A 57,227-nucleotide genomic window follows, 5' to 3' on the forward strand; every position below is an offset into this window, starting at 1 on the left:
GCCAAACCGGTGGCCGGCTACACCCTCAAAACCACCCTGGCCGATGAGCTGACCCAACGCAACAAGGGCCATGCCACCGCGCACACCACCGCCAACGGCCCCGCCGCCGTGCCGGTTTCAGTGCCCAATGACTTTCGCATCCTGGTGGCCGAAGACAACAACATCTCCACCAAGGTCATTCGCGGCATGCTGGGCAAGCTCAACCTGAACCCGGACACCGCCTGCAACGGTGAAGAAGCACTCAAAGCCATGAAAGCCCGGCAATACGATCTGGTGCTGATGGACTGTGAAATGCCCGTGCTGGACGGTTTCTCAGCCACGGAGCAATTGCGCGCCTGGGAAGTCAGCCATCAGCGCATACGCACCCCGGTGGTCGCATTGACCGCGCACATCCTCACCGAACACAAGGAGCGCGCCCGTCAGGCCGGCATGGACGGCCACATGTCCAAACCCGTAGAACTGTCGCAACTGCGAGAACTGGTGGAGTTTTGGGTTGAACAACGTGAGTTGCGTCAATCCACGGCACAACTGTCCTAACAGACAGCCGATCCCCTGATAGACTTTCGGGCGCCCCCCCTTCGATATGAGCCAAGACCATGCTTCATATGCTGTTCAGTGTGTATTTGAAGATGCTGGTGCTCTACAGCCCGTTTTTCGTGCTGTCGTGCTTTATCAGCCTGACCCGGGGTTACTCGAACAAAGAACGCCGTCGCCTGGCCTGGAAGGTGGCGCTGGCAACGCTGATCTCCAGCGTACTGCTGTACCTGTTTGGGCGCGCGATCTTCAATGTGTTTGGCATTACCGTCGACGCCTTCCGCATCGGTGCCGGCAGCGTGCTGTTTATTTCGGCACTGGGCATGGCCCAGGGTAAATCGGCCGTCCAGACCGACAACGTGCAGCAAGACGTGACCATAGTTCCGCTGACCATTCCGCTGACCGTCGGCCCAGGCACCATTGGTGCGTTGCTGGTCATGGGGGTCAGTCAGCCCCATTGGGACGACAAGCTGATGGCGATCACCAGTATTGCGCTGGCGAGCCTGACGGTTGGCGTGGTGCTTTACCTCTCCAACCGAATCGAACGGATACTGGGCGAACAGGGGCTGCAGATCGTCAGTCGCCTGATGGGCCTGTTTGTCTGCGCCCTGGCGGCCCAGATCATCTTCACCGGGATCCGGGGCTACATGGTTCCCTGACAATGACGCGCCTGTCGCCAATCAGGCGCGTGCTGCCTTAGTGCGTTGCCAGCGTGTCCAGCGACGTGTCGACATACCCCTTGGCCAGCTCCACCAGGTGCATGACCGACAACACCAAATCGCGCGCAGGCCCGCTCAAGCCATTCCCCACCTCATTCGCGCAGGCACCCGCACAGCGCAACAAGTCTGACGCCTGGGCCAAAGCCGCTTCTGAATTGACACTGTTCGGGATGGCCAGCATGGCCGTGCCTATAGGGCGATAAGGCTTATGGTTTTGCAGGTAGTAATTGAGCGCACGTTCGACGGCGGCACGGTCCAGCAACGGGTCGTGACTGTCAGCAGCATCGAGGGGTAAAGCAGGGGGATCGGGGGTGATTTTTTTCATGGCTTAACTCCAAACACGTTAAGGGAGCTGCCACTTTTCGCTACTAAACAAATGGGTGGCAGCCGTGCACAGGTTAGTAGACCGGCGTGTTTGGGAACCGGCGTGCCCGAGGGCACCCTGCGCACGGCCACCATAAAACGCAGGCCGTAAAAAAGCGCCTCGAAAAGGTGGCGCCTTGCGCCAAACACTAAAGCCGGGCTACTAAACCCGATCGCTGATTTTGCAGCGATTGGCCGAGACTATTCCCCGAAATGGACAGGCGCAAGCGAGCGGAATCTTCTCGGATGTTTCACGAGAATGAAAGCGAAACGTCGTACGAAATGACTGATTTCCAAGGCCTGAACAACACGTGTAGTCGCTGCCGAAGGCTGCGATAAGGGCCGCAGGACCTTCAAGCAGGGTCGCTGCGCCCCCCCTCGCAGCCTCGCTCCGCTCCTCAGCGACTACAGGCTTTTGTCAGGGTTTCTCGCCATACCAGCGCGGCGTGTACACCCACTGCGTGCCATCGACCCGCGGGAATGTGCAGGTGGTCGACGACCCCACCAGCACCATCGTGCGCATATCCACCTGATCCGGCGTCAACTCACCCAGCGTAGTCACCCGCAGGGTCTGCCCCGGACGACCGATATCGCGCCCCAGTACCACCGGTGTTTGCGCCGTGCGATGGCGCCTGACGATATCCAGCGCCACGCCCAGCTGCCACGGGCGCGAACGGGAAATCGGGTTGTAGAACGCCAGCGCCAGATCCGCCTCAGCGGCCAGGTCCAGTCGCTTTTCAATGATGCTCCACGGTTTGAGGTTGTCCGACAGCGACATCACGCAGAAGTCATGCCCCAACGGCGCTCCCGCCTGCGCCGCCGTGGCCAGCGAGGCCGACACCCCCGGCAACATCTCCAGGTCAACGCTGTGCCACTGCGGGTCCGTGGACTCGTGCAAGGCCTCAAGCACGGCCGCCGCCATGGCAAACACCCCCGGATCCCCCGAAGACACCACCACCACCGAACGACCCTGGGCCGCCAGCTCAAACGCATGGCGGGCGCGCTGCATCTCTTCGCGGTTATCGGTGCAATGCATCACCTGATCGTCGCGAAACGGGCCGGCCATGCGCACATACGTCTCATAGCCCAACACATCATTGGCCCGCGCCAGCTCGGCCTTGACCGCAGGCACCATCAACTCGGCGGCGCCAGGACCCAGGCCGATCACGGCCAGACGGCCACGGGCCCGACCCAGCTGCAACGGGTCCAATGGCGCGGGGGCAACGCCCAGGGACATGTCATTGCCCACCTCGCGCCAGACAGCAGGCACTACCGGCTCACCCGCGCTGACAAAGCGCAGGGGCACCGCCAGTTCAAGGGCTGTTTCACGCAATTGCGCGCTGGCCATCAAGGTATCGTCGGCGACGATGCACGCCAGTGATTGCCACGCCAGCTTCGCGTTATGCAAGGCCTCGCGAATGGCCTGTGGCGACACTTCAGCAGCCACTTTCACCAGCACATTACGGGGATAGATCAGCAGTTCGTCGGCGGCCGGTTCACGTTCGGCACTGCCAATATGAATGGCCAGCCGTGCCTGCTGACTTTCAGGCAGTTGCGCGCTGGCCAGCCATGGCGCATCCCCTTCGATCCGTACCGACTCGCCCGCCAGCAGGTCCGAGACAAAGCGCTTGCCCAGCTCAAGATCACCCAGCGCATAACCCGCTGGCGGATTGAGCAGGCAGGTGCCAAAACGCAGTTCACCACTGGTGGTAATTGCCGGGGCAATACCCAGGCCTGCAGCGATGGTGCGGGCCATATCATTCACGCCACCCAGCCCACCCAGCAGCGGCACCACCGCGCTGGCGTCTTCGGCCACGGCCAGCACCGGCGGTTCGGCGCCCTTCTCCAGCAACAACGGCGCCAGCGTGCGGATCACGATCCCCGCCGCGCACAGCGCAATAATCGGTGTGCCCTGTTGATACAGCTCACGCAGGGTGGCGCCAAAATCGCTGTAACCGCGATCAACGTCCTCAACCCGCCCTGCAAGACCGTAAATCAGCGCCTCGGGATAGCACTGTTGAATACGCTGCGCGGTACTCAGGCTGCCATTACCCAGAATGACAATGGCTGGCGCTGGACGACTCATCCCTGCCACCGTTCGCCGGGCACGATGATCAGCGAGAAGTACGGCGAAGACATCGGTTCCACTTCGTTGAGCGGGACGATTTTCTGATTGCTCATGGTGGCGCGCTCGACATACAGCGCACGCTCGGCCAGCCCCAGTTCACCCAGCACTTCACGCACCTTATGAAAGTTGCGGCCCAGTTTCATGATCACCGCCGCATCGGCAACCGCCAGGCGCGACTTGAGTTCGTCATGGGGCAGCACGCCCGAGAGCACCGACAGGCTCTGATTGCGATACACCAGCGGCACGCCCAGCACCGAGGCGCCACCCAGCATCGAGCACACGCCCGGCACTACCTGCGCTTCAAAACGCTGGGCCAGACGGTCGTGCAGGTACATGTAGGAACCATAGAAGAACGGGTCGCCTTCGCAGATCACCGCCACATCGCGACCGGCGTCCAGATGCACGGCCACTTCGACGGCAGCCTGATCGTAAAAATCGCTGATCACCTGCTCGTACGACAATGGCTCGGGCAACACTTCAGTGGTCACCGGATACACCAGCGGCATCTGGGTTTGCGCGTCTTGCAGATGAGCTTCGATGATGCCGAAGGCATTGCCCTTTTTGCCCTTGGCGACGAAGTACGCCACCACCGGCGACTCACGCAGCAGGCGCAAGGCTTTAACGGTAATCAGCTCCGGGTCCCCGGGGCCAACGCCCAGACCGATCAAACGTCCTGGCTGCGTCATTATTCGATCTCCGTTGCCAGTGCATTGACCGCGGCGGCGGCCATCGCGCTGCCGCCACGGCGGCCCTGCATGATCACAAACGGCACGCCGCGACTGTCTGCCGCCAGCATGGCCTTGGACTCAGCCGCGCCAACAAACCCCACCGGGAAGCCCAGGATCAGCGCTGGTTTGGGCGCGCCTGCGTCGATCATTTCCAGCAGGTAAAACAGCGCGGTGGGCGCGTTGCCGATCACCACCACACTGCCTTCCAGATACGGGCGCCACAGCTCAAGGGCCACGGCCGAGCGGGTGTTGCCCTTTTCCAGCGCCAGTTCGGGCACGCCTTCTTCACGCAGGGTACAAATCACCGGGTTGTTGGCCGGCAAGCGGGTACGGGTGACGCCTTCGGAGACCATGCGCGCATCGCACAAAATTGCAGCGCCAGCGGCCAGGGCATCGCGCCCGGCCTTGCCTGCACCCGGAGAAAAACGCAGGTCTTCAATGGCGTCGACCATGCCGCAGGCATGAATCACCCGCACCGCGAGTTTTTCCAGATCCGCCGGTATGCTGTCCAGGTTGGCCTCGGCACGAATAATGGCGAACGAGTTGCGATAGATCTCTTGACCATCGCGGATGTAATCAATCATCGGTGTTGCTCCGTTGGCGGGCCTCAAGCCAGGCGCCTGCCGCTTCAATAGTAAGGTTGCGCTCACGCAGAACACCGAATCCCGGCTGCTCTGGGGCACGTAAATAAAGGTCGTAATGACCGGGCGCCACGGCCAGCAATGTGACCGGCGCGACATGGGCTGCCGCGCAAGAACGCAGGCAGCCGGTCAAATGGATCGTCTTGGGCGCAGTCAACAACGCGGCCAACTGGCGAGCATCCTGCTTGGTGTCGGCCAGGCCTTTGGCGCAGGCGCTGGAGCCGGTGCAGGCGATCAGGTGCGCCAGCGGCAGGGCCGCATCACAGCTCAACCCCAGCCCGTGTAACTGGCGCGTGACGGTTGGCGCATCTGCAGCCCGCAGGTTGGGCAGCAGCACACTTTGCCACGGGGTAAACCGCAGCGTGCCATCACCATACTCCCGGGCCAGATGCGCCAACCCCTCAAGCATGGTCGCACTCAGCCGACCCAGCGGCGGAGCGGCGCCGATATAGACCCGGTCCGTGTCGCGTTGTGGGTACGTCCCGATGTGCAAGGACGCCGCGCCGGGCTCCCGTCGCCAGCTCGAAAGCGCGATGAGCGGTACCGGCAGGCGCTGTGCCAACTGCGCCATAAACGTCTCGACCGGCAGCTCTTTGAGCAGGTGGCGCATGCGAATGTGCTCGGGGCGGGCCAGGTCGAGGAACAGCGTAAGTACCGCCAGCACCACTGCATGCCCGTGCTCGACGGGCACGCCAGCCAGGGCAGGATCGTGTGCCGGGCAGCCTGCCAGACCAAAGGCCAGTAGCGTCTGGCCATTTAGGTCAACGGTAGACAACCAAAGGTCGTGATGATGTTCAAGCATCGCCAGCGCTTCACCGCCGTCCAGTTGCACGGCGAACTTGGCGGACAACTCGGCAAAACGCGCCGTGTTTTGCAGGCTGTCGAGGACTTGATGGGCCAGAGGCCAGGTATCGATCAACAGATCCCGGTCAATACCTGCCGTGGGGCTGAGCATCAGGTTGCGCACATCATCACTGGCAGCCGTGGCGGGCCCCAGCCCTGCGTCCAGCAAGGGACCGATCAACGCGGCATGCTGCGGACCAACCCCTCGAATTTGCAGGTTGCCCCGGTTAGTCGCCTCGATCACACCACTGGCATAGCGCTGGCTAACATCGGCCACCGCGAGCGCCTGTGCGGCCGTAATAGAGCCGCCGTCCAGCTTGACCCGACAGATACCGCCATCCATCGCCTGGACAATGCGCAGTAGCCCCGGGCACGCCGAAGGGCGCACAGGCGTCGTGACAGAAGGTTCAGGTGGCAAAATCAAAGGGTTATCCAGAGCAGGCAATTCGCTATTGCAGGTGGCGCATTATGCCTGCTTTGGACAGCCTCATGAAAAGCCTGCCGGACGGAATGAATGCACAAGGCATCTGCAGCCCGAGGCTGCGCTATCATGCGGCCTGATTCCACGGGCCATGCAGACCCGCTGGCGGATGGAACATTTGGCGTTGAACAAGAGGATTGGCATGTCGCCCTGGCTAACAATTGTGGGAATCGGTGAAGACGGCTTTAGCGGGCTGGGCAAAAATGCGCGTCGCACCTTGCTCGGCGCAGCCACGGTGTTCGGCGCCCAGCGTCAGCTCAACCTGCTGCCCGCCTGTATTCGCGCCGAACGCCAAGCGTGGCCAAGTCCCTTTTCCCTGGCGCCAGTGCTGGCATTGCGCGGCCAGCCGGTCTGCGTTCTGGCCAGCGGCGACCCGATGCTGTTTGGGGTCGGCGCCAGCCTGGCGCGAGTGATTGCCAGCGATGAGATGCAAGTGCTGTCGTCACCGTCATCCTTCTCTCTGGCGGCCGCTCGCCTGGGTTGGCCACTGCAGGACGTGGTCACGCTGTCTGTGGTGGCCCGCCCGGTGGCGGCCCTTAACGCGCACCTGCACAGCGGCGTACGCCTGCTGGTCTTGAGCAATGACGGTAAAAGCCCGGCCGCCATCGCCGCCCTGCTGCGCGAACGTGGCTTTGGCCCCAGCCGCCTGCATGTGCTGGAACACGTGGGCGGCCCGGCGGAACGACGGGTAGAAGCCAGTGCCAATGATTGGAGCGACCCGCCCATCGCCGCCCTTAACTTGATTGCCATCGACTGCCTGGCCGACGACAGCGCCCAGCCGCTGTCACGCACCGGCGGGCTCCCGGACAGCGCCTTTGCCCATGATGGCCAGTTGACCAAGCGCGATGTGCGCGCCATCACCCTTGCCCGCCTAGCCCCCTTGCCCGGCCAATTGCTCTGGGACGTGGGCGCGGGCAGCGGCTCGATTGGCATCGAGTGGATGCGCACCTGGCCCAGCTGCCGCACCCTGGCGATTGAAGCGGATACCGGACGCCAGCAATTGATTGAACACAACCGCGATGCCCTGGGCGTACCCGGCTTGCAACTGATTCGTGGCAAGGCCCCGCAAGCCCTTGAAGGGCTGGAGCGCCCGGACGCGATCTTTATTGGCGGCGGCGTGACCCGCGAAGGCGTACTCGACACCTGCTGGCAGCAGCTCAAGCCCGGCGGGCGACTGGTGGCCAATGCCGTCACCCTGCAAAGTGAAATGCTCTTGATGAGCTGGCGTGAGCGTCACGGCGGTGAGCTGACACGGGTCCACATCGCCCAGGCACAACCCTTGGGCGAGTTCGACACCTGGCGCCAGGCGTTGCCCATTACTCTTCTAGACGTGACCAAACCCCTCGATGCGTGACGAAACCGGCGAACAACCCGCTCCGCTGCGCAGTGGCCTGACCACCGGCAGCTGCGCCACCGCCACCAGCCTGGCCGCTGCCCGCTTGCTGCTGGGCGGCGCCAGCCACGACGCGGTGGAAATCACCTTGCCCAAGGGTAAAAAGGTGCAGATGCGCCTGGAGTTCTGCCGCTTGAGCGAAGACGGCGCCGAAGCGGGCACCATCAAGGATGCGGGCGACGACCCGGACGTCACCCACGGCGCACTGCTGTACTCGCGGGTGCGTCTGCGCCCGGAACCGGGTATCGGTTTTGTCGCCGGACGCGGCGTCGGCACCGTGACCCGTCCGGGGCTGGTGCTGAACGTGGGCGAGCCGGCGATCAATCCGGTGCCGCGCAAGATGATCACCGACCATTTGCAGCAACTGGCCAGCGAGCTGAATTACAACGGCGGCTTTGAAGTGACCGTCAACGTGCAGGACGGCGAAGCCCTGGCCCTGAAAACCATGAATCCGCGCCTGGGCATTCTCGGCGGGTTGTCGATCCTGGGCACCAGCGGCATTGTCCGCCCGTTTTCCTGCGCAGCCTATATCGCCTCGATCCATCAAGGCATCGACGTGGCCAAAACCAATGGCTACCTGCATATCGCCGCCTGCACCGGCAATGCCAGCGAAGACACCATGCGCCGGGTGTACAACCTGCCTGAAATCGCCCTGATCGAAATGGGTGACTTCGTCGGCGCGGTACTCAAGCACCTGCGCAAAGTCCCTGTGGATAAGTTGAGCATTTGCGGCGGCTTCGGAAAAATCAGCAAGCTGGCTGCCGGGCATATGGACCTGCACAGCCGTCACTCCAGCATCGACCTGCCACAACTGGCCCGGTGGGCCGCCGACATGGGTGCAGACCAGGCGCTGCAAGAGGCGATTCGTCAGGCCAACACCAGCCAGCAAGCCTTGGCGATGGCCAGCGCGGCAGGTATCGCGCTGGGCGATGCGGTGTGCCAGCACGCACTGGATTTTGCCCGCAGCGTGGTGCCTGCCCAGGTGCAGGTTGAAGTATTTGCCATCGACCGTCAGGGCGGGATCGTTGGCCACGCAGGAGCCTTTGCATGAAGCGGATACTGTTGCTCGGTGGCGTCACCGAAGCGCTGGCCATCGCCCGCACCCTGGGCCCGCAACATGTCTACAGCCTGGCCGGTGTAGGCCGGGTGCCGACGGACCTGACCTGCGAGGTACGGGTGGGCGGTTATGGCGGCGCTGAAGGTCTGGCCCGATACATTCGCTACGAGGGCATCGATCTGCTGCTGGACGCCACTCACCCCTACGCCGCGCAAATCAGCCAGAACGCGGCCCTCGCCGCGGCCGCCAGCACTATCCCGTGCTGGGCCCTGCGCCGCCCCGCGTGGGTTGCGCAACCGGATGATGACTGGCGCGAAGTGGCGCACTGGAGCGAACTGGTCCAAGCCCTCAAGCCTTTCAAGCGCCCGCTGTTCACCTTGGGCCGCGAGCCGCTGGAGCATGTGCATGAGATCCCCGAACAGCAGTTCTGGACCTTGCGCGCCCTCGACGTCTATCCGGGCAATGAGCGTTGCGAAGTGATCGGCGCACGGGGCCCGTTCCTGATCGACGAAGAGCGCGCCTTGTTCGAGCAGCGCCGGATCGATGTGTTGATCAGCAAGAACAGCGGCAGCAGCGCCACCGAGCCCAAGCTGGAAGTGGCCCGTGAACGCGGGGTGCCCGTGTTGATCCTCAAGCGGCCGGTGTTGGCACAGGTGGATCGGGAGTTTTTGACGACCAAGGACGTGCTGGAGGCGTTGGCGCAGGAACGTTGTTTGTTGTGAACAGCCCCCAACCTGTGGGAGCTGGCTTGCCTGCGATGCAAACGACGCGGTCTGCTTGGTAAAACCAGCAGATGCCATCGCGAGCAAGCCCGCTCCCACAGATTGGCCCGATGAGGAGTACAAAACCCGCATCCGCTATACTTGCGCGACACTTCGCCACATCTGCTCTTTTTACTTACGCCGATCATTCAGGCTAAATAGCCGCCTGATCGCTTCACTCATGGAATTGCTCATGTCCCGACAACGGTTTGCATTTGCCTGGATCGCCTGCTTTGCAGTGCTGTTCAACATGCTCGCCATGTCGACGGCCGGCGCGATGGGTGACGCCAAAAACGCTGCAACCGAGCAATTCATGTGGAGCAGCTTTTGCACCTCCACCGGCACCAAGATGGTCGCCGTTTCCCTGGGCAAGCTTGACGCCGGCGACAGCCAGAAAGACGAACACTCCACCATGCAGCATTGCTGGTGCTGTTCAGGCGCAGCCCCGCTGGTGGCGTTGCCCGCGCATGTTCCCTCGCTGTATTTTGCAGCCATCGAGCACGGCCACAGCCTGGTCCCCGATCACCTCAAACGCCCCACCCCGCGCCAGCAATGGCCGAGCCTCAACCCCCGCGCCTCACCCCTGGTCTGATCTTCATCCTCGCAACCCCTTTGCGTTTTGAATCGTTCCGGAGAATTGCCATGTTGAACCTTTCCCTGTTCAAGCACGTCGTGATCGCGGCGGCTGTGTTGCTGCCTGCCTGTTTTGCCAACGCCCATGAATACAAAAGCGGCGACCTTGAAATCGCCCACCCCTGGTCGCAAGAGCTGCCGCCCAACGCCCCGACCGTGGCTGCCTATTTCGTCATTCACAACACCGGCAGCAGCGCCGACCGCCTGGTCAGCGTCGACACGCCCATTGCCGATAAAGCCGAACTGCATCAGCACGTGATGGAGGGCGACTTGATGAGAATGCTGCCCGTGGCCAGCGTCGACGTGCCGCCCGGTGGCACCGTCACGTTTGCGCCCATGGCGTACCACGTGATGATGTTCGGCCTCAAGGACCGCAGCCTGCTGCAGGACGGCAAGCACTTCCCGCTGACCCTGCATTTTGAAAAGGCAGGCGCCGTACCGGTTGAGGTCAATGTGCAGAAACAGGCCCCGGCCGACAGCATGGAACACATGCACGCCCACTAACGGCCAAGGTTTCTGCCCCCCGTGCGCGAACCTCGCGCCAGGCACACCATGTCGCCCATTCGCGGCAGCTGGCTGAGCCTGTTTGCCATGTTGATGATCTTTATCGGCCCGCTGATTTCCCAGTCGATGCCGATGGATCATCACGACTCCATGCCAATGCCCATGTCGATGGATATGGGCATGGACATGTCTGCGCACGCCGAACATAAACAACCCTCCACCGACCACCATGCCATCTGGGCAAAGTGCGGCTACTGCACGTTGCTGTTCAGTTGCCCGGCACTGCCCGGCACGCCCGACCTGGCCCTTCACAGCGCGCCAACACTCAACAGCTATCTGGCTGCCAACCCCCGCCTGGGCCATGCCCGGCAACCGGTCTTCCCCGGCGCCCGCTCCCGCGCACCGCCTGTATTCCTTTAAGCACCGACACAACTCTTCATCCGGCCAACCTGCAGGCGCTGCTTAGACAGCCGCAGGTGCGTGGCCGTGTTGTATTCGCTTGAATATTGGAATGCTTATGTCCCGTTTTACTGCTGCCTCCCGTTTACCTTTTGCCCTTGGCACCCTGAGCTGCGCAATTCTGGCGTCCACCGCCGTGGCCGACGAACAGGCCGGGCACACCCATGAATTGAGCCCGCTGGTGATCACCGCCGTCGCGCCCAGTTCGCCCCTGACCGTCGTCACCAACCCCAAAGATCCGCGCCAGCCGGTGCCCGCCAGTGATGGCGGTGATTACCTGAAAACCATCCCCGGCTTCGCCCTGATCCGCAACGGCGGTACCAATGGCGACCCGGTGTTGCGCGGCATGTTCGGTTCGCGCCTGAACATCCTCACCAACGGCGGCATGATGCTCGGTGCCTGCCCCGGCCGCATGGACGCGCCAACGTCCTATATCTCCCCCGAAACCTACGACAAGCTCACCGTGATCAAAGGCCCGCAAACAGTGCTTTGGGGGCCTGGCGCATCCGCGGGCACCATCCTGTTCGAACGTGAGCCCGAGCACTTCGGCGAACTCGGCACGCGAGTCAACGCCAGCCTGCTGGCCGGCTCCAACGGCCGCTTCGACAAAACCATCGATGCCGCCGCCGGTGGTCCGCTGGGTTATGTACGGGTGATCGGCAACACCGCTCATGCCGACGACTACAAAGACGGCAATGGCGACACCGTGCCCTCGCGCTACGACAAGTGGAACGGCGATATCGCCCTCGGCTGGACCCCGGACGCCGACACCCTGCTGGAACTGACCGCTGGCAAGGGCGATGGCGAAGCCCGCTCTGCAGGCCGCGGCATGGATGGCAGCCAGTACAAGCGAGAAAGCCTGGGGCTGCGCTTTGAGAAGTCCAATATCGGCGACGTTCTCGACAAGATCGAAGCTCAGGTCTACTACAACTACGCCGACCATGTGATGGACAACTACACCCTGCGCACCCCGTCGGGCACCGGCATGATGGCGGGGCCGATGGCGTCCAACGTCGACCGCCGAACCCTTGGCGCACGGGTCAAAGCCACCTGGCACTGGGCTGACTACCAGTTGATCAGCGGCATCGATGCGCAAACCAACGAACACCGCAAACGTTCTGGCATGGGCATCGACACCTACAAGGATAAGAACTGGAGCAAAGACGCCGACTTCCACAACTATGGTGCATTTGGCGAACTGACCTGGTACGCCGCCGAGCGTGACCGGGTAATCGGCGGCGCCCGCCTGGATCGAGCTTCTGCCAAGGATTACCGGGCGCGCCTGGGCTCGGGAATGATGAGCAAACCCAACCCGACCCTGGACAAAACCCGAGCCGACACCCTGCCCAGCGGCTTTGTACGCTATGAGCACGACCTGGCCGATAGCCCGACCACGCTGTACGCAGGTCTGGGCCACACCCAACGCTTCCCGGATTACTGGGAACTGTTTTCCCCAAGCTCGGGCCCGGCCGGCTCGGTGAACGCGTTCGATGCCATCAAGCCCGAAAAAACCACCCAGCTGGACGTGGGCCTGCAATACAAAACCCAGAATCTGGAAGCTTGGGCATCGGCCTACGCGGGCATAGTCCAGGACTACATCTTGTTCGACTACGCCCAGGGCTACTCTCAGGCGCAGAACATCAACGCCCGGATCATGGGCGGTGAAGTGGGTGCGGCTTATCAGCTGACCTCCAACTGGAAAGCCGACGCCACCCTGGCCTACGCTTGGGGCAAGAACACCAGCGATGGCAAGGCATTGCCTCAAATGCCGCCGCTGGACACCCGTCTGGGCCTGACCTACAGCGAAGCTGACTGGAGTGCAGGCGCCTTGTGGCGGGTGGTCGCACCGCAGGGCCGTATCGACCGCAATGCGGGCAACGTAGTGGGCAAGGATTTCGACAAAAGTGCAGGTTTTGGCGTGTTCTCGCTCAATGGCGCCTACCGCATCAACAAAAACCTCAAGGTCAGCGCCGGCGTCGACAACCTGCTGGATAAAAACTACAGCGAGCACCTGAACATGGCGGGCAACGCCGGTTACGGCTACCCGGCCAATGACCCGAGGGCGATCAATGAACCGGGCCGCACCTTGTGGACCAAGGTGGATGTGAGTTTCTGACGCAAGTCGCCACCCTCTGTGGGAGCGGGCTTGCTCGCGATTGCATCATCGCGGTCAGCCAGACAGACCGCGCTGCCGGCATCGCGCGCAAGCCCGCTCCCACACTAAAAAATAAACAATGCAACCTTGCGGAGCCGCTCACATGAGCCAACCAACACCGTCTTTCTACAACCTGGCCTGGCGCTGGCATTTCTATGCCGGCCTGTTTGTCGCCCCCTTCATGATCCTGCTGGCGCTGACCGGGATTATCTACCTGTTCAAGCCCCAGCTTGACTCCCTGATGTACGACCATCTGCTCAACGTCACCCCGGCCCATCACAGCCTCAGCGCCGATGAACAGCTCAGCCGCGTGCAAGCCGCTTATCCACAAGGCCACATCAGCCAGTACCTGCCGCCGATCAATCCTGAACGCAGTGCTCAGTTCGTGCTCCACAACGACGGGCGTGAGCTCAACGTGTTCATCAACCCGTACAGCGGCGCCATACGGGGCGAGCAAGACGCCAAGCTCAACCTGCAAGCCGTGGCCCGGGCGCTGCATGGCGAGCTGATGATCGGCACCCTCGGCGACCGGCTGGTGGAGCTGGCTGCAGGCTGGGGCGTGGTGCTGGTGGTTTCCGGCCTGTACCTGTGGTGGCCAAGGGGGCAATCGGCCGCCGGGATACTGTGGCCACGCCTGAGCCGTCGCGGACGCGTGCTGTGGCGCGACTTTCACGCCGTGACCGGTTTCTGGGGCGCTGCCCTGCTGCTGTTCATGCTGATCAGCGGCATGACCTGGACCGGCTTCTGGGGCAAGCAATACGCCGACGTGTGGAACCAGTTCCCGGCAGCGATGTGGAACAACGTACCCACGTCGGATATTGAGGCCCGCAGCCTCAACACCGTCACTCGCCAAACCGTGCCCTGGGCGCTGGAAAATACGCCGATGCCGGTCTCCGGGGCCCATGCCGAACACATGGGCCACGGCGCCATGCCAAGCGGCCCGGCGGCACCGGGCATCACGTTGCAGGACGTGGTCGACACTGCCATCGAGCGCAAGGTCGAACCCGGCTACAGCATCACGCTGCCAACCACCGCCACCGGCGTCTTTACCGTGGCCGTCTTCGCCGACGACCCGCGCAACGATGCCACCCTGCATGTTGATCAATACACCGGCCAGGTGCTGGCGGATGTGCGCTGGCAGCACTACGGCCCTGTCGCCCGCGCCACTGAAATGGGGGTGATGCTGCACGAGGGCAAACTCTTCGGCTCGCTGAACCAGATCGCAATCCTGGTGGTGTGCCTGATGATCCTGCTCAGCTCGGTCAGCGGTCTGGTGATCTGGTGGAAGCGCAGGCCCCAAGGTCGCCTGGGCGTACCGCCGTTGCGTCATGATTTGCCGACCTGGAAAACCGGCGTGGTCATCATGCTCGCCCTGGCAATTGTGTTCCCGCTGGTAGCCGCTTCCCTGGTTGCGGTGTGGGTGCTTGATCGTTTGCTGCTGTTGATCCGCAATAAACGCCCACGTGAGCACCTCTCATAATGCGCATGAGGCATCCGAGAGGCGCATTCCAGAGCCATTGCTATAATGGAACGCCAGTATCACACCCGAAATAAGTGTTACTGTATAACAAAGTAATTTAAGCTCCATTACCCGCCGCCAGGAGGCAGCGGGGACACCTCTTGAAATAAGCGACTCACTGCCCCGATGAACACGTACCTTTTTTCCAGCCTCTGCCTGCTGGCGATGAACAGCGCCCAGGCCGATGACAGTGCCCCTTCCCTGATATTGCCAGCCGCGAGTATTACCGCCCCTGAAGTCGATCGTGAAAGCATCGACCTCAAGACCGCCACCAGCGCCGGTTCGCGCCTGAACCTCAACAGCCTCCAGACACCGGCCAGCGTCGAAAGCCTGACCGGTGCGCAAATCCGTGCCCGTGGTGACCGCAGTGTGCAGGACGCCGTGACCCGTACCACCGGCATCAGCAACACCGGCACACCGGGCAACGGCGGTTCGTCGTACTCGGCCCGGGGCTTTGTGGGCCAGGGTTCGGTGATGCAGTTGTATGACGGGATTCGCATGTACAGCGGCGCAGGCACCGTAACGTTCCCGGTGGACGACTGGTCGGTGGAACGCATCGACGTGCTCCGCGGCCCGGCCTCAGTGTTGTATGGCGAAGGTGCCACCGGCGCGGTGATCAACGTGATCCCGAAAAAACCCTTCAGCGGTGAAATCGAGAACCATGTCCGCCTGGGCTACGGCTCCTACGATGCCCGCCAACAGGCGCTGGACAGTGGAGGCTCGCTCACCGACACCCTGAGCTACCGGTTGAACATCAACCACACGCAGAGCAATGGCTGGATCGACCACGGCGACTCCGAAAACACCTTTATCAGTGCCGCCCTGCGCTGGCAGGCCAACGACGACCTGGCATTCACCCTGAGCCACGACTACGGCGACCAGGAGCCGCAGAACGACTTTGGTGTGCCGCTGATCAATGGCCGTTATCACAAGAGCCTGCGCGACAAGAACTACAACGTGCGCGATGCCAAGCTGCATTACAACGACCAGTGGACGCGCCTGAACACCGAATGGCAGATCAGCGACGACCTCAGCGCCAGCAACGAGCTTTATTACCTCAAGGCCCAGCGCCGCTGGCAGAACGCCGAGCGCCATGCCTGGAATGAAGACCGCCAGACCTTGCTGCGCAGCGGTTACTTCAGCATCAAACATGAGCAGGAACAGGTCGGCGACCGCCAGACCTTTACCCTCAACCACGACCTGTTCGGCCTCAAAAGCAGAACCCTGGTGGGGGCGGACTACAACCGTATCCACTTCAACCTGCACAGCAACTCGCCGTACACCGATGTGAACAACGGCCAGCCGATCGACCTGTACCACCCGGATCGTGGCCAGTTCGAAAGCCGCTCGCCGTACCTCGACCAGTTCAAGACCACCACGCAACAGGTCTCGCTGTTTGCCGAAAACCGCACCGAGCTGACGGATCAGTTGTCGTTGGTGACGGGAGTGAGGCGCGACATCGTGCACCTGGACAACAATGATCTGGTCAAAGACACACGCAGCGACCGCAGCCTGTCGGCCAACAGCTGGAAAGTCGGACTGGTGTATGAGTTGACGCCGGACATGTCGATCTATGCACAGCAGGCCACCAGCGTTGATGGGGTGGCCGGGCTGATCAGCCTGTACCCGGACGAGCAGGTCTTCGACCTGGCCCGCGCCCGCCAGACCGAAATCGGCTTCAAGCAGATGTTCTGGGACCAGCGTGGCGAATGGACAGTGGCAGCGTATCACATCGTCAAGAAAGACCTGATCACGTCCGACCCGAACAATCCGGGCAAATCACAGCAAGTCGGCGAGCAGTCCTCCAGCGGCCTGGAAGCCAACCTTGATCTGCAACTGCCCCACCGCTGGCAGTTGCAGGCCAATGCCTCGGTGGTGCGCGCGCAGTACGACACATTCGATGACGAAGGGGTATCGCGCAAGGGCAATCGCCCCACCGACGTACCCCGTCGCACTGCCAACCTGTGGTTGAGCAAGGCCTTTACCGATGACGTGAACGCAGGGGCTGGCGTGCGTTATGTCGACTCGCGTTATGCCGACATGGCCAATACCGTCGAGCTGCCGAGCTACACCGTGGTAGACGCCACCGTCAGCTGGAAAGCGTTGCCTGGAACCACCCTGGGGCTGCGCCTGAACAATTTGTTCAACCGCCAGTACGCCGTAACCCAATACAATAACGGCCAGCAATGGATCATGGGCGAGCCGCGCTCGCTCTTCGTGACCGCAGACTACGCCTTCTGACCGAATCTGTAGTCGCTGACGAGGTACGAGGCTGCGATCGAGTGCGAAGCAGTCGCAAACCAGGCGCCTCGGGGTATCAGTTGCATTGAGACCTCAGGTTTTACGAGCGCTTCGCACTCGATCGCAGCCTCGTACCTCGTCAGCGACTACAGGGATCTTTCTCAATATTGGCCAACCCGGATTTTTATGACCCGCCTCACCCTCACCCAACTCGCCTGGACCCCTTTGGGCCACGGCCATTGTCATCACCAGTTCAAGCTGCGTGATGCCAACCTGCACGTCGCGGCAGGTGAGTTCGTGGGGTTGATCGGCCCGAACGGCAGCGGCAAGACCAGCCTGTTGCGCTGCGCTTATCGCTTCAGCAAACCCGAGTCAGGCGAGGTCCATCTGGGCCCGCACAACCTCTGGCAGCAATCGCCCCGCTGGTGCGCCCGGCGCATTGCGGTGGTATTGCAGGAATTTCCCGATGCCTTTGGCCTGACCGTCGATGAAGTCGTCGCCATGGGCCGTACCCCGCACAAGGGCCTGTTCGACGGCGACACCGAAGCCGACCGTGAACTGGCCAAAAACGCTCTCCAGTCAGTCGGCCTCAACGGCTTTGAAGACCACGCCTTCGCCACCCTCTCGGGGGGTGAAAAACAGCGTGTGATCCTCGCCCGGGCCCTGACCCAGCAACCCGAACTGTTGATCCTCGACGAGCCGACCAATCACCTCGACCCGCGCTATCAGCTGGAGCTGCTGCAACTGGTCAAGCGCCTGAAGATCGGCACCCTGGCCAGCATTCATGACCTCAACCTGGCCGCCGCGTTTTGCGACCGGCTGTACGTGATCAACCACGGCAAGATCATCGCCAGCGGCACCCCGCGCGAAGTGCTGACCGTCGAACTGTTGCGCGATGTCTTTGGCGTAGCGGCATTGATCGACGACCACCCGCTGTCCGGCTACCCGCGCATTACCTGGATAACCCAACCATGAAGCTGATCCGCCTCGCACTCGGCCTTTGCGCCGTATTGGGTGCCCAACTGGCCCAGGCCCAGACCACGCAGTACCCGCTGACGATCAAGAGCTGCAACCGCGACGTGACCTTTACCCAGGCCCCGAAGCACGCGGTCAGCCACGACATCAACATGACCCGGATGATGCTCGCCCTGGGCCTCAAGCCGCATATGGCCGGCTACAGCGGCATCAGTGGCTGGAAGGCGGTGACGCCCGAGATGAACGTGATCCTCGACGGCCTGCCGGAACTGGCCAGCAAATACCCGTCGGTGGAAACCCTGCTCAATGCCAACGTCGACTTCTTCTTCGCCGGCTGGGATTACGGCATGCGCGTAGGCGGCGACCTGACCCCGCAAACCCTGACTCCGCTGGGCATCAATGTGTATGAGCTGACCGAGTCCTGCGCTTTCGTGATGAAGCGCCCGCCTGCCAGCCTGCAAGACACCTACGACGACTTGCTCAACCTGGGCAGGATCTTCAACGTGCAAGACCGCGCCCATGAGGTGGTCGTGCACATGCAGCAAAAAATCGCCGAGGTACAAGCCTCCTTGCCCGCCACAAAACCCCGGGTGTTTCTGTATGACAGCGGCGAAGACCGTGCCATGACCTCGGGCAAGCTGGGCATCCCCCACGCCCTGATCGAAGCGGCAGGCGGCAATGACATCCTCAGCGACATCGACGCCAGCTGGACCCGCATCAACTGGGAAACCGTGGTCGAGCGCAACCCCGAGGTGATCGTGATTGTCGACTACAGCGAAGTCACGGCCGAGCAGAAACAACGTTTCCTGGAAACCAACCCGGCCCTGCAATCGGTGGACGCCATCCGTAACAAGCGCTTTATCGTCATCCCTTATGTGCAAGCCACGCCGGGTATCGACAACGTGTTCGCCATCGAAACTCTGGCCAAAGGCTTTCACCCACAATGATGGCTCGTCGCTACGCCCTGTTGCTGATCGGCCTCGGCGCACTGCTGCTGGTGTCGTGCGTGGTGTCGCTGGGTTTTGGCCCGGCGCGGGTGCCGGTGGACGTGGTGTGGCACATTTTGCTGAACAAGCTGTTCGGCCTTGGCGACGTGAGCTGGAGCCCGGGGCAGGAGCACATCGTGTGGCTGATCCGCGTGCCGCGCATGCTGCTGGGAGCGCTGGTGGGTGCCGGGCTGGCATTGATCGGCGCCGTGCTGCAAGCGGTCACCCGCAACCCGCTGGCTGACCCGCACCTGCTCGGCGTGACCAGTGGCGCCACCCTGGGTGCTGTGATTGTTGTGCTGCATGTGGGCGAAATCGTCGGCCTGCTGACCCTGCCCATCGCCGCGTTTATCGGGGCCTTGTTGAGCATGCTGCTGGTACTGGCGATCGCCAGCCGTCATGGCCGCCTGGACAGTGACCGCCTGCTGTTATGCGGGGTCGCGGTGTCATTTGTGATGATGGCTGTGGCCAACACGCTGCTGTTTTTGGGCGACCATCGCGCCAGCTCCGCCGTGCTGTTCTGGATGCTCGGCGGGCTGGGCCTGGCGCGCTGGGAACTGCTGGCCACCCCCAGCGCCAGCGTGCTGCTGGGGCTGGTGTTGCTGCTGGGCATGGCCCGCCCGTTGAACGCCCTGATGGCTGGCGAGCAGACCGCCGTGACCCTGGGCCTGAATGCGCGCAACGTACGCTTGCGGGTGTTTTTGATCGCCTCGCTGATGACCGGCGTACTGGTGGCTATCAGCGGTTCGATCGGCTTTGTCGGCCTGATGATCCCGCACATTGCGCGGCGTTTGGTGGGCGCCGAACACCGGCGTTTATTGCCGGTGTCGGCGCTGCTGGGCAGCGTGTTTCTGGTGTGGGTCGATGTGGCGGCCCGCACCCTGATCGCTCCCGAGGACCTGCCCATCGGCGTGGCCACGGCAGCGATAGGCGGGCTGTTCTTTATTGGCTTGATGCGTAAACGCTAAAGCTCATCGCGCACCGGCCCCACTTTCAACTGCACCACCGGCATACCGGGGGTCGTGCCTTCATAGTCAAACGCCACAGGTTGCGTCGACACGGTAAGGCGGGTGTTGACCGCCCCGGCTCGCGGCCAGGTGCTGCTCGGTTCCAATACCCGCAGACCGCCTGAGTTGAGCACACGGGTCAGGGTATCGCTGGGCAGGGCCGGGGTTCGGGTCGGGCTGCTGTTTTCAATGAAGTAGCGCTCGTAGGTGACACTGGCGCCGCTCACATATTCACACAGCCGGTCATTGGCCTCTTTGTCACCGCGCCAGTACCTCAACAGCCCACCGTCATCGGTCGAGAGGTACAGAAAATCAACACTGACGTCGCTCAACTCCCGGTGAAGTGTTCGGGTGGCGTAGCAAATGTCGACCGGCCAAAACATGTTTTTCAGCAGATTGGTTTCAATCGCAGTGCCCGCCACCTGCCCGCTGACTTCACGGGCGAAATGCAGGGATTTGATGGCATAGCCACCGGGCAACACCGTTCTGGCAGCCGGCACGTTCGGCAGCGACAAGTGCGTACCCAGAATCATCTGTGCCACATTCACCGGCTCATCGTTTTCCATCAATTGCAGGGCCACGTAAGTGTCGTAATCGGGGTGACGCAACACGCCCCCCATCATATTGGCCACGCACGGATGCTTGAGGTGTTGATGCTCATACCGCGCCGCATCGTCGGGGTGACTGAACACGGGGCCCAAGGCAAAGAACCGGATGTTGCTGGCCGTCGCAGCGGGCAATTCCAGACCATAAGGTTGCCAGCCCGCGCTGACACGCCCCGCACGGGTCCAGACCGGGTTGGTTTTGATCACCTGTAAATCACCCGCCATCGCCACCTTGCGCACATAGTCCAGCGGCGTGAGCCGCAGGGCTGTCAGTTGATCAAGCGTGGCCTGACCGCCCTCCCTGAATACGCCGCTGGCCAACTGCACCTGCGATGACCTGTCGATATAGCGCAACAGCGCACCGTCGCTGCTGGACAGGTAAAGCACCGCAGCCGCAGGCACCAAACCAATTTGCGCCTTGATACTGTCACTGAGCGCCAGTGCCCGGGCGAAATCCACCGGCGACACAAATGCCTCGTAAATGCGCCTGGTGTCCAACCCTTCCACGCCTGCCGCCACCCTGGGGGCTGCCACATAGACGGCCTGGAGCTTGAAACCCGGCGGCAGTCGGTGCTGGTCGGTCACTGCATCCCGGGCAAACAATCGGTCCAGGGTAAATTCCCCGCCTTCCAGTGGCAGGGTCGCTACGTATTCGTCCCCGTGAAGACTGGCGAGTATCACCCCGTATTGAGACGTTTGCGCAAACGTCAGACCGTTGTGCACATAGCGCACGGCATCTTCCAATTGAGTAAATACCGGGCTGCAAGCCAGAGGCCGTAGCGCCTCTGTCGCAGCTGGCACGGCACCCGGCTTGAAGTCCGCCGCTACCTTGCCGGGCTGCCCCCACAACGCACTGCCCACCACAACCTGCAAATCCCCCGCCTGAGCGACCTGACGAACGTAGTCCACGGGTTTGATCGAGTTGGCCCGCAGGGTCATGTGCATCGCGTTGCGCCGAACATTTTCGGGATGCTCCACAGGCGGCGCGATCTGCGTGCGCAGCGCCCGTTCAAGGGGAGAGTCGCTGGGGGTGTATTTGAGCAAGGTGCCGTTGCGCGCCGAAAAATAGCGGATGCTGGCCCACTCACGATCCCGGATGGCCGCATTGAGCTCGTGGGGTTCAAGCATGTTGCGCCACACCTGTTCCTGCGAGGCTGAACGCCACAGCCACAACGGATGCACACGGTGGGTGTGATAAACCGCCACCACGGCACACCCGTGGGGGGTGAGGGCGATGAGTTCTGGTGGCAGCACGCAGGCGGGATCGAAGCTCTCGTTATGGCAGGCCAGGGGCTCAGTGGCGACAAAACGATTGTCCAGCCGCTGATAGATCAGGCCGCCGTAGACCTTGTCATCTCGCCCGGCAATCTGTTCGTGGGCGTAACGCGCGGCATCATCAGCCGAGATGAAAGACGGGCTCATGGCCCGCCGGTAAAAGCCATCATAGGGTTGCCAGGCGGGTGTCACCCGCCCCTCCCTGCTCCACAAGTCACTGGTGTGCAGCACGCTTAACTCGCCCACGCGGGAAAGCTCGCGAATAAACGCGCTGGTGAGCGTCACGCCGCTGAGCAGCTCCCGCGTAATCGCCAACCCCTCACCCTGGGTGAGCGGCGCCAGCAAGGTTTGCTCGGCCGGGGTCAACGTCGAGACGTATTTCAGGACAGCGCCATCGGTGGTGCAGATAAACAGCGGCACTGCGCGCGCGGCCGATGGCCCGGCCAATGCCTGGGCAGCCTTGACCCCATTGGCCAGGGCCTGGGGAAACAGGAAATTCTTGAATACCGAAGGCTCTTGCACAGGCACCAGGCTCGGATCGCGGTAAAAACCGTCGCGGCAATACAAGCCTGCCACCTCGTAATAAGGGGGTATGAGACCCGGAGTGGAGGCCGTCGAGGGGAAAATCTTCGACAGCGAGAAATCCAGCTCCCCCGAAACCGGTTCCGAAGCGACAAACACGGGCTGGCCTTTGTGTTCGAGGATGATCCCGTACACGCTGTCACTGGTTTGATTGACCCGCGCCCGCATCTCTTTGACGGCCTGCTCGATGCTCTCACTGATAGGCCCAAACGCGGGCTGCTGCACGATCACCGGGGCAATATCCAGAGACTCTGACGGTGTGAACACCTTGAAGTCCCCCCGCAACAGCCCCGGCTTTGCGCCCCATATTTCAGTGGACTGAATCACCCGTAACGTCCCGACCCTGGCTGCCGCCTGGATGTATTGGGCGATGGTGGGAAATGTCAGTTTCCCCTCGCTGGTATCGAGGGCAATTCGTTCTGTGAGCGCTTCTTCCAGAGGCGATCCGCTGGCGATGTATTTGAGCAGCGAGCCATTGACCCCCGACAAATAATGGGCGACAGCAAAATAGGCATTGAGCCGATTGAGCACCATGTCCGCAGTAGAAAAGCTGTTGATGGCGGTTTGAATGTCCTGGGGTGGCCATGATTTTAAAACACCTTGCAGCTTGTCGTAGTTCGCCGGGTGCGAATGGTACAAGGCCACGCAGGTATAGCCGGGGGGGGTGATGAACATACCTTTGGCATCGGTTGAAATGACCAATGTCGGATCAAACGAGCTTTGTCTTCCTCTTACCGGGCGTGTTGCGAAATAGCGTCCCTGGGTGTCTTGGAGGATAGCGCCACCGTACTCGACGGTGCGGTAGTCCGCGATCAGTTGGTGGGCAAAGCGGGCGGCATCATCGGCATTGATAAAGGCCGGGCTTAGCGTCGGCAATACGGTTCGCACATTGGGATGTGCGTTGCGCTTTTCACGGTTCTCGGTGTAGTCCATAGCAATGGCATCCTTGATCAAAGAAGGGAGATCGGCCAAGGCCAGATCTCCTTTCATCATCAAGAGCCGTGGGCTGAGCGGGCGGTAAATAGTTAAGTTGCCCTGCGAAACCGCCCCCTCCTGGGGCGAACGGCCCCAGGCAGGCGATTTATGCCTGCCTGGCACCAAGGCAGCGCACTCAAGCCCCCAACTGGTGCGCCATGACGCCCGATTTTCGCGCAAAGCCCCGTTGCAGAGCCTGATTTCAACTCCGGCACAGCCCTTGCTAAGACCTTCTCAGTGTTCAGATCAATCCTCTAAAAATCAGATACCTGGAGATCGCACCATGAAGCGTCGCAGCTTGATCAAGGCTTTCACCCTGACCGCCTCCATCGCGGCATTGGGCCTGACCTGGACGGTGCAAGCCGCCGAGACCATCAAGGTGGGGATTTTGCATTCCCTGTCCGGAACCATGGCGATCTCCGAAACCTCGCTCAAAGACATGGCGCTGATGACCATTGACGAGATCAATGCCAAGGGCGGCGTCAACGGCAAGATGCTCGAAGCGGTGGTGGTGGACCCGGCCTCCAACTGGCCTCTGTTTGCCGAAAAGGGCCGCCAGTTGCTGACCCAGGACAAAGTGGCCGTGGTATTCGGTTGCTGGACGTCGGTGTCGCGCAAATCGGTATTGCCGGTGTTTGAAGAACTCAACGGCCTGCTGTTTTACCCGGTGCAATACGAAGGCGAAGAGATGTCGCCCAACGTGTTCTACACCGGTGCAGCCCCTAACCAGCAGGCCATTCCGGCCGTTGAATACCTGATGAGCGAAGACGGCGGCAGTGCCAAGCGCTTTGTGTTGCTGGGCACCGACTACGTGTACCCGCGCACCACCAACAAGATCCTGCGCGCGTTCCTGCACTCAAAAGGCGTGGCCGACAAGGACATCGAAGAGGTCTACACCCCGTTTGGCCACAGCGATTACCAGACCATCGTGTCCAACATCAAAAAGTTCTCGGCAGGCGGCAAAACGGCGGTGATCTCCACGGTCAACGGCGACTCCAACGTGCCGTTCTATAAAGAGCTGGCCAACCAGGGCCTGAAAGCCACCGACGTTCCGGTGATCGCGTTCTCGGTGGGTGAAGAGGAACTGCGCGGCATCGACACCAAACCGCTGGTGGGCAACCTGGCCGCCTGGAACTACTTCCAGTCGGTAGAGAACCCGGCCAACGATAAGTTCGTCGCCGACTGGAAAGCCTACGCCAAGAAACACAACCTGCCGGGCGCCGACAAAGCCGTGACCAACGACCCGATGGAAGCCACCTACGTGGGCATTCACATGTGGGCCCAGGCCGCCGAAAAAGCCAAGTCCACCGACGTGGATAAAGTGCGCGAAGCCCTGGCCGGCCAGACGTTTGCCGCGCCGTCGGGCTACACCCTGACGATGGACAAGACCAACCACCACCTGCACAAGCCGGTGATGATCGGCGAGATCCAGCCTGACGGTCAGTTCAGCGTGGTGTGGCAGACCGAAGGCCCGATCCGCGCCCAGCCGTGGAGCCCTTACATCTCGGGCAACGACAAAAAGCCGGATTACGCGGTGAAGGGTAACTGAGGCCAGCCTCATCGTTGTGCTTTTGTGGGAGCGGGCTTGCTCGCGATGCAATCAACACGGTTTCACTGAAAGACCGCGTTGCCTGAATCGCGAGCAAGCCCGCTCCCACAGGTGTGTTGAATTGCTTCTATCTGTGCAAGGCCATAACTATGCCCACTGCCCTTTACCGCGTTATCGTCGCGCTACTGCTGTTGCTGCCCCTGGCCGCACAGGCCGATGACGCCAGCGACTTCGCCGCTGCCAACAATTCACAGCAGGCCCAACTGCTCGAACGCTGGGCCGCGCACCCCGTCCCTGCCCGCGTCGAACTGATCAACAGCCTGCAACAAGGTCAGCTCACGGTAGACGGCCAGTCCAAAACCCTGCGCCTGAACAACCGTCTGCGCGGGCTGATCGACACGGCATTGGCCAGCCATCAGTTGCTTGCCAGCGATCCCAAGCTGCGCCTGAGTGCGGCGCAACACCTGCAAAAATCCGCAAGCCCTGCACAACTCTCATTCCTCGACCGGCAACTGGCTGGCGAAACCGACAGCGATGTACACACCGCCCTGAGCCTGGCGCTGGCCAATCTGCAACTGGTCGACCCCGACCCTGCCGTGCGTCTGGCCGCCGTGCGCCTGCTCGGAGAAACCGGCGAACCGCTGGCCCGCACCCGTCTTGAAACCCTGCTGCAACCTGGCGTCGAAACCGATGCCACGGTACACACCGCAGCCGAAACCAGCCTGTCCCAGGTCAAGCGCAAACTGCTGATCGGCGACCTGCTGGGGCAGGCGTTTAGCGGCTTGTCCCTGGGATCGATTCTGCTGCTGGCGGCACTCGGACTGGCCATTACCTTCGGCCTGCTGGGGGTGATCAATATGGCCCACGGCGAGATGCTGATGCTCGGTGCCTATTCCACGTACTGCGTGCAGTTGCTGTTCCAGCGCTTTGCTCCTGGCGCCATCGAGTTCTACCCCTTGCTGGCATTGCCGGTCGCGTTCTTTGTCACCGCTGCCGTGGGCATGGTGCTGGAGCGCACGATCATTCGTCACCTCTACGGCCGTCCACTGGAAACCCTGCTCGCCACCTGGGGCATCAGCCTGATCCTGATCCAGCTGGTACGCGTCATGTTCGGTGCACAAAACGTTGAAGTGGCCAACCCGGCATGGCTGTCGGGCGGGCTGCAAGTGCTGCCCAACCTTGTACTGCCGTACAACCGCCTGGTGATCATCGTCTTCGCATTGGCCGTGGTGGTACTGACCTGGCTGCTGCTGAACAAGACCCGCCTGGGCCTCAATGTTCGCGCCGTCACCCAGAACCGCAACATGGCCGCCTGCTGCGGCGTACCCACCGGGCGCGTGGACATGCTCGCCTTCGGCCTCGGCTCGGGGATTGCCGGGCTCGGCGGCGTGGCCTTGAGCCAGGTCGGCAACGTCGGCCCGGACCTGGGCCAGGGCTACATCATCGACTCGTTCCTGGTGGTGGTGCTGGGCGGTGTCGGGCAACTGGCAGGCACTGTTTACGCAGCCTTTGGCCTGGGCATCGCCAACAAGATTCTTGAACCGCAGATCGGCGCCGTGCTGGGCAAAATCCTGATCCTGGGGCTGATCATTCTGTTTATCCAGAAGCGTCCGCAAGGGCTCTTCGCGCTTAAAGGACGGGTGATCGACTGATGAATCAGCCTCTGATGGTCACTGCGGCACAAAAAGCCGGGCCCACCGTTACAACCCTGGTGGGTGGCCTGGTGCTGCTGGTATTGCTGGCCTTGCCGCTGCTCTCCCTGTTGCCTGCCGACAGCCCGTTTCAGGTCTCGGCCTACACCCTCACGCTGGTGGGCAAGATCCTCTGCTACGCCATTGTCGCGCTGGCGCTGGATCTGGTCTGGGGCTACGCCGGGCTGCTGTCCCTGGGTCACGGTTTGTTCTTCGCCCTGGGTGGCTACGCGATGGGCATGTACCTGATGCGCCAGGCCTCGGGCGATGAATTGCCCGCCTTCATGACCTTTTTGTCGTGGACTGAACTGCCCTGGTACTGGGTCGGCACCGAACACTTCTGGTGGGCCATGTGCCTGGTGGTACTGGCTCCCGGCTTGCTGGCACTGGTGTTCGGCTTTTTCGCCTTCCGCTCGCGAATCAAGGGCGTGTATTTCTCGATCATGACCCAGGCCCTGACCTTCGCCGGGATGCTGCTGTTTTTCCGCAACGAAACCGGGTTTGGCGGCAACAACGGCTTCACCAACTTTCGCAGCATCCTGGGCTTTGGCATCACCGAACCCGGCACCCGTGCCGCGCTGTTCTTCGCCACGGTGCTGTTGCTGGTGGTCAGTCTGTTTCTCGGCTGGCGGCTGGCGCGCAGCAAGTTTGGCCGCGTACTGACCGCGCTGCGCGATGCGGAAAACCGCCTGATGTTCTGCGGCTACGACCCCCGTGGCTTCAAGCTGTTTGTGTGGGTGTTGAGCGCTGTGCTGTGCGGTCTGGCCGGTGCCTTGTATGTGCCGCAAGTCGGCATCATCAACCCCGGCGAAATGTCGCCGACCAACTCCATCGAAGCCGCCGTGTGGGTAGCCCTGGGTGGACGCGGCACCCTGATCGGCCCGCTGCTGGGTGCAGGCGTGGTCAACGGCATGAAAAGCTGGTTCACCGTGGCCTTCCCCGAATACTGGCTGTTCTTCCTGGGGGCGCTGTTCATCATCGTGACCCTGTACCTGCCCAAAGGCGTGATCGGCCTGTTGAAGAAAAAGGCCGACCAATGAGGAATGTCATGCTCGAACCCATCCTCGACCCCAACAAAGACGCGGGCAGCAGCCGTGACGCCATCAGCTTTGGCCAGCGCGTTGAACCGGGCCTGAACACCCGCCACGGCACCATCCTGACCCTGGAAGACATCAGCGTCAGCTTCGATGGCTTCAAAGCGCTGAACAACCTCAACCTGTACATCGGCGTTGGCGAATTGCGCTGCATCATCGGCCCCAATGGCGCGGGCAAGACCACCATGATGGACGTGATCACCGGCAAGACCCGGCCCAGCGAAGGGCAGGCCTGGTTCGGCGAAACCCTGGACCTGCGCCAGATGAGTGAAGTGCAGATTGCCCAGGCCGGGATCGGGCGCAAGTTCCAGAAGCCCACGGTGTTCGAAGCCTTGAGCGTGTTTGAAAACCTGGAGCTGGCGCAAAAGACCGACAAGTCGGTGTGGGCCAGCCTGCGGGCAACGCTGAGCGGCGAGCAGAAGGACCGCATCGGCGAAGTGCTGCACACCATCCGCCTGAGCGGCTCGGCCCATCGACCTGCCGGGTTGTTGTCCCACGGCCAGAAGCAGTTTCTGGAAATCGGCATGCTGTTGATGCAAGACCCGCAACTGTTGCTGCTCGACGAACCGGTGGCGGGCATGACCGACGCCGAAACCGAGTTCACCGCCGAACTGTTCAAGAGCCTGGCGGGCAAGCATTCGCTGATGGTGGTGGAACACGACATGGGGTTTGTCGGCTCGATTGCCGACCATGTGACCGTGCTGCACCAAGGCAGCGTGTTGGCCGAGGGCTCGCTGGAACAGGTTCAGGCGAATGAGCGGGTCATCGAGGTGTATCTGGGCCGCTGAATGATTACCTGTAGTCGCTGCCGAAGGCTGCGATAAGGCCCGAAGGGGCTTCAACCATTTCAAGAGCGCGACCGCTACGCGCTCGATCGCAGCCTCCGGCAGCGGCTACAGAAGCGGCGCAGTTCAAAAAGGAAATCAACATGCTAAACGTCCAGAAACTGCATCAGTACTACGGCGGCAGCCACATCCTGCGTGGTCTGTCGTTTGAAGTGAAAGTCGGCGAGGTCACTTGCCTGCTGGGCCGCAATGGCGTGGGCAAAACCACATTGCTCAAATGCCTGATGGGCTTGCTGCCGGTCAAGGAAGGCGATGTGCAGTGGGAAGGTAAAACCATCACCACGCTCAAACCCCACCAGCGGGTCCACTCCGGTATCGCTTACGTGCCCCAGGGCCGGGAGATTTTCGGGCGCCTGACGGTGGAGGAAAACCTGCTCATGGGCCTCTCGCGGTTCCCCGGTTCCGAGGCCAGGGAGGTTCCGGCGTTTATCTACGAGCTGTTCCCGGTATTGCTGCAAATGAAGCATCGACGCGGCGGCGATTTGTCCGGTGGCCAGCAGCAACAATTGGCCATTGGCCGCGCGCTGGCCAGCCGTCCGCGCTTGCTGATCCTCGATGAGCCGACTGAAGGCATCCAGCCTTCGGTGATCAAGGAGATCGGGGCCGTGATCAAAATGCTCGCCGCACGGGGGGATATGGCGATTTTGCTGGTGGAGCAGTTTTATGATTTTGCCGAGGAACTGGCTGACCAGTATCTGGTGATGTCACGGGGCGAAATCGTGCAGCAAGGCCGTGGCGAAAATATGCAAACAGAAGGTGTACGCGGGCTGGTAACGATTTAATCTGCGTCTCTATTTAGTGAAAAGTCCTACATATGAACCTGCCTGCCAACGCTCCATTGTTCACCCCCAGCTGGCACGCCGAGCTGGAGCTGGGCTATGGCCGTTTTGGCGACAGCACGCGCCCTACCCTGCGTCGTCATGTCGGCCCGTTGCGGGTGCAAAAGCACCTGTACGCCGAAGGGCCGCAGGTTTGCCAGCACATCATCGTCCATCCACCGGGCGGGATTGCCGGTGGCGATCAACTCAACATCAGTGCCAGCGTCGGCCCGGATGCCTGGGCACAACTGACCAGCCCCGGTGCGGCCAAATGGTATCGCGCTGCCGGGCCAGCCTGTCAGAACCTGACATTGAAGGTCGCACCCGGCGCGACTCTGGAATGGCTGCCACAAGAAACCATCGTCTTCAGCGCGGCCCAGGCCGAACTCTCGACCCGTATCGAACTTGAGGGCGATGCCCGGTTGTTTTACTGGGACATGGTGGCGCTGGGTCGACTGGCCAGTGGCGAGCGTTTCGAGCACGGGCACTTCCAGTCGCGGCTGGATCTGCGCCGCGACGGCCAACTGCTCTGGCATGAGCGCCAGCGCATTGTGGGCGGCGACGGGCTGCTGGATTCGCCCATTGGCCTGGACGGCAATCCGGTGTTTGCCACGTTGCTGGTGACGGGCGAGATCAGCGCCCAATTACTGGAAACCTGTCGCTCGCTGCCCAATCCGGTGCGCGGCGACTTGACCCAGTTACCGGGTTTGCTGGTAGCCCGCTGCCTGGCGGGTGAAGCCTTGCAGGCACGGGCCTGGCTGATTGATTTATGGCGTCTGTTGCGTCCGGCGCTGCTGGGGCGAGAAGCGCTGGCCCCCAGGATCTGGAGTACTTGAGCCGCCCGCTCCCACACTCAACATTTTTAAACTGCCGAACACGGACCCGATCATGGACCTGACCCCTCGCGAAAAAGACAAGATGCTGATCTTCACCGCTGGCCTGCTGGCGGAACGTCGACTGGCCCGCGGTGTGATGCTCAATTACCCGGAAACCATCGCCTATATCTCGGCCGCCCTGCTCGAAGGCGCCCGCGATGGCCGCACCGTGGCCGAACTGATGCACTACGGCACCACCCTGCTGACCCGCGATCAGGTGATGGAAGGCATCCCGGAAATGATCCCCGACATCCAGGTCGAGGCCACCTTCCCGGACGGCACAAAACTGGTCACTGTCCATCAACCCATCGCCTGAGGCCGCGCCATGTCTTACGTCATTCGTGATGCTGTCGCGGCGGACCTGCCGGCGATTCGCGAGATCTACAACGATGCGGTGCTCAACACGCTCGCCATCTGGAATGAGCAGACGGTCGATCTGGACAACCGCCAGCAATGGTTCAACGCCCGCCAGGCCCAGGGCTATCCGGTTCTGGTGATTGTCGACGACGCCAACATCGCCCTGGGCTATGCCTCGTTTGGCGACTGGCGTCCGTTTGAAGGGTTCCGCCACACGGTGGAGCATTCGGTGTATGTCCATCCCGAGCAACGGGGCAAACGCCTGGGCCCGCAGTTGCTGGCCGAACTGATCAAACGTGCCCGGGCCTGCGACAAGCACGTCATGGTGGCGGCCATCGAAAGCGCCAATGCGGCTTCGATCCACGTGCACAAACAACTGGGTTTTGTCACCAGCGGGCGCATGCCGCAGGTGGGGATAAAGTTCGGCCGCTGGCTCGACCTGACGTTTATGCAACTGATGCTCAACCCCGGCGCACTGCCCCCCAAGGAACCCGCACAATGAAGACCGAACAACTGGTGCGCGTCACGGCGCAGAATTTTGCCCACTACCGTGAAGACTTGATTGTGCTGCTGCTCGACGCCGTCAAACACGGCGCATCGGTGGGGTTCATGAACGACCTCGACCTGCCCCAGGCCAGCCGCTACTTCAATGAAGTTCACGCCCAACTGGAGCAAGGCAATCTGCTGTTGTGGGTACTGGTTGAAGACCAGCGCGTGCTGGCCAGCGTGCAACTGATCCTGTGCCAAAAGGCCAACGGCCTGAACCGCGCCGAAGTCCAAAAGTTGCTGGTGCTCAACGAAGTGCGGCGCCGCGGGCTGGGCCAGGTGCTGATCCACGCGCTGGAACAAGGTGCACGGGAACTCAAGCGTGGCTTGCTGCACCTGGACACCGAAGCGGGCTCACCGGCCGAAAACTTCTACAGTGCCCTGGGTTACACCCGCGTCGGCGAACTGCCCAACTACTGCCAAAGCCCCAGCGGCCATTACAGCCCGACGGCCATCTACTTCAAAACCTTGAGTGAGCCGCAATGATTCCGGGCCAATACCACATCGAGGCGGGCGAGATCGAACTGAACGTGGGCCGGCGCACCCTGAGCCTGAGCGTGTCAAACCGTGGCGACCGGCCGATCCAGGTGGGCTCGCACTATCACTTTTTCGAAACCAACGACGCCCTGATCTTTGACCGGGGTGACAGCCGCGGCATGCGCCTGAACATCCCGGCGGGCACGGCGGTGCGATTCGAGCCGGGGCAAACCCGTGAAGTGGAACTGGTGGAACTGGCCGGGTTGCGCCGGGTGTTCGGCTTTGCCGGGCGGGTGATGGGCAATCTGGACAACGCCACGCTGTAATCGCTGCCGCAGGCTGCGAAGGGTTGCACCGCAACCCGTTTCCCCGACCCTTACACATCTGCTCGCAGCCTTCGGCAGCGACTACAAAGTGAATCACACACAGGAACCGACCATGAAAATATCCCGTCAGGCCTACGCCGACATGTTCGGCCCCACCGTAGGTGACAAGGTTCGTTTGGCCGATACCGAGCTGTGGGTCGAGGTCGAGCAGGACTTCACCACCTATGGCGAAGAAGTGAAGTTTGGCGGCGGCAAAGTGATTCGCGACGGTATGGGCCAAAGTCAGCTGCTCGCCAGCGAGGTGGTCGACACCCTGATCACCAACGCACTGATCATCGATCACTGGGGCATCGTCAAGGCCGATGTGGGCCTCAAGAACGGTCGCATCCACGCCATCGGCAAAGCCGGCAACCCGGATATCCAGCCCAATGTGACCATTGCCATCGGCGCCAGCACCGAAGTGATCGCGGGCGAAGGCATGATCCTCACCGCAGGCGGTATCGACACCCATATCCACTTCATCTGCCCGCAGCAGATCGAAGAAGCGCTCAACAGCGGCGTCACCACCATGATCGGCGGCGGCACCGGCCCGGCCACCGGCACCAATGCCACCACCTGCACCCCAGGTCCCTGGCATATGGCGCGCATGCTCCAGGCCGCCGATTCGTTCCCGATGAACATGGGCTTTACCGGCAAGGGCAACGCCAGCCTGCCGCAACCGCTGATCGAACAGGTCGAGGCCGGGGCCATCGGCCTCAAGCTGCACGAAGACTGGGGCACCACCCCCGCGTCCATCGACAACTGCCTGAATGTCGCCGACCTGTATGACGTGCAAGTGGCGATTCACAGCGACACCCTGAACGAGTCGGGCTTTGTCGAAACCACCCTCGCCGCCTTCAAGGGCCGCACCATCCACACCTATCACACCGAAGGGGCCGGTGGAGGCCATGCGCCGGACATCATCAAGGCCTGCGGCCTGGTCAATGTGCTGCCCAGCTCCACCAACCCGACCCGGCCCTTTACCCGCAACACCATCGACGAACACCTCGACATGTTGATGGTGTGCCATCACCTCGACCCGAGCATCGCCGAGGACGTGGCCTTCGCCGAAAGCCGTATCCGCCGTGAAACCATTGCCGCCGAAGACATCCTCCATGACCTGGGCGCGTTCTCGATGATCAGCTCCGACAGCCAGGCGATGGGCCGGGTGGGCGAAGTGATCACCCGCACCTGGCAGACCGCCGACAAAATGAAGAAGCAGCGCGGCCCATTGCCCGAAGATGCCGTGGGCAACGATAACTTCCGCGCCAAACGCTACATCGCCAAGTACACCATCAACCCGGCCATCACCCACGGCGTGAGCCATGAAGTGGGGTCGATCGAGGTGGGCAAGTGGGCCGATCTGGTGCTGTGGCGCCCGGCGTTTTTTGGGGTCAAACCCACGCTGATCCTCAAGGGTGGCGCCATTGCCGCAAGCCTGATGGGTGATCCCAACGCCTCCATCCCCACCCCGCAACCCGTGCATTACCGCCCGATGTTCGCCAGCTACGGTGGCTCGCGCCATGCCACCTGCCTGACCTTTATCAGCCAGGCCGCTTTCGACGCAGGCGTACCCGCAGCGCTGGGTTTGCAAAAGCAAATCGCGGTGGTCAAGGGCTGCCGTGATGTGCAAAAAACCGACCTGATTCACAACGGTTATTTGCCCAGGATCGAAGTCGACCCCCAGACCTATCAGGTCAAGGCCGACGGTGTGTTGCTGTGGTGTGAACCGGCTGATGTGTTGCCGATGGCACAGCGCTACTTTCTGTTCTGATGCCCTGCGTTTGCAGGGGATTGGCGGTTGTATTGAAAAGCTGCTTTTGGCGTTAAGATGCGTCACCTTTCAATACAGCCGCTCTTGCAGCAAGGTTTGTGGCCATGCGCCTATCTGAATTCATCGTTCACAATGTTGATCGTATCGTCGATGAATGGGAGCAATTTGCCGAAACCATCACACCGGCTGCCGACTCCATGACCAGCCTGGCGTTGCGCGACCATGCCAAGGAGATCCTGCTGGCCGCATCCCGGGACATGAACACTGCACAAACGGCCAGCGAGCAGCAGGCCAAGGCCGAGGGCGAAGGCCCCGAGACCAGCCCCGCCCTGGATGAAGCCGCCGCCAGCCATGGCGAACTGCGCCATACCGTGGGGTTTGATCTGGTACAGATGACCTCGGAGTTCCGCCATTTGCGCGCCTGCGTGATCCGCCTGTGGGTCGCCAGCATCGACGCCCCGGCCCTCTCGCACATGCAGGACATGATCCGTTTCAACGAGGCCATCGATCAGGCCCTGGCCGAGTCAACGGCGGCCTACGCCGAACAGGTAAACCGCTCGCGGGATATCTTCCTCGCCATCCTCGGCCATGACCTGCGCGCACCGCTGCAGGCGGTGAGCATGTCCACTGAAATGCTGGAACGCAAAGCCCGGCTCGACGCCGATGCGTTGAATTATGTGCTGGCCATCAAGAATGGTGCCCGCCATATGGGGACGATGGTCAATGACCTGCTGGAGTTTGTGCGCAGCCGCCTGGGCAGCAACCTGCCGATTGAACCCAAGGCCATGGATTTGGCCGTCGCCTGCCAGGCAGCGCTGGACGAAGCCTGTGCCGGGCAACCCGACCGCGCCCCGAGGCTGCAGGTTGAAGGCGATGTGCAAGGCCATTGGGATCCGCGCAGGCTGGGGCAGCTGCTTCAGAACCTGATCGGCAATGCGCTGCAGCACGGTGCCCGCAAAGGCCAGGTGACGTTGAGCCTGAGCGGGGACGCGAGCGACGTGACCTTGCGCGTCCACAACCTTGGCCTGCCCATTGCCCAGGACGCCATTGCCACCCTGTTCGACCCGCTGGTACGCAGCCCGAGCGAAGACATCACCCAGCCGGGCACGTCGACCAGCCTGGGGCTTGGCCTGTTTATCATCAAGGAAGTGGTGGACGCCCATAAGGGCAGCATCGACGTGACCTCGACCGAAGCCGAGGGCACGACGTTTACCGTGGTGTTGCCTAGAAACACCTGAGCCATGTGCAAACACAATCTGTGGGAGCGGGCTTGCTCGCGATGCAGTCGCCGCGGTTCAACAGGAACACCGCGCCGATACCATCGCAGGCAAGCCAGCGCCCACAAAGCCTGTGGGCATGCTTCTATTGCGTCACAAAGCGCCCCAACTGCTGCTTGAGCCGCTGGTTTTCGGCCCGCAACTGCTGCACTTCTTCGAGCAGGTCCAGCGCCAGGGCGACGCCTTCCCACTCTATGTGCAGATCATCACGCAGCTTGGCCGCACGCCTGGCGATGACCAATTCGTAGTCTTCAAAACGCCACACGTCAGGCGTGCGGCCCTGAGGTTCGATAATTCCGTGTTCGACAATCTCTATCACGTAAGTGGCCGGGATATTGGCCTCTTCGCAGAACCTTTCCATGTCCAGCTGAACGATCAGGGTGCTGCTCATGATCAGTTACTCCATTGTTCTCTCGGGTCAAATGCAGCTTTGTCGGCGAGTTCTTGCCACAGTGCTTTGGTGGCCTCGTCGGTCTGTTTGGGCATGACCACTTTCAATTGGGCATACAAATCACCTCGCTGGCCTTTCTTGTCCGCCAGGCCGTGGCCCTTGATGCGCAAGCGCTGACCGCTCTGGCTGTCAGGGCGAATGGTCATCATCACCTTGCTGGTCAGGGTAGGTATCGCCACCTTGGTGCCCAGCGCAGCTTCCCACGGGGCCAATGGCACCGTGATGACCAGGTCGTGGCCTTCGACATCGAATTTAGGGTGCGGCGCAAAACGGATGATCAGGTACAGATCACCGTTTGCTCCGCCGCCCATGCCCGGCGCGCCCTGCCCTTTAAGGCGGATGCGTTCGCCGTCGGTCACACCGGCAGGAATTTTCACGCTCAGGGTCTTGCTGGTATCGCCGATCTGGAAGCTGATCTGCTTCGACTCACCAGACAGGGTTTCTTCAAGAAAAATCGGCAATTCCATTTCTACATCCTGCCCGCGACGGCCCGCACTGCGGCCCGATTGCCCACCAAATCCATTGCCGCGCGAACCGAAGATCGAGCTGAAAAAGTCTGAAAAATCGCCGTTGTTCTCGAAACCACCACTGGAATGACCCTGCCAGCCCGGCGGCCCCTGGAAGGGCTGGCCATGCTGGCCGTACTGACGAATCTCATCGTATTCCGCGCGTTTTTCGGCACTTTTCAGTGCTTCATACGCTTCGTTGACGTCCTTGAACTTGCTCTCGGCGTCCTTTTCCTTGCTGACATCCGGGTGATATTTGCGCGCCAGCTTGCGATAGGCGGTCTTGATCGCCTTGTCGTCAGCCGTGGGCTCGACACCCAGGATCTTGTAATAGTCTTTGAAGTCCATGTAAGGATCACCATCCGTTATCAATATCGCGCCGTTCCAGGTCACCCAGAATGCTCTGGCTGACCGGCCTGTCGATTGACCGGTCTCAATCATGTGACGGAACGCCGCTGCAAAAGTTTATCGGCAGCCTACGGGCTTCACTCAATCGCCTGACAACTACCAAGCCAATGTCTGGAAGTTTGGGGGTGAAGGATAGTCTTTCAAGTGGATTAAAACCTACGAATTAGCGAATCGTCGCCCTTCGATTCTTCAGCGGTCTGACATACACTGCGCGGCCGTTTTTTAACCGGAACATGAAAGACATGAAAAGCGCCTCTCCAGCACGTGCCTGCGGTATCGACTTCGGCACGTCCAACTCCACCGTCGGCTGGCTTCGCCCAGGCGTGGAAACCCTCATCGCGCTGGAGGACGACAAGATCACCCTGCCCTCAGTGGTGTTCTTCAATATTGAAGAACGCCGCCCGGTGTATGGCCGTCTGGCGCTGCATGAGTACCTGGAAGGCTACGAAGGCCGCCTGATGCGCTCGCTCAAGAGCCTGCTGGGCTCCAAGCTGATCAAGCACGACACCAGCGTTCTGGGCACGGCGATGCCGTTCAAGGACTTGCTGGGGCTGTTTATCGCTCAGCTTAAAAAACGCGCCGAAGCGACCGCCGGTCGAGAATTTGAAGAAGTGGTGCTGGGACGCCCGGTTTTTTTCGTCGATGACGATCCCCTGGCCGACCAGGAAGCCGAAAACACCCTGACCGACGTGGCCCGTGCCATCGGGTTCAAGGAAGTGTCCTTCCAGTACGAACCGATCGCGGCGGCATTCGACTATGAGTCCACTATCGAACGCGAAGAGCTGGTACTGATCGTCGACATCGGTGGCGGTACCTCCGACTTCTCGCTGGTGCGTCTGTCGCCCGAGCGTCGTGGCATGGACAACCGCCAGGACGATATCCTCGCCACCGGCGGTGTGCACGTGGGCGGGACCGACTTCGACAAACAACTGAGCCTGCAAGGCGTGATGCCGCTTTTCGGCTACGGCAGCCGCATGAAAAGCGGGGCCTACATGCCCACCAGCCACCACATGAACCTGGCGACCTGGCACACCATCAACTCGGTGTACTCGCAAAAATCCCAGTTGGCCCTGGGCAGCATGCGCTACGACATTGAAGACACCGGTGGCATCGACCGTCTGTTCAAGCTGATCGAGCAGCGTGCCGGTCACTGGCTGGCGATGGAAATCGAAGAAACCAAGATCCAGTTGACCCACAACGACAGCCGTCACTTGCCGCTGGATCGGGTTGAAGCGGGACTGAGCGTGGACTTGAGCCGCGGGATGTTCGAAGCCGCCATCGACAATCAGCTGGAGCGCATCCGCAACAGCGTGACCAACCTGCTCACCAGTGCAGGCGTGGGTGTCGAGCAGGTGGATACAGTGTTCTTCACCGGGGGTTCGAGCGGCATTCCGGCATTGCGCCAGAGCGTAGCGGCCATGCTGCCCAATGCCCGACACGTTGAAGGCAACATCTTCGGCAGCATCGGCAGCGGTTTGGCGATTGAAGCTAAAAAGCGTTACGGCTAATACCCTCACCCCAACCCTCTCCCGCCGGGAGAGGGTTGGGGTGAGCTGTTAAACCAGCCCCACCTGCTTCAACTCACTCTTCAGGTACGCATAGTAAATCGGCCCGGCCACCACACCCGGCAGGCCGAAGGCGGCCTCGAATACCAGCATCGCCAGCAGCAATTCCCACGATTTGGCGCTGATCTGCCCGCCCACAATTCTGGCGTTGAGAAAGTACTCCAGCTTGTGGATAACGATCAGGTAGCCCAACGCACCCACCGCCACCCAGATCGACAGCGACAAGCCGACTATGGTGATCAGCGTGTTGGAGATCAGGTTGCCGATCACCGGCAGCAAGCCCAGCAGGAAGGTCAGCACGATCAGGGTTTTGGTCAGCGGCAAGTGAACGCCAAGCAGCGGCAGGATCACAGCCAGAAAGACTCCGGTAAACGCGGTGTTGAGCAGCGCAATCTTGATCTGCGCGAACACGATATTGCGAAACGCCTGTACCAGCAGGTGCAGACGCTCGAACAGCGCGGCAGACAGCGGCTTGCGACGGCTGATATCGGGAATGGTCTGCAAGGCCATGATGGCCCCCAGCACCATGCCGATCAGCAGGGTCACGAACATGTGTGCCGCGTCTTTGCCCACCAGTTGCAGATCGCTGAGGTGCTTGTTCATCCACTGCCCGATGGCAATCCGAAACTCGGCAGCGCTGGCAGGCAGGTAACTGTCCAGAAACGGCGGCAATTGACCCCGAGCCCGGTCAACCACGGCCATGAATTTGTTGAGTGATGCCCCAGGGTTTTCGGCTTCATGCAGCAAAAAGCTGATGGCTCCGGCAAAAATCAGCGCCAGCACACTGACAATCAGCGTGCCCAGCAACGCCACTGCCAGCCACCGCGCACGACGCCCGGCAATCAGGCGCTGCAGTTGGGGGGTGAGCATGTTGACCAGTTCGAACACCAACAACCCTGCCAGCAGGCTGGGCAACAAACGCAACGGAAAGACCAGTAGCAAGCCGCCAGCAATGATGATGTAGCTGGCCAACACGATGTGACGCTGAGAAAACGATGGCATACAGCCTCAAAACTGACAGCGTGAAAGGAAAGGCAGTCTGCCAGCCTTCGGCGGGGAGCACTAGAATTTACACACCCCTTGTAGCCGCTGAGGAGCGGAGCGAGGCTGCGATCGGCGACGTAGTCGTCGTAAATGCAGTCCTCGATCGCAGCCTCGCTCCGCTCCTCAGCGACTACACAGGCAGGCTTTATTTTTTCTTCAGGCAATCACTCATGAAGGCTTTGCGCGCATCGCCCTTGAGGTCCTGGGTACCGGCGGTGGCGTTGCAGGTTTTCATTTTGTCTTGCTGCGTGGCCGGTTTGGCTTTGAGGCAGGTGCTCATAAAGGCTTTGCGCTCATCACCCTTGAGGGCTTTGGCACTGGCGTCAGCGTTACAGGTGGTCATTTTGTTCTGCTGGGCAGTGGCCGCAAAACCCTGGGAGCACAGCAGCAGACCGATCAGCAGCAGAGGAACACGCAACATCTTCATGGAGTTTTCTCCTTGTTGACGCGCCAAGTGGCAGCGCAATTCACTGAAGTGTAGACAAACTCTGTTACATCGTTATCCGTTGCACCCTCTGGCGCTCAAACATCGCGACTTGCTGGCTGACAGTGGATAATCGCTGCTTATTAATCGTGTGGTTGTCCTGATGCAATACGCTTACCCGCTACTGGCCATTTTTATCTGGGCCGGCAATACCGTGATTAACAAGTTGGCAGTGGGCGCAATCTTCCCCTCCGAAATCGGCTTTTACCGCTGGCTGCTGGCCGGCCTGCTGTTCACGCCCTTTATGCTCAAACCGGTCATGGCCAACTGGCCTGTCATCCGTGCGAACCTGGGCAAGATCTTCGTCCTCGGCGTGCTTGGCATGGCGATTTACCAAAGCCTGGCCTACTACGCGGCAGCCCGGACCTCGGCCACCAATATGGGCATTATCCTGTCGCTGATGCCATTGATGGTGCTTGCGATGTCGATCATCAGCCTGGGCCAGCGCCTGACGGCCGGAGCATTGGTGGGCGCCATTGTGTCGTTTGTCGGGGTACTGGTGGTGGTGTCGAGCGGCAGTCTCGCGGCCTTGCTCGATCATGGCCTGAACCTGGGCGACGCGATGATGCTGGTCGCCACCCTGGCCTACGCGATTTACAGCACGCTGCTGAAAAAATGGCAGCTGCGCCTGCCGCCACTGCAGATGCTGTACATGCAGGTGCTCGTGGCGATTGTGGTGCTGTTCCCGCTGTACCTGGCCTCCCCCAAGGTCGGCCCGACCGTTCACAACATGGGACTGGTGCTCTACGCCTGTGTGCTGGCGTCGATGATCGCGCCCTTGGCCTGGATGAAAGCCGTCGCCACCCTGGGCCCGAGTCGCACCACGCTGTTTTTCAATCTGTTGCCGTTGATTACGGCACTGATTGCTGCCGTGGTGTTGAAAGAGCAATTGCATGCCTACCACCTGATTGGCGGCGCACTGACCCTGGGCGGTGTGATTCTGTCGGAACGGTGGACTACGCCACTTCGCAAAGCCTGATCGCTCTGTCTCAACCTGTCGCCGCTGCCGCAGGCTGCGATGGGCAGCGCAGCGGCCCTCTTTGGCATTCAAGGCAACGGCCTTGCGGTGGCAGCGGCTACATCCGTTCTGCAGGGCTTATTTCACCGTTTTCGGCACTTTGCCCTGCTGCATTTGCTGCAGCAGTGGCGCGCACTGGTTGGGTTCGCCGCCACTTGGCGCAACCAATGCCAGCAACCCTGCCGCCGGGCCTGCAATCACGCCCAGCGCCACCATGCCGGCACCGCGCAACAGCAACGGTACGGCTTGCACGCCCGCCGAGGGGTTGGCGAAGGTACCGCGCACATACAGCGGTGAACGCAGCGAAAACAAGCGCAGGCCCTTGGACTCAGGGGTGATTTTCAAGTCGAGCTGCTCGGTGGCGAAGTTGACCGTACCATCGATGTAGATAATCGCGTTCTCGGTATCGAACACAAACAGCCGGGAGCTGGCCAGACCGCTCTTGATCCCGAAGTCCGCTGCCGCGCAGTTGATTTTGACGTCTTCGTCGCCAAAAATCTTGCCCACCACGTAGTTGCCCACGTTCAAGCCAGCTATCTCCATCAGGCTGCGACTGATGGCGCCATCATTGATGATCATTTTCAAATCACCATTGGCAGTACCCAACAACTTGGCCACCGAGTTGCCGGTCCCGGCAATCGTGGCATCGCCATTGAGTTCACCGAAGCTGGTCTTCATCGGTTCAAACGTGGGAAACAGCTGCTTGAGCTTGAAGTTGCGCGCCGTCAATTTGGCGCTGCCTTTCAACGGCGTCGCACGACCATTGAGGCGGATCTGCGCATCCAGCTTGCCGCCCGCCACGCCAAAGCGCAGCGGCTCAAGGCTCAGCTCGCCGTCATTGAGTACCAGATGGGTGAACAGGTCGGTAAACGGCAACTCGGCGCTCTGCACGATGCGCTTGCCGGTGAGTTCAACGTCGGCGTCCATGTCGCGCCAGCGCTCGGTGCGAAATTCTTCGACCGGCAGCACTTTACCCGCTGGCTGCTTGCTTTCACCGCCCCGGGCCTTTTGCTGGGTGTTGGAGTCGGCGCCGATCAAAGGAGCCAGGTCAGCCATCAGCAGTTGGTTGGACACCAGCTTGCCAGACAGCTTTGGCCGCGGCTGGCTGGCCACGTATTTCAGGTCGCCGTGAATATCACTGCTACCGATTTTGCCGTTGAAGTTTTCATAGCTGAAGGTGGCTCCACCGGGCTCACGCAATTGGGCGATCAAATGCCCGTCGGTCGAGTACGGCGGTGAATCCGGCAAGGTCACGCCGGTCAACGGATAGAGGTTGCTCAGGCTGGTACCGGCCAGCTTCAGGCGCAGGTTCAGCGCCCCCAGATTCAGCGGATCGGTCAAGGTCCCGGCCAGCGCCACCTGTGTATCGGCAATGCTGACCTGGGCTTGCAGCGGGAAAGGCCTGGTCGCGTCCTGCAAGGCCAGCAGGCCGCCAATCTTGCCCGTACCGTTGAGTTTCTGGTCGTGGTACTGGCCTTTGACCTTGAGGGCGAAAGCATAGTCTTGCGCCTGGCCACCTTTCTCCAGGGCCTTTTTCGCGTCCGCTTCGCCAACGATTTCCCTGAAGGGAATAGGCTTGCCCAGTGGATCGATCAGCACATCCAGTCGGGCTTTGAGGGTTTGGTCATTTAACGTCACGTGGCCCTTGTCGAAGCCGATGGCGCCTATATCAACGGTCCACGCTGACGGTTCGGCGTTCGGGTCCTTGGGGTCGAACGTGAAGTTCCAGTTCGCCCGGCCATCGGCCAGACGCTCAAGGTTGGCGCTGGGCTCGGTCAGGTTGATGCGCGGGATATCCACCGTTTGGGTCAGCAGTGCCAGCGGCGACAGGCGCAGCTCGACTTTCTTGAGGCTGGCCATTTGCGCCGTTTTCGACCATTCGGGGTTGCCCAGGGTCAGGTCTTGGGCAATCACATGGGGCCAGGGCACCCAGGCGCGCCACCCGCCCTCGTCCTCTTCACGCTGCCAGCGCACGGCCAGATCACCGTTGATGGCAAACGGGCGATGAAGGATTTCGGACACTTTGGTGTTGAGGGTCGGCTTGATGCGGTTCCAGTCGAAGGTAGCGAGAATCACCACCAGCACGGCCACCAACAGCACGAGAATACCGCCTGTCCAGGCAAGGGTTTTACGGGTGCGCGTCATGTCGCGGCTCCTTGAATTCGACTCAACGTCCCAGTTACGACGCCTCTAAATGTACGACTGGCAAAGACGTCTGAAGGTTTAACCCCGGTACGACTTTCGTGTAAAAAACCTCGGAAGCCTCAGGCTAGAGCCCCCGAATCTGAACAATCAATTCTGTCGATTATCACCATTGCCCGTATGAACTTTGATATCCGGTAGCCAAGCGTAGCATTGCCACAACACCTACTTAGTTGCACTGCTACGGAGCACACACCATGAAACGCCCATTACTGCTTGGCCTTACCCTTTCACTTTTCGCCGTCAACGCTTTTGCCCTGCCAGCCGACGACGAGCCAACCCCAATGGTACAACCTGCATCGAGCACGTTGAGCCAACCCCTCAACCCGGTGGCTGAAGATGGCGCGCAACGTACCCTGGATCAGCAAAATCGCGTCGCTGAAGATGGCTACGATCGCACCCCAAGCAATCAGTTTGTCGCCGAAGGTGGCGCTGATCGTCTGGCCGAGCGCAATCAACGTGCAAGCTGAGTCATCTGTTTGTGTGGGAGCGGGCCTGCTCGCAACAACATCCCCGTCGATAGCCCGATAGAACACGCCGCCTGCATCGCGAGCGAGCCCGCCCCCACACTTTGTGCAGCACACCGTTCGACGCCATCAAAGCCGATTTGCTAGAGTGCGCCGCTGTACTTGTCTGGAATACCAGCCCCGATGCTGCCCCGCGCCGAACAGAAGCAACAAACCCGCCTTGCGTTGATGGATGCTGCCCGCCACTTGATGGAATCGGGCCGCGGCTTTGGCAGCCTGAGCCTGCGCGAAGTCGCAAAAACGGCGGGCATCGTGCCTACCGGTTTTTATCGTCACTTCAGCGACATGGACCAGTTGGGCCTGGCACTGGTCAGTGAAGTCGGCCAGACCTTTCGCGAAACTATTCGCCTGGTGCGCCACAACGAACTGTTCATGGGCGGCGTGATCAACGCGTCGGTGCGCATCTTTCTCGACGTGGTAGAGGCCAATCGCTCGCAGTTTCTGTTTTTGGCCCGCGAGCAGTACGGCGGTTCCCAACCGGTTCGCCAGGCCATTGGCGCACTGCGTGAAGACATCACGTCGGACCTGGCAGCAGATCTTGGCTCCAAGCCCAAGTTGCAGCACCTGGACCATGCCGGCCTGACCGTGATCGCCGATCTGGTGGTCAAAAGCGTGTTTGCCGCCCTGCCCGACGTGATCGATCCGCCTGCTGACACCCTGCCCGATCACCTGCAACCCCAGGCCAAAATCAGCCAGCAGCTGCGATTTATCTTTATCGGGCTCAAGCACTGGAAAGGTTTGGGCAGCACGGAGTAATCGTTGGCGCACTGTGTTGGTGCGCCTTCGCACCCCCTGCGCACCCGCTTGGAACACCCTCATCGTCCTGCACCCTTTTTGGGCCTGTATTTGCACCCGTCACCCGGGTTGGCAAGCCCCTTGCTCTGGCTTGGGTAATGTCAATTGCAGGATGCCTTCCGATGTTGGTGATTCATCGCAGAATCCAGCCCCACCCCGTGTGGAGCGACGAGCTACACCTCAACTTCGAAGCCCGGAGCAAAAGCCGCCTGCGCTGTTTCAGCAGCAGTGGCGAAGACGTGGGACTGTTTCTTGACCGCGGCCAGGCGCCCTTGAATGACGGCGAATTTCTCCAGGCCCAGGACGGACGAATCGTACGCGTGTGCGCCAGCCCGGAAAAACTGCTGCATGTCACCTGCCGCGATGCCTTTGAACTGACCCGTGCGGCTTATCACCTGGGCAACCGCCATGTTGCCCTGCAAGTGGGTGATGGCTGGTTGCGCCTGCTCGATGACTATGTGCTCAAGGCCATGCTGGAGCAATTGGGTGCACACACCGAGGCCATTGAAGCGCCATTTCAACCGGAACACGGCGCCTATGGCGGCGGCCATCATCACTCCCGTGCGGGTGAAGAAGACTTCAACTACGCGCCGCGCCTGCATCAATTTGGCGTTCGCCTGTGAATCCGGCCTGGGCGCTGTTGCGCTTGGCCAGCCCGCAACTGCCCATCGGTGGCTACAGCTATTCCCAAGGGCTGGAAATGGCCGTCGAGAATGGCCGTGTCACTGATCCTGTGACGGCCGCGCGCTGGATCAGCGATCAATTGCTGCTCAATCTGGCCCGCTTCGAAGCGCCGTTGCTGCTCGCCCATTGCCAGGCGGCGGCCGACCAGGACTGGAACACCTTGCAGCGGCTGTGCGATGAACAGCGCGCCAGCCGTGAAACCCGCGAACTGCATCAGGAAAGCCGGCAAATGGGCTATTCCTTGCAACAGTTGCTCACCGGTTTGCCGGAACTGGACGAGCCCGCACGGTTGTTTCTCGCACAACAGCGTGAGCCACATCTGGCGCTTGGCTGGGCATTGGCTGCACGCGCCTGGAGCATCAGTCCTTCAGACGCGCTGGCCGCCTGGTTCTGGAGCTGGCTGGAAAACCAACTGGCGGTACTGATGAAAACCCTGCCACTGGGCCAGCAAGCGGCCCAACGCATGACCAGTGAGTTGTCGCCCGCCCTGCAACAGGCACAGCAACACGCCAGCACCCTCGACTCATCCCACTTGGGCAGCGCCGCTTTCGGCCTGTCGTTGGCGAGCATGGCCCACGAGCGCCAGTACAGCCGCCTGTTTCGTTCCTAGGAGAATGTAATGAACACACAGCCTTTGCGTGTTGGCATCGGTGGCCCGGTGGGCTCCGGCAAAACCGCACTCACCCTGGCCCTGTGCCTGGCGTTGCGCGATAAGTACAACCTGGCCGTCGTCACCAACGATATCTATACCCGTGAAGATGCCGACTTTCTGGTGCGCAATGAGGCGCTGGCCCCGGAGCGCATTATCGGGGTTGAAACCGGTGGCTGCCCGCACACGGCGATTCGTGAAGATGCGTCGATCAACCTGGAAGCCGTGGATCAGTTGAACCGCCGTTTTCCGGGGCTGGACCTGATTCTGGTGGAATCGGGTGGGGATAACTTGTCGGCCACCTTCAGCCCGGAACTGTCCGACCTGACGATCTACGTGATCGACGTGTCCGCCGGGGACAAATTGCCACGCAAGGGGGGACCGGGGATCTGTAAATCCGACTTGCTGGTGATCAACAAGATCGACCTGGCGCCACTGGTGGGCGCCTCGCTGGAACTGATGGACAGCGACACGCGGCGCATGCGCGGCGAAAAGCCGTTTGTGTTCAGCAACCAAAAGACCGGGCTTGGCCTGGATGCCATCGTGGCGTTTATCGAGCGTCAGGGTTTATTGGTTTGACCCGTGGGAGCGGGCTTGCTCGCGATGGCATCGCGAGCAAGCCCGCTCCCACATTTACACTCGCGTATTCAGAGTTGAGATCATCCAGGGAATCACGGTGTATCATGTCGCGCAAACGCCCCAGCCGTGACGACGCCCGCCGATGCCTGATGTAGCCAGCTCCGACTTCCCGCTAGAACTGACCGCCACGTTTGCGGCCGTTCAGCAGCATTTTCGCCAGGTCATTGTGCCGCTCTGGCAAGGCCCCGGCTGGAATGCCGAACTGGCGCTGCCATACGAGGCACTCAGCCCTGAACATCGGCCGCTGCCACCCCAGCGCTATCGCGCCATGGCCTGTGCGCGGCAACTGTACCTGTTCGCCAGCCTGATCGATGACCCGGCTTTCCCCGACGCCACTGAGCGCGCCGCGGCGCTGTTCCGCTCGCTGCACCAGCATTTTCACGATGCCGAACACGGTGGCTGGTTCTACAGCATCGACCCTGACGGCGCGCCGCTGGATCAACGCAAAGACCTCTACACCCACGCCTTTATCATCTTCGCGTGCGCCCATTACTGGGCCAAAGTGCGCGAGCCGCTGGTGGAGTCGGCGCTCAATGGGGCGCTGGAGGTGGTGGCCGAACGCTTCAGTGATGGCAACGGCCTGTACGAAGCCAGCCTGGATCGCGACTGGACTTCACTGAACACCGGCCCCCTGCAAAACCCGTTGATGCACTTGGCTGAAGCCTTTCTGGCCACCCTGTCGGTGCGCGACGATGCTCCCGTGCATGGCGCACTGCTCGCACTCGCCGATGCCATGCAGCAGCGCTTTATCGAGCCTGTGCATAACGTCATGCTCGAAAAACCGCGCGGGGCTGTGGATAACTGGTTTGAGCCGGGCCATCAGTTTGAGTGGTTCTTTTTGCTGCAGTCTTCACCACTGCTGCGCCAGACACCGCTGCACGGGTCACTGGATCGTGCTTTCGGCTTTGCCGAGCAGGTGGGCGTCGACCCGCAGAGTGGCGCGGTCTGCGGCATGCTGGCCCCCGATGGCAGCCTGCGTGATGGCACCCAGCGCATCTGGGCGCAAGCCGAATACCTGCGTGCCCTGACCTTGCGCTCCGACAGCCAGCCACGTCTGCAACGCCAGTTGCTGGCGCTGCAACAGCACTTTTTACATGCCGGTGGCTGGTACGAATGCCGGGATGGCGCAGGGAATGTCAGCCGCGAAGACATGCCGTCGACCACGCCGTATCACCTGGCGACGTGCTACAGCGGGTTGGCGCAGTACTTTAATAACTGACGCCTCCCACAAAAACTCACTGGCCTTGGGTTACGCAATCCACTTGCGATCCCCGGTAAAGCTGATGGTCAGCCAGCGGGCACTGTCAGCAGCCCCCAGTAGTTCGGATATTTCTTCGCGCAACGCATCGAGTGTCTTCACGCTGGTCAGTGGATAACCCGCTGGCAGCACAATATGAATCTCGATAAACCGCGCCCGTCCATGCTTCTGCACGTAGGTTTTGTAGCCTTCAAACCCATGGCGTGCCGACATGTCTTCGAGCACGTCGCGTACCTTGTCGTCGAGTCTGTCCGGGGCTATCCCCAGGACGTCACGCAAGGCCGGCTTGAGGATCTTGAACGCCGGGGCCAGCATGCTCAGGGCCAGCAAAATCAGGATCGCCGGGTCAACGTAGGCCGCCCACTGTGCATAACCCTGCTGCTTGAGCACCAGCGCCGTGACGAAACTTATCAACAGCCCCACCGACAGCATGGCGTCCACCAGCCAGCTGATGTTGTCGAACTGGATCAGGGTGGACTTGAGCTTGCGGTTTTTGCGCCGCACCCAGAAGTAGTACGCAAATTCGATCACGGTAAACACCGCTGCGTAGACAATCACCATCCCCAGCTCGATGTCGCGCCCGCCATTGATGATGCCGAACACACCGTTCAGAAAGGCATAGATCGCAATCAACAACAGGAAGCTGCCTTCGATCAGCAGCACCATGGGCTCCAGGTGCCAGAAGCCGAACTGGAAACGCTGGTTGCTTTCCTTGGCGATCAGCTGCGCCGTAATCAGCATCAGTACTTTGATAAAGGTGGCGATCAAAGAGAAGAATCCATCGAACATGATGGATTCAGAACCCGAAATAAAACCCGTCGCAATGCCCGCAATGGCCACCGCGAACATTAATACAGTCGATTGTTTGAGCAGTTTCTGCTCACCACGGTTACTCACAAAAACTCCTTTTCAGCCCGATTGAATGCGACCCCCTCAGGAGGTCGCAGGTGGGCTGCCAGGCGTGAGTTTACTACTTGGCGTGGCGCTCGATCGCAAAACCGCTCCAGGACTGCGTGACGGGCATCAGCTCAAGGCGGTTGATGTTGATGTGGGCCGGGGTGTTGAGCACCCAGAAAATGGTCTCGGCGATGTCCTGGGGCTGAATCGGCTCAGCACCCTGATAGGTCGCATCGTAACGTTCCTTGTCGCCACCGAAGCGCACCATGGAGAACTCGCTCTCGCACAGGCCTGGCTCTACGTTGCTGACCCGCACACCCGTGCCCTGCAAGTCGCAACGCAGGTTCAGGGAGAACTGTTTGACGAAGGCCTTGGTGCCGCCATACACGTGGCTGCCAGGGTACGGGTAGCTGCCGGCGATGGAACCCAGGTTGACGATCCCGGCACCGCGGCCGTAGGCGATCAGTCGTGGCAGCAGCAGGCGGGTGGTGTAGAGCAGGCCCTTGATGTTGGTGTCGACCATGGTTTCCCAGTCGTCGAGGTCACACTTGGGCGCCGGGTCGGTGCCCAGGGCCAGGCCCGCATTGTTGATAAGCCCGCGCAACTTGTTGAACGAAGGCGGCAGATCGGCAATCGCGGCTTCCATCGCGACACGGTCACGCACGTCCACCACCAGGCCGTGGACCTCGGTCTGCTTGGACAACTCTTCGCACAGGGCTTTCAATCGATCTTCGCGCCGACCCGTCAGCACCAGTTTCCAGCCTGCTTGTGCAAACTTGCGCGCACACGCCTCACCAAATCCGGAAGTCGCGCCCGTAATAAACAGGGTGGAAGTCATCGTGTTCTCCTTGGCTGGCGGGCATCGGCCGCCGTTGAATTGGACGTTGAGCAGAATGCCCCGGCTGACGTTCAGCGGCAACCCATCGCGCATTCAGGCCGAAGCTGTACAAAAAACGATCAGTCGCCGATAAGCCACTGTGCATAAGGGCTGGAGCCATATGCACTCACCTTATCCACAGGCCCGTCCACAGTCTTTGGGTGTAAGTCGAAAATACTCAAAGCCACAGTCCACAAGGGATAGAGCACAGGAAAAGGTGTTTTTGACTTGACCTGGACACGCCCCACATGCAGGCGCCCCAAAAAGGTGCAACCCAGGGAAACCCTGCAGATAGCCAGAGGCCAGTAATTACACCGCCTAGCGCATTCTTTCCAGAGTTTAACCACAGACTTATCCACAGGTTAGTCATTATTTCCGGTCGCTCTTTATGACCAAACAAACCTGTTGACAAATCACCTGGGGAGCCAGGCAAAAAGCACTGATCAAAAAACAACCACATCTCTACAGGCCTTGTAAATAAAGGCCTACAGCCAACTACTCCCACGTTACCCACAGCCACCTCCACAGCAAACGGGGACAAGTCAAAATGATGACAAAACAGGGGATTACAGCGGCTTTATGTCGCGGTTTCACAGAGTTGAAATATTGTTTTCCACAATTTGGGGCGGGGGTTGTACGGGAAGGAAATTGTCTGACAAAGAGACACTCTCACCCCCCGTAGTCGCTGCCGAGGAACGAAGGCTGCGAGCCTCTTGATCGTGCCGGCGGAATCAAAAGCTCGCAGCCTTCGTTCCTCGGCAGCGACTACGGGGTCATGTCTTTCGGCTAGTGCCCGCCCAAGTACGCATTGCGCACTTCTTCATTACTCAGCAGCTCCTTGCCGGTGCCGGTCAGGCGGATTTCACCGTTGACCATTACATAGGCGCGATCGGACAACCGCAGGGCGTGGTTGGCGTTCTGCTCGACCAGGAAGATGGTCATACCCGTTGTGGCCAGTTCGCGCAGGGTGGCAAAAATCTGTTTCACCACGATGGGCGCCAACCCCAGGCTGGGCTCATCCAGTAATAACAACTTGGGACGGCTCATCAGTGCCCGGGCGATCGCAAGCATTTGCTGCTCGCCGCCCGACATGGTCATGGCCCGCTGGTTACGCCGCTCCTTGAGCCTGGGAAACAACTCGAACATGCGCTGCATGTCTTCGTCGGCATGCTTGTCGCCAATGGGGATGGTGCCCATCAGCAGGTTTTCTTCCACAGACATGTCCGGAAACACGCGACGGCCTTCGGGCGACTGGGCGATGCCGTTGGAGGCAATGTAGTGCGAGGACTTGTGAGTGATGTCCACGCCCTGGTAGATGATTTGCCCGCCGCTGGCACGGGGCTGGCCAAAAATCGACATCAGCAGCGTGGATTTGCCCGCGCCGTTGGAGCCGATCAGGCTCACGGTCTCGCCCTCTTCAATATGCATCGACACTTTTTTCAACGCCTGGATCGGCCCGTAGTGAACGTCCAGTTCCTTGAGTTCGAGGATCGTGCTCGTCATATCAGCTCCTCTTCGTCTGCGCCGAGATAGGCAGCAATCACTTTCGGGTCGTTACGAATAGCGTCAGGCCCGCCTTCGGCAATCACGTTCCCGTGGTCGAGCACCACGATGTGATCGGAAATACTCATGACCATGCCCATGTCGTGCTCGATCAGCACCACGGTCAGGTCGTGTTCGTCGCGCAACAGGCGAATCATTGCGCTCAACGCTTCGGTTTCCTGCGGGTTGAGGCCAGCCGCCGGTTCATCGAGACAGATGATTTGCGGGCGGGTACACATGGCCCGCGCAATCTCCAGCCGCCGCTGCTGACCGTAGGACAACTCGCCAGCCAAACGGTTGGCGCAGTCCACCAGATCGACCACCTCCAGCCAGTAGAACGCGTGGTCCAGCGCATCGCTTTCGGCCTTGCGATAGCCCTTGGTGTTGAGGATACCGGCGAGCATGCTGCGGTTGACCCACATGTGCTGGGCCACCAGCAGGTTTTCCAGCACCGACATTTCCTTGAACAGGCGAATGTTCTGAAAGGTGCGGGCCAGACCTGAGCGGTTGACCAGATGAGTACCACCGAACATTTTGTAGTACAGACGACTGGCGAACGCCTTGGGCGATACGAAGTCAGTCAACTTGAACGGCTCGCCCAACAACTTGATGACGTTGGTGCGTGTGCCTCGGGCATTGAGTTCGATCTTGCCGCCACTGGCCTTGTAGAACCCGGTCAGGCAGTTGAACACGGTGGTTTTACCGGCACCGTTGGGGCCAATCAGGGCAAAGATCGAGTTGCGTTTGACCTTGAGGCTGACATCGCTCAGGGCCTTGATCCCGCCAAAGTGCATCATCAGTTTATCGACCGAGAGCACAACGTCGTCATTCAGAGTGGGTTCGTTCATGGCGCAACCCCCTTGCGTGGTGTGACCCCGACACGGCTGATGCGGATCAGGCCCCGCGGTCGCCAGATCATCATCAACACCATCAATACACCAAACAGCAGCACCCGGTATTCGGCAAAGCTGCGCAGCAGTTCAGGTGCCACGGTCAGCACGAACGCAGCGATCACCACGCCCACCGTCGAGCCCATGCCGCCGAGCACCACAATGGCGAGGATCAGTGCCGACTCGAAAAAGGTAAACGAGGACGGGTTTACAAAACCCTGATAACTGGCAAAGAACACCCCGGCAAGACCTGCAGTGGAAGCACCGATGGTGAACGCCGAGAGTTTGACCAGCACGTGGTTCAGGCCCATGGAGCGACAGGCGATTTCGTCTTCGCGCAGCGCTTCCCAGGCACGGCCAATCGGCATGCGTGTCAGGCGGTGCTTGATGTACAGCACCAGCAGCACCACCAGAAACAGCACGATGTAGATAAACAGGAATTTGATATTGGGGTTGTAGTCCAGGCCGAAAAACTGGTGGAACGGCACCCCGCCCTCTTTGGCTACGCGGCCAAACTCCAGCCCGAGAAACGTCGGTGAAGGCACCGGCATACCGTTGGGCCCACCGGTAAACGACAGCCAATTATTGAGGATCAGGCGAATGATTTCACCAAAACCCAGGGTCACGATGGCCAGGTAATCCCCATGCATTCGCAATACCGGAAACCCGAGAATGCACCCCGCCATCGCCGCCGCAATGGCCGCCAGCGGCAGCACCGACCAGAAGCCCAGTCCCAGGTACTGATAACCCAGCGCCAGGCCATAAGCACCGATGGCGTAGAAGGCCACGTACCCCAGGTCAAGCAAGCCCGCCAACCCGACCACGATGTTCAGCCCAAGGCCGAGCAGCACGTAGATCAGGCCGAGGATGACCACGGTCAGGATGTACTTGTTGGCAAAAAACGGGAACACGATGGCAATCACGATCAGCAGTGGCACGATCCAGCGCAGCCGCGATTTGTAATCGGGTGGCAGCACGTGTACGCCAGAACCACTGGACTCAAAGCTCTGAAGGATCTTCAAACCCTTGGACGTTTGCAGGAACAGGCTCAGGACAAACCGCCCCACCATCACAATCGCCACCAGCCAGCCAACACGCGCTGGCTGCAGGTTAAAGCTATAGCCGTCGAGCACAACCCCCACGATCGGCCCGAACACAATCAATGAAATCAACCCGGCAAGGATCGAATCGATAACGCTTTTTTTGATATCAATCGGTTTGTTAATGGCTGCAGACATACTTACACCTTCGCCACGAGAGGACGACCCAGCAGGCCTTGGGGACGGAAAATCAGAATCAGCACCAGCAGTGAGAAACTGAACACGTCCTTGTAATCCGAGTTAACCAACCCGGCAAAAAGTGACTCGGAAATACCCAGGATGATCCCGCCGAGCATGGCGCCAGGCAATGATCCAATCCCGCCGAGCACGGCAGCGGTAAACGCCTTGATGCCGATAATGAAGCCGGCATAAAAGTCGAACGTGCCGTAGTTCATGGTGATCAGCACACCGGCCAGAGCGGCCATGGCAGCACCGATCACAAACACGTAGGAAATCACCCGGTCGGTGTTAATCCCCAGGATCGACGCCATCTTGCGGTCTTGCTGGGTGGCGCGGCACATGCGGCCCAGCTTGGTGTACTTGATGATGTAGGTCAGCAGGCCCATCCCCACGAAGGCCGCGATCAGAATGAAGACTTTGGTGTAGGTGAGTTGTACAAAACCGGTGCCAATGTCCACGCGCCAGGAGCCGCTCAGCAGGGTTGGAACCCCTTGCTGGCGTGAACCCTGGGCAATTTGCACGTAGTTTTGCAGGATCAGGGAAATACCGATGGCGCTGATCAGCGGCGCCAGCCGTGTGGAGTTTCGCAGAGGTTTGTAAGCCACGCGTTCGATGACCCAGCCATACACGCCAGTCACCACAACGGTGAAAATCAAGGTACCCAACATCAGTAGCGGGAAGGATTCAATACCGAAGTATGCCAACAGAGCCAGACTGATCGCCGCGAGGTAAGCAGAGATCATGTACACCTCGCCGTGGGCGAAGTTGATCATGCCGATGATGCCGTAGACCATTGTGTAGCCGATGGCGATCAGGCCGTACACAGACCCGAGGGTCAGGCCGTTCAGCAGTTGCTGTAGGAAAATACCATCCATAACGCAATCTCACGCACTGGAGCCTTTGCGCAGACGCAAGCCATCCACGCCGTCAGAGGACAGCTTGGGTGGCAGGGTGTGTGCGACTCCTGGAAAAGAAGACAGGTGGTGCAGATACATTCCCGCCTGATGCCCGCCGAAGCGGACATCAGGCGAGTGATTCATCTCACTTCTGTTTTTCCAGCTGGTGATATTTGCCGTCTTTGTCCCACTGATAAACCACGTAGTCAGAGACTTTCAGGTCGCCTTTGCCGTCCCAGTTTTTTTCACCCATCACGGTTTTAACCGGGTTGGCCTTGAGCCACTTGGCGGCGTCTTCGCCTTTGTTGGATTTGGCGCCATTGAAGGCGTCAGCCAGGGCCTGGATCGAGGCGTAGGCGTACAGGGTGTAGCCTTCAGGCTCGGTGCCCGCTTTGCGGAACTCTTCAACGACCGCCTTGCTGTCCGGGAGCAGGCGCGGGTCGGCGCCGAAGGTCATGTACACGCCATCGACATACTGCGGGCCACCGGCAGTGGCCACCAGTTCGTCGGTCACGATGCCATCGTCCGACATGAATTTCACATCCTTGAGACCCGCTTCACGCAGTTGGCGGACCAGAGGACCGGCTTCTGGATGCAGACCGCCGAAGTACACGACATCGGCACCGGCGCCGCGGATTTTTGTAACCAGCGCGCTGAAGTCTTTTTCACCCCGGGTCAGGCCTTCTTCCAGGATGGGTTTCACGCCGCGCTTGGTCAGCTGTGCACTGGTGGCATCGGCCAGACCTTTACCGTAGGTGTCCTTGTCGTTGATGACCGCTACTTTCTTGCCCTTGAGCACGTCGACAATGTAGTCGCCTGCAACGATGCCTTGCTGGTCATCTCGTCCGCACATACGGAACACCGCATCCAGCCCGCGCTCAGTGACCTGCGGGTTGGTCGAGCCTGGGGTGATCATGATCACACCCGCATCGGCATACACCTCGGAAGCAGGAATCGTATTCGAGGAGCAGAAGTGACCGACCACACCGATCACTTTGTCCTGATCGACCAGGCGGTTGGCCACGGCCACGGCCTGCTTGGGTTCGCAGGCATCGTCGCCGGCAACCAGCTTGATCTTCTCGCCGTTGATCCCGCCCGCCTTGTTGATTGCATCCGCAGCCGCCTGCGCACCCTTCATGTACTGCTCGCCAAATGCCGCGTTAGCACCCGTCATGGGGCCCGCCACACCGATTTTAAGATCCGCCTGAACAAACGAAGAGACACCCAGCGCTGCTGCCACGGCGAGGGCCAGAAAACCTTTTTTGTAGAACGTCTGCGACATGAGGTGGTGCTCCTGAGGTTTTATTAGATGGCACTTCGACTTCACTTAAAGCTCAGAGCAAGCCGCGTGCCATTGGCTTTTTATTCTTGGAAAAGTCGTTCTTTTGTTGTTTTATCGACTGTTTCGAGCCCATTTTCATTGGGCGTGCAACCGTCTAAACCGAGGAAGGTGAAACCGTTAAGTTTTTGCAGGCGCAACCACTCACGACTAACGTTGCAACCGGGTTGCCCTGCATTGTGCAACCGACCTGTAACCACTTGCGTCACCGAACTGCACACTCTCGGTGCATGACTGCTACAGGCCGCACCACTAAAGGCTAGCTGCTACGCGGCGAAACGTTGTGCCGTCCGAAAAAAAACCCGTCAGATCACAATTCTCAAACATTGGCCCGCGTGATACAGCGAGAAACCCGCTTCGTACAAACAGCTGCGCAACCCCGTTCCAGAGAGCGGCCGCATCGGCGCAAAAGGAATCGGCAAGGCCTTCGCATCGCCATTGCACAGGTAGTCGGCAAACGCTTTTCCCACCACGCTGCCCGTGGTCACGCCACGGCCGTTGTAACCCGTGACTGCCACCAAACCGGGCGCGGGCTCGAATAAACGCATCAGGTGATCGGGAGTAAACGCGATACACCCGGTCCAGGTGCACTCCCACTCCACGCCCTTGAGGTACGGAAAGTAATGCTGTTGAACCCGGTCGGCCCAGGCTTTGAGAAACCACGCAGGCTTTTGATTGCCATTACCCAGGCTGCCCAACAATAAGCGGCCGTCAGCATCGCGGCGGATGCTGCTCAATACCTGGCGGGTGTCCCACGAGCCCTGGCCGCCGGGCAGGATGCGTTCAGCGGTGGCATCGGTCAGCGGTTTGGAGGCGACTTGATAGTAATAACCAGGGAAAAAGTTACGTCGCAGGTCAGTCCATTCGCCTTCGGTGTAGGCATTGGACGCCAGGACTACCTGCTCAGCATTGACCGCACCCTGAGCCGTCTGTACTGACCAGCGTGTGCCCTGGCGCTCTAACCCGGTGACTGGAGAATGGTCAAACAGACGCCCGCCCAGATCACTCGCAGCCTTGGCCAGGCCCGAGGTGTAAGCCATCGGGTTGAGTGTCCCAGCGCGCCGGTCGAGCAAGGCAGCGGCGATTTTCGGGGTGCCGGTAGCGGCTTCACAAGCAGCCCCGGTGAGCAGTTCAACCGGGGCTCCACGACGCTTCCATTGCGCTTCGCGGCTGCGCAGATCGGCTTCGCCCCGAGCGTTATGGGCCATGTGCAACGTGCCTTCGCGCCGCAGTTGGCAGTCGATCCGGTACTTGTCGATCAGGCTGAACACCAGCGCGGGCGCAGCACCGAGCATTCGATTGAGCTGACTGCCCACGGCTTCGCCGAAACCGGCTTCGATATCATCCGGAGGGATCCACATCCCGGCGTTAACCAGCCCCACGTTGCGCCCCGAACCACCGTGCCCGGTGCGATGAGCTTCGAGTACACAGACGCTTTTGCCTTGTTCAAGCAAATGGATGGCGGCGGACAGTCCGGTGATGCCAGCCCCGATCACACACACATCAACATTCAGTTCGCCCTTGAAAGTGGGCGCCTGAGGACGTTGTGGGGTGAGGTTTTCCCACAAACACTGTTCGAGTAAAGGCATTGCCAAGCTCCAGAAATGAAACCTAACGGTGATGCAATCATGGGCGCAACGGGTGTGGGAGCGGGCTTGCTCGCGATGCAGACAACCCGGTCTGGCTGGCAGACCGCAGCGATGCAATCGCGAGCAAGCCCGCTCCCACCGTATCCTCCCACCACAGGTGACTCAGGGCTTACCTCAATCGAAGGTAATCCCCTGCGCCAACGGCAGTTCCAGCGAGTAATTGACGGTATTGGTCTGGCGCCGCATGTAGCCGCGCCACGCATCCGAGCCCGACTCCCGGCCGCCACCGGTTTCTTTCTCGCCACCAAAGGCACCGCCAATCTCCGCACCGCTTGGGCCAATGTTGACGTTGGCAATCCCGCAGTCACTGCCGGTGGCCGACATGAATTGCTCGGCTTCACGCACATCGGTGGTGAAAATGCATGACGACAGGCCCTGAGGCACGGCGTTGTTCA

Annotated in this window: 55 protein-coding genes (2 of these 55 running past the window's edge); 34 read left to right on the plus strand and 21 right to left on the minus strand. The window is 60.7% G+C overall.

Features of this window, described 5'->3' with window-relative positions; translation table 11 throughout:
- Both VSQ83_RS21240 and VSQ83_RS21245 read left to right on the plus strand, forming a co-directional pair.
- Positions 1–537: the end of a hybrid sensor histidine kinase/response regulator gene (locus VSQ83_RS21240; protein ID WP_133078766.1), read on the plus strand. 2,244 nt of this gene lie to the left of the window's left edge; 537 of the gene's 2,781 nt are visible here — the last part of the coding sequence; its start codon lies off the left edge, out of view; its stop codon occupies positions 535–537.
- 59 nt (positions 538–596) lie between these two features.
- Entirely contained in the window at positions 597–1,193 is a 597-nt protein-coding gene (locus VSQ83_RS21245; protein WP_133078765.1) for a MarC family protein, read from the plus strand.
- A 37-nt stretch (positions 1,194–1,230) separates the two neighbouring features.
- Here the strand turns inward: VSQ83_RS21245 and VSQ83_RS21250 are convergent, their stop codons facing one another.
- The 5 genes from VSQ83_RS21250 to cobG all read right to left on the minus strand — a co-directional run bounded on the left by VSQ83_RS21250 (position 1,231) and on the right by cobG (position 6,380).
- A complete protein-coding gene (locus tag VSQ83_RS21250) occupies positions 1,231–1,578 on the minus strand; it encodes a DUF6124 family protein (protein ID WP_326427469.1) in 348 nt (115 codons plus the stop codon).
- A 456-nt stretch (positions 1,579–2,034) separates the two neighbouring features.
- Positions 2,035–3,702: a precorrin-3B C(17)-methyltransferase gene (cobJ, locus tag VSQ83_RS21255; protein ID WP_326427470.1), complete on the minus strand. Its 1,668-nt coding sequence runs from the start codon at positions 3,700–3,702 to the stop codon at positions 2,035–2,037.
- Positions 3,699–4,430, minus strand: coding sequence for a precorrin-2 C(20)-methyltransferase (locus tag VSQ83_RS21260; RefSeq protein WP_133078762.1), 732 nt, complete (start codon positions 4,428–4,430; stop codon positions 3,699–3,701). The genes cobJ and VSQ83_RS21260 overlap by 4 nt, the downstream gene beginning before the upstream one ends.
- A complete protein-coding gene (locus VSQ83_RS21265) occupies positions 4,430–5,056 on the minus strand; it encodes a precorrin-8X methylmutase (protein ID WP_046810051.1) in 627 nt (208 codons plus the stop codon). The genes VSQ83_RS21260 and VSQ83_RS21265 overlap by 1 nt, the downstream gene beginning before the upstream one ends.
- On the minus strand, positions 5,049–6,380 hold the full coding sequence (gene cobG, locus VSQ83_RS21270) for a precorrin-3B synthase (RefSeq protein WP_442800243.1): 1,332 nt from the start codon (positions 6,378–6,380) through the stop codon (positions 5,049–5,051). The genes VSQ83_RS21265 and cobG overlap by 8 nt, the downstream gene beginning before the upstream one ends.
- A 199-nt stretch (positions 6,381–6,579) precedes the next feature.
- Between cobG and cbiE the strand changes: the two genes are divergently transcribed.
- The 12 genes from cbiE (at position 6,580) to VSQ83_RS21330 (ending at position 20,088) form a co-directional block, all read left to right on the plus strand.
- Positions 6,580–7,791 carry a precorrin-6y C5,15-methyltransferase (decarboxylating) subunit CbiE gene (gene cbiE, locus VSQ83_RS21275; protein ID WP_133078760.1) on the plus strand — a complete coding sequence of 404 codons (1,212 nt, stop codon included), beginning with the start codon at positions 6,580–6,582 and terminating at the stop codon, positions 7,789–7,791.
- On the plus strand, positions 7,784–8,881 hold the full coding sequence (locus VSQ83_RS21280; RefSeq protein ID WP_219262798.1) for a cobalt-precorrin-5B (C(1))-methyltransferase: 1,098 nt from the start codon (positions 7,784–7,786) through the stop codon (positions 8,879–8,881). Before cbiE ends, VSQ83_RS21280 begins: the two co-directional genes overlap by 8 nt.
- Positions 8,878–9,609 carry a cobalt-precorrin-6A reductase gene (locus VSQ83_RS21285; RefSeq protein ID WP_326427472.1) on the plus strand — a complete coding sequence of 244 codons (732 nt, stop codon included), beginning with the start codon at positions 8,878–8,880 and terminating at the stop codon, positions 9,607–9,609. The genes VSQ83_RS21280 and VSQ83_RS21285 overlap by 4 nt, the downstream gene beginning before the upstream one ends.
- A gap of 232 nt (positions 9,610–9,841) precedes the next feature.
- Positions 9,842–10,240 carry a DUF2946 domain-containing protein gene (locus tag VSQ83_RS21290; protein WP_326427473.1) on the plus strand — a complete coding sequence of 133 codons (399 nt, stop codon included), beginning with the start codon at positions 9,842–9,844 and terminating at the stop codon, positions 10,238–10,240.
- Positions 10,241–10,290: 50 nt separating this feature from the next.
- Positions 10,291–10,785, plus strand: a complete 495-nt coding sequence (locus VSQ83_RS21295; protein WP_326427475.1) for a copper chaperone PCu(A)C — start codon at positions 10,291–10,293, stop codon at positions 10,783–10,785.
- 48 nt (positions 10,786–10,833) lie between these two features.
- A complete protein-coding gene (locus VSQ83_RS21300) occupies positions 10,834–11,205 on the plus strand; it encodes a DUF2946 domain-containing protein (protein ID WP_133078799.1) in 372 nt (123 codons plus the stop codon).
- Positions 11,206–11,302: 97 nt separating this feature from the next.
- Positions 11,303–13,360, plus strand: a complete 2,058-nt coding sequence (locus VSQ83_RS21305; RefSeq protein ID WP_326427476.1) for a TonB-dependent copper receptor — start codon at positions 11,303–11,305, stop codon at positions 13,358–13,360.
- Positions 13,361–13,502: 142 nt separating this feature from the next.
- Positions 13,503–14,879, plus strand: a complete 1,377-nt coding sequence (locus tag VSQ83_RS21310; RefSeq protein WP_219262793.1) for a PepSY-associated TM helix domain-containing protein — start codon at positions 13,503–13,505, stop codon at positions 14,877–14,879.
- Between the two features lie 165 nt (positions 14,880–15,044).
- Complete coding sequence (locus VSQ83_RS21315) at positions 15,045–17,159, plus strand: TonB-dependent receptor (RefSeq protein WP_219262792.1); 2,115 nt, start codon at positions 15,045–15,047, stop codon at positions 17,157–17,159.
- A 186-nt stretch (positions 17,160–17,345) separates the two neighbouring features.
- A complete protein-coding gene (locus VSQ83_RS21320; protein WP_133078751.1) occupies positions 17,346–18,134 on the plus strand; it encodes an ABC transporter ATP-binding protein in 789 nt (262 codons plus the stop codon).
- Positions 18,131–19,081, plus strand: a complete 951-nt coding sequence (locus tag VSQ83_RS21325; protein ID WP_219262791.1) for an ABC transporter substrate-binding protein — start codon at positions 18,131–18,133, stop codon at positions 19,079–19,081. The genes VSQ83_RS21320 and VSQ83_RS21325 overlap by 4 nt, the downstream gene beginning before the upstream one ends.
- Positions 19,078–20,088, plus strand: a complete 1,011-nt coding sequence (locus VSQ83_RS21330) for a FecCD family ABC transporter permease (protein ID WP_219262790.1) — start codon at positions 19,078–19,080, stop codon at positions 20,086–20,088. The genes VSQ83_RS21325 and VSQ83_RS21330 overlap by 4 nt, the downstream gene beginning before the upstream one ends.
- Here the strand turns inward: VSQ83_RS21330 and VSQ83_RS21335 are convergent.
- Positions 20,085–23,561 carry a DUF4329 domain-containing protein gene (locus tag VSQ83_RS21335; protein WP_326427477.1) on the minus strand — a complete coding sequence of 1,159 codons (3,477 nt, stop codon included), beginning with the start codon at positions 23,559–23,561 and terminating at the stop codon, positions 20,085–20,087. The genes VSQ83_RS21330 and VSQ83_RS21335 overlap by 4 nt on opposite strands.
- Before the next feature lie 286 nt (positions 23,562–23,847).
- On the opposite strand from VSQ83_RS21335, the gene urtA reads away from it, so the two are divergent.
- The 12 genes from urtA (at position 23,848) to VSQ83_RS21395 (ending at position 35,193) form a co-directional block, all read left to right on the plus strand.
- Complete coding sequence (gene urtA / locus VSQ83_RS21340; RefSeq protein ID WP_219262788.1) at positions 23,848–25,113, plus strand: urea ABC transporter substrate-binding protein; 1,266 nt, start codon at positions 23,848–23,850, stop codon at positions 25,111–25,113.
- A gap of 149 nt (positions 25,114–25,262) precedes the next feature.
- Entirely contained in the window at positions 25,263–26,765 is a 1,503-nt protein-coding gene (urtB, locus tag VSQ83_RS21345; protein ID WP_326427479.1) for an urea ABC transporter permease subunit UrtB, read from the plus strand.
- Positions 26,765–27,844, plus strand: coding sequence for an urea ABC transporter permease subunit UrtC (urtC, locus tag VSQ83_RS21350; protein ID WP_326427480.1), 1,080 nt, complete (start codon positions 26,765–26,767; stop codon positions 27,842–27,844). Before urtB ends, urtC begins: the two co-directional genes overlap by 1 nt.
- Positions 27,841–28,686 (plus strand): urea ABC transporter ATP-binding protein UrtD, encoded by an 846-nt coding sequence (urtD, locus tag VSQ83_RS21355; RefSeq protein ID WP_219262786.1) that lies wholly within the window; start codon positions 27,841–27,843, stop codon positions 28,684–28,686. The genes urtC and urtD overlap by 4 nt, the downstream gene beginning before the upstream one ends.
- Positions 28,687–28,826: 140 nt before the next feature.
- Positions 28,827–29,525 carry an urea ABC transporter ATP-binding subunit UrtE gene (gene urtE / locus VSQ83_RS21360; RefSeq protein ID WP_133078744.1) on the plus strand — a complete coding sequence of 233 codons (699 nt, stop codon included), beginning with the start codon at positions 28,827–28,829 and terminating at the stop codon, positions 29,523–29,525.
- Between the two features lie 32 nt (positions 29,526–29,557).
- Positions 29,558–30,397, plus strand: coding sequence for an urease accessory protein UreD (locus VSQ83_RS21365; protein ID WP_133078743.1), 840 nt, complete (start codon positions 29,558–29,560; stop codon positions 30,395–30,397).
- Between the two features lie 52 nt (positions 30,398–30,449).
- Positions 30,450–30,752 (plus strand): urease subunit gamma, encoded by a 303-nt coding sequence (gene ureA / locus VSQ83_RS21370; protein ID WP_133078742.1) that lies wholly within the window; start codon positions 30,450–30,452, stop codon positions 30,750–30,752.
- 9 nt (positions 30,753–30,761) lie between these two features.
- Positions 30,762–31,295 (plus strand): GNAT family N-acetyltransferase, encoded by a 534-nt coding sequence (locus tag VSQ83_RS21375; protein ID WP_219262785.1) that lies wholly within the window; start codon positions 30,762–30,764, stop codon positions 31,293–31,295.
- Complete coding sequence (locus tag VSQ83_RS21380; protein ID WP_133078740.1) at positions 31,292–31,825, plus strand: GNAT family N-acetyltransferase; 534 nt, start codon at positions 31,292–31,294, stop codon at positions 31,823–31,825. The genes VSQ83_RS21375 and VSQ83_RS21380 overlap by 4 nt, the downstream gene beginning before the upstream one ends.
- Positions 31,822–32,142 carry an urease subunit beta gene (locus tag VSQ83_RS21385; protein ID WP_133078739.1) on the plus strand — a complete coding sequence of 107 codons (321 nt, stop codon included), beginning with the start codon at positions 31,822–31,824 and terminating at the stop codon, positions 32,140–32,142. Before VSQ83_RS21380 ends, VSQ83_RS21385 begins: the two co-directional genes overlap by 4 nt.
- 112 nt (positions 32,143–32,254) lie before the next feature.
- The gene (gene ureC / locus VSQ83_RS21390; protein WP_133078738.1) at positions 32,255–33,955 is read left to right on the plus strand and encodes an urease subunit alpha; all 1,701 of its coding nucleotides are present in this window, start codon (positions 32,255–32,257) and stop codon (positions 33,953–33,955) included.
- Positions 33,956–34,059: 104 nt separating this feature from the next.
- Complete coding sequence (locus VSQ83_RS21395) at positions 34,060–35,193, plus strand: sensor histidine kinase (RefSeq protein ID WP_219262784.1); 1,134 nt, start codon at positions 34,060–34,062, stop codon at positions 35,191–35,193.
- Positions 35,194–35,317: 124 nt separating this feature from the next.
- Here VSQ83_RS21395 and VSQ83_RS21400 read toward each other — a convergent pair whose 3' ends face one another.
- Together VSQ83_RS21400 and cbpA are read right to left on the minus strand one after the other, a co-directional pair.
- Positions 35,318–35,623 carry a chaperone modulator CbpM gene (locus VSQ83_RS21400; RefSeq protein WP_133078736.1) on the minus strand — a complete coding sequence of 102 codons (306 nt, stop codon included), beginning with the start codon at positions 35,621–35,623 and terminating at the stop codon, positions 35,318–35,320.
- A gap of 2 nt (positions 35,624–35,625) precedes the next feature.
- Positions 35,626–36,537 carry a curved DNA-binding protein gene (gene cbpA / locus VSQ83_RS21405; RefSeq protein WP_133078735.1) on the minus strand — a complete coding sequence of 304 codons (912 nt, stop codon included), beginning with the start codon at positions 36,535–36,537 and terminating at the stop codon, positions 35,626–35,628.
- Between the two features lie 302 nt (positions 36,538–36,839).
- Here cbpA and VSQ83_RS21410 point away from each other — a divergent pair, with 302 nt between their 5' ends.
- On the plus strand, positions 36,840–38,105 hold the full coding sequence (locus VSQ83_RS21410) for an Hsp70 family protein (RefSeq protein ID WP_133078734.1): 1,266 nt from the start codon (positions 36,840–36,842) through the stop codon (positions 38,103–38,105).
- 48 nt (positions 38,106–38,153) lie between these two features.
- Here the strand turns inward: VSQ83_RS21410 and VSQ83_RS21415 are convergent, their stop codons facing one another.
- Positions 38,154–39,164 carry an AI-2E family transporter gene (locus VSQ83_RS21415; RefSeq protein WP_133078733.1) on the minus strand — a complete coding sequence of 337 codons (1,011 nt, stop codon included), beginning with the start codon at positions 39,162–39,164 and terminating at the stop codon, positions 38,154–38,156.
- A 187-nt stretch (positions 39,165–39,351) separates the two neighbouring features.
- Positions 39,352–39,633, minus strand: a complete 282-nt coding sequence (locus VSQ83_RS21420) for a PsiF family protein (protein WP_133078732.1) — start codon at positions 39,631–39,633, stop codon at positions 39,352–39,354.
- A 160-nt stretch (positions 39,634–39,793) separates the two neighbouring features.
- On the opposite strand from VSQ83_RS21420, the gene VSQ83_RS21425 reads away from it, so the two are divergent.
- A complete protein-coding gene (locus VSQ83_RS21425; RefSeq protein ID WP_133078731.1) occupies positions 39,794–40,669 on the plus strand; it encodes a DMT family transporter in 876 nt (291 codons plus the stop codon).
- Positions 40,670–40,786: 117 nt separating this feature from the next.
- On the opposite strand, the gene VSQ83_RS21430 is transcribed toward VSQ83_RS21425, so the two are convergent.
- Positions 40,787–42,853: an AsmA family protein gene (locus VSQ83_RS21430; RefSeq protein WP_326427481.1), complete on the minus strand. Its 2,067-nt coding sequence runs from the start codon at positions 42,851–42,853 to the stop codon at positions 40,787–40,789.
- A 254-nt stretch (positions 42,854–43,107) separates the two neighbouring features.
- Between VSQ83_RS21430 and VSQ83_RS21435 the strand changes: the two genes are divergently transcribed.
- The 6 genes from VSQ83_RS21435 to VSQ83_RS21460 all read left to right on the plus strand — a co-directional run bounded on the left by VSQ83_RS21435 (position 43,108) and on the right by VSQ83_RS21460 (position 47,423).
- A complete protein-coding gene (locus VSQ83_RS21435) occupies positions 43,108–43,380 on the plus strand; it encodes a hypothetical protein (protein WP_133078729.1) in 273 nt (90 codons plus the stop codon).
- A 180-nt stretch (positions 43,381–43,560) separates the two neighbouring features.
- On the plus strand, positions 43,561–44,193 hold the full coding sequence (locus VSQ83_RS21440; RefSeq protein ID WP_046809184.1) for a TetR family transcriptional regulator: 633 nt from the start codon (positions 43,561–43,563) through the stop codon (positions 44,191–44,193).
- 161 nt (positions 44,194–44,354) lie between these two features.
- The gene (gene ureE / locus VSQ83_RS21445) at positions 44,355–44,855 is read left to right on the plus strand and encodes an urease accessory protein UreE (RefSeq protein WP_326427482.1); all 501 of its coding nucleotides are present in this window, start codon (positions 44,355–44,357) and stop codon (positions 44,853–44,855) included.
- Positions 44,852–45,526: an urease accessory protein UreF gene (locus VSQ83_RS21450; protein WP_326427484.1), complete on the plus strand. Its 675-nt coding sequence runs from the start codon at positions 44,852–44,854 to the stop codon at positions 45,524–45,526. The genes ureE and VSQ83_RS21450 overlap by 4 nt, the downstream gene beginning before the upstream one ends.
- A gap of 9 nt (positions 45,527–45,535) precedes the next feature.
- On the plus strand, positions 45,536–46,144 hold the full coding sequence (ureG, locus tag VSQ83_RS21455; protein ID WP_133078726.1) for an urease accessory protein UreG: 609 nt from the start codon (positions 45,536–45,538) through the stop codon (positions 46,142–46,144).
- Between the two features lie 142 nt (positions 46,145–46,286).
- Positions 46,287–47,423 (plus strand): AGE family epimerase/isomerase, encoded by a 1,137-nt coding sequence (locus tag VSQ83_RS21460; protein ID WP_219262117.1) that lies wholly within the window; start codon positions 46,287–46,289, stop codon positions 47,421–47,423.
- A gap of 30 nt (positions 47,424–47,453) precedes the next feature.
- Here VSQ83_RS21460 and VSQ83_RS21465 read toward each other — a convergent pair whose 3' ends face one another.
- The 10 genes from VSQ83_RS21465 to amaB all read right to left on the minus strand — a co-directional run.
- The gene (locus VSQ83_RS21465; protein ID WP_326427486.1) at positions 47,454–48,359 is read right to left on the minus strand and encodes a cation diffusion facilitator family transporter; all 906 of its coding nucleotides are present in this window, start codon (positions 48,357–48,359) and stop codon (positions 47,454–47,456) included.
- Positions 48,360–48,432: 73 nt separating this feature from the next.
- Positions 48,433–49,197 carry an SDR family oxidoreductase gene (locus VSQ83_RS21470; RefSeq protein ID WP_326427487.1) on the minus strand — a complete coding sequence of 255 codons (765 nt, stop codon included), beginning with the start codon at positions 49,195–49,197 and terminating at the stop codon, positions 48,433–48,435.
- Positions 49,198–50,022: 825 nt separating this feature from the next.
- The gene (locus tag VSQ83_RS21475; RefSeq protein WP_019826195.1) at positions 50,023–50,739 is read right to left on the minus strand and encodes an ABC transporter ATP-binding protein; all 717 of its coding nucleotides are present in this window, start codon (positions 50,737–50,739) and stop codon (positions 50,023–50,025) included.
- On the minus strand, positions 50,736–51,626 hold the full coding sequence (locus tag VSQ83_RS21480) for an ABC transporter ATP-binding protein (RefSeq protein WP_133076618.1): 891 nt from the start codon (positions 51,624–51,626) through the stop codon (positions 50,736–50,738). The genes VSQ83_RS21475 and VSQ83_RS21480 overlap by 4 nt, the downstream gene beginning before the upstream one ends.
- Positions 51,623–52,906 carry a high-affinity branched-chain amino acid ABC transporter permease LivM gene (livM, locus tag VSQ83_RS21485; RefSeq protein ID WP_133076619.1) on the minus strand — a complete coding sequence of 428 codons (1,284 nt, stop codon included), beginning with the start codon at positions 52,904–52,906 and terminating at the stop codon, positions 51,623–51,625. Before livM ends, VSQ83_RS21480 begins: the two co-directional genes overlap by 4 nt.
- A 2-nt stretch (positions 52,907–52,908) precedes the next feature.
- On the minus strand, positions 52,909–53,823 hold the full coding sequence (locus VSQ83_RS21490; protein ID WP_048360308.1) for an ABC transporter permease subunit: 915 nt from the start codon (positions 53,821–53,823) through the stop codon (positions 52,909–52,911).
- Positions 53,824–53,832: 9 nt separating this feature from the next.
- On the minus strand, positions 53,833–53,988 hold the full coding sequence (locus VSQ83_RS21495) for a hypothetical protein (protein WP_219262120.1): 156 nt from the start codon (positions 53,986–53,988) through the stop codon (positions 53,833–53,835).
- A gap of 1 nt (position 53,989) precedes the next feature.
- The gene (locus VSQ83_RS21500) at positions 53,990–55,126 is read right to left on the minus strand and encodes a branched-chain amino acid ABC transporter substrate-binding protein (protein ID WP_088378334.1); all 1,137 of its coding nucleotides are present in this window, start codon (positions 55,124–55,126) and stop codon (positions 53,990–53,992) included.
- 362 nt (positions 55,127–55,488) lie between these two features.
- Complete coding sequence (amaA, locus tag VSQ83_RS21505) at positions 55,489–56,772, minus strand: L-pipecolate oxidase (RefSeq protein ID WP_326427488.1); 1,284 nt, start codon at positions 56,770–56,772, stop codon at positions 55,489–55,491.
- A 174-nt stretch (positions 56,773–56,946) separates the two neighbouring features.
- Positions 56,947–57,227, minus strand: the 3' portion of a protein-coding gene (gene amaB, locus VSQ83_RS21510; protein ID WP_326427489.1) for an L-piperidine-6-carboxylate dehydrogenase. Its footprint extends 1,210 nt past the window's final position; 281 of the gene's 1,491 nt are visible here — the last part of the coding sequence; its start codon lies off the right edge, out of view; the stop codon is at positions 56,947–56,949.

Origin of the sequence: Pseudomonas sp. DSV-1 (genome assembly GCF_035830915.1) — a bacterium.
Lineage (GTDB): Bacteria > Pseudomonadota > Gammaproteobacteria > Pseudomonadales > Pseudomonadaceae > Aquipseudomonas.

Coding starts and splice junctions, on each gene's coding strand:
- VSQ83_RS21395 (WP_219262784.1), top strand. CDS start 34,060: ATGCGCCTATCTGAATTCATCGTTCACAATGTTGATCGTATCGTCGAT.
- VSQ83_RS21410 (WP_133078734.1), top strand. CDS start 36,840: ATGAAAAGCGCCTCTCCAGCACGTGCCTGCGGTATCGACTTCGGCACG.
- VSQ83_RS21470 (WP_326427487.1), bottom strand. CDS start 49,197: ATGACTTCCACCCTGTTTATTACGGGCGCGACTTCCGGATTTGGTGAG.
- urtB (WP_326427479.1), top strand. CDS start 25,263: ATGCCCACTGCCCTTTACCGCGTTATCGTCGCGCTACTGCTGTTGCTG.
- livM (WP_133076619.1), bottom strand. CDS start 52,906: ATGTCTGCAGCCATTAACAAACCGATTGATATCAAAAAAAGCGTTATC.
- VSQ83_RS21285 (WP_326427472.1), top strand. CDS start 8,878: ATGAAGCGGATACTGTTGCTCGGTGGCGTCACCGAAGCGCTGGCCATC.
- VSQ83_RS21480 (WP_133076618.1), bottom strand. CDS start 51,626: ATGAACGAACCCACTCTGAATGACGACGTTGTGCTCTCGGTCGATAAA.
- VSQ83_RS21250 (WP_326427469.1), bottom strand. CDS start 1,578: ATGAAAAAAATCACCCCCGATCCCCCTGCTTTACCCCTCGATGCTGCT.
- VSQ83_RS21415 (WP_133078733.1), bottom strand. CDS start 39,164: ATGCCATCGTTTTCTCAGCGTCACATCGTGTTGGCCAGCTACATCATC.
- ureC (WP_133078738.1), top strand. CDS start 32,255: ATGAAAATATCCCGTCAGGCCTACGCCGACATGTTCGGCCCCACCGTA.
- cbiE (WP_133078760.1), top strand. CDS start 6,580: ATGTCGCCCTGGCTAACAATTGTGGGAATCGGTGAAGACGGCTTTAGC.
- VSQ83_RS21245 (WP_133078765.1), top strand. CDS start 597: ATGCTTCATATGCTGTTCAGTGTGTATTTGAAGATGCTGGTGCTCTAC.
- VSQ83_RS21375 (WP_219262785.1), top strand. CDS start 30,762: ATGTCTTACGTCATTCGTGATGCTGTCGCGGCGGACCTGCCGGCGATT.
- VSQ83_RS21300 (WP_133078799.1), top strand. CDS start 10,834: ATGTCGCCCATTCGCGGCAGCTGGCTGAGCCTGTTTGCCATGTTGATG.
- VSQ83_RS21290 (WP_326427473.1), top strand. CDS start 9,842: ATGTCCCGACAACGGTTTGCATTTGCCTGGATCGCCTGCTTTGCAGTG.
- VSQ83_RS21280 (WP_219262798.1), top strand. CDS start 7,784: ATGCGTGACGAAACCGGCGAACAACCCGCTCCGCTGCGCAGTGGCCTG.
- VSQ83_RS21385 (WP_133078739.1), top strand. CDS start 31,822: ATGATTCCGGGCCAATACCACATCGAGGCGGGCGAGATCGAACTGAAC.
- amaA (WP_326427488.1), bottom strand. CDS start 56,772: ATGCCTTTACTCGAACAGTGTTTGTGGGAAAACCTCACCCCACAACGT.
- VSQ83_RS21435 (WP_133078729.1), top strand. CDS start 43,108: ATGAAACGCCCATTACTGCTTGGCCTTACCCTTTCACTTTTCGCCGTC.
- VSQ83_RS21265 (WP_046810051.1), bottom strand. CDS start 5,056: ATGATTGATTACATCCGCGATGGTCAAGAGATCTATCGCAACTCGTTC.
- VSQ83_RS21460 (WP_219262117.1), top strand. CDS start 46,287: ATGCCTGATGTAGCCAGCTCCGACTTCCCGCTAGAACTGACCGCCACG.
- VSQ83_RS21365 (WP_133078743.1), top strand. CDS start 29,558: ATGAACCTGCCTGCCAACGCTCCATTGTTCACCCCCAGCTGGCACGCC.
- VSQ83_RS21420 (WP_133078732.1), bottom strand. CDS start 39,633: ATGAAGATGTTGCGTGTTCCTCTGCTGCTGATCGGTCTGCTGCTGTGC.
- VSQ83_RS21490 (WP_048360308.1), bottom strand. CDS start 53,823: ATGGATGGTATTTTCCTACAGCAACTGCTGAACGGCCTGACCCTCGGG.
- VSQ83_RS21320 (WP_133078751.1), top strand. CDS start 17,346: ATGACCCGCCTCACCCTCACCCAACTCGCCTGGACCCCTTTGGGCCAC.
- urtC (WP_326427480.1), top strand. CDS start 26,765: ATGAATCAGCCTCTGATGGTCACTGCGGCACAAAAAGCCGGGCCCACC.
- VSQ83_RS21260 (WP_133078762.1), bottom strand. CDS start 4,430: ATGACGCAGCCAGGACGTTTGATCGGTCTGGGCGTTGGCCCCGGGGAC.
- VSQ83_RS21475 (WP_019826195.1), bottom strand. CDS start 50,739: ATGACGAGCACGATCCTCGAACTCAAGGAACTGGACGTTCACTACGGG.
- VSQ83_RS21330 (WP_219262790.1), top strand. CDS start 19,078: ATGATGGCTCGTCGCTACGCCCTGTTGCTGATCGGCCTCGGCGCACTG.
- VSQ83_RS21325 (WP_219262791.1), top strand. CDS start 18,131: ATGAAGCTGATCCGCCTCGCACTCGGCCTTTGCGCCGTATTGGGTGCC.
- VSQ83_RS21400 (WP_133078736.1), bottom strand. CDS start 35,623: ATGAGCAGCACCCTGATCGTTCAGCTGGACATGGAAAGGTTCTGCGAA.
- ureG (WP_133078726.1), top strand. CDS start 45,536: ATGAACACACAGCCTTTGCGTGTTGGCATCGGTGGCCCGGTGGGCTCC.
- urtD (WP_219262786.1), top strand. CDS start 27,841: ATGAGGAATGTCATGCTCGAACCCATCCTCGACCCCAACAAAGACGCG.
- VSQ83_RS21380 (WP_133078740.1), top strand. CDS start 31,292: ATGAAGACCGAACAACTGGTGCGCGTCACGGCGCAGAATTTTGCCCAC.
- ureA (WP_133078742.1), top strand. CDS start 30,450: ATGGACCTGACCCCTCGCGAAAAAGACAAGATGCTGATCTTCACCGCT.
- VSQ83_RS21430 (WP_326427481.1), bottom strand. CDS start 42,853: ATGACGCGCACCCGTAAAACCCTTGCCTGGACAGGCGGTATTCTCGTG.
- VSQ83_RS21500 (WP_088378334.1), bottom strand. CDS start 55,126: ATGTCGCAGACGTTCTACAAAAAAGGTTTTCTGGCCCTCGCCGTGGCA.
- urtE (WP_133078744.1), top strand. CDS start 28,827: ATGCTAAACGTCCAGAAACTGCATCAGTACTACGGCGGCAGCCACATC.
- urtA (WP_219262788.1), top strand. CDS start 23,848: ATGAAGCGTCGCAGCTTGATCAAGGCTTTCACCCTGACCGCCTCCATC.
- ureE (WP_326427482.1), top strand. CDS start 44,355: ATGTTGGTGATTCATCGCAGAATCCAGCCCCACCCCGTGTGGAGCGAC.
- VSQ83_RS21310 (WP_219262793.1), top strand. CDS start 13,503: ATGAGCCAACCAACACCGTCTTTCTACAACCTGGCCTGGCGCTGGCAT.
- VSQ83_RS21425 (WP_133078731.1), top strand. CDS start 39,794: ATGCAATACGCTTACCCGCTACTGGCCATTTTTATCTGGGCCGGCAAT.
- VSQ83_RS21495 (WP_219262120.1), bottom strand. CDS start 53,988: ATGAATCACTCGCCTGATGTCCGCTTCGGCGGGCATCAGGCGGGAATG.
- cbpA (WP_133078735.1), bottom strand. CDS start 36,537: ATGGACTTCAAAGACTATTACAAGATCCTGGGTGTCGAGCCCACGGCT.
- VSQ83_RS21440 (WP_046809184.1), top strand. CDS start 43,561: ATGCTGCCCCGCGCCGAACAGAAGCAACAAACCCGCCTTGCGTTGATG.
- cobJ (WP_326427470.1), bottom strand. CDS start 3,702: ATGAGTCGTCCAGCGCCAGCCATTGTCATTCTGGGTAATGGCAGCCTG.
- VSQ83_RS21295 (WP_326427475.1), top strand. CDS start 10,291: ATGTTGAACCTTTCCCTGTTCAAGCACGTCGTGATCGCGGCGGCTGTG.
- VSQ83_RS21305 (WP_326427476.1), top strand. CDS start 11,303: ATGTCCCGTTTTACTGCTGCCTCCCGTTTACCTTTTGCCCTTGGCACC.
- VSQ83_RS21315 (WP_219262792.1), top strand. CDS start 15,045: ATGAACACGTACCTTTTTTCCAGCCTCTGCCTGCTGGCGATGAACAGC.